Source organism: Providencia rustigianii DSM 4541 (genome assembly GCF_000156395.1).
GTDB lineage: Bacteria > Pseudomonadota > Gammaproteobacteria > Enterobacterales > Enterobacteriaceae > Providencia > Providencia rustigianii.
Genome location: NZ_GG703817.1, coordinates 881,620 through 939,290 on the forward strand (window position 1 = coordinate 881,620; position 57,671 = coordinate 939,290).

The 57,671-nt window shown below is 39.9% G+C and carries 49 protein-coding genes and 4 tRNA genes (2 of these 53 only partly in view); 28 read left to right on the top strand and 25 right to left on the bottom strand.

Translation table 11 applies throughout. The features are described from left to right. On the top strand, positions 1 to 159 hold the 3' portion of the coding sequence (gene cycA / locus PROVRUST_RS04330; protein WP_006813493.1) for a D-serine/D-alanine/glycine transporter. 1,242 nt of this gene lie to the left of the window's left edge; 159 of the gene's 1,401 nt are visible here — the last part of the coding sequence; its start codon lies off the left edge, out of view; the stop codon is at positions 157 to 159. An 87-nt stretch (positions 160 to 246) separates the two neighbouring features. Here the strand turns inward: cycA and putP are convergent, their stop codons facing one another. Further along, positions 247 to 1,731, bottom strand: coding sequence for a sodium/proline symporter PutP (gene putP, locus PROVRUST_RS04335; RefSeq protein WP_006813494.1), 1,485 nt, complete (start codon positions 1,729 to 1,731; stop codon positions 247 to 249). A 493-nt stretch (positions 1,732 to 2,224) separates the two neighbouring features. Between putP and putA the strand changes: the two genes are divergently transcribed. Next, entirely contained in the window at positions 2,225 to 6,208 is a 3,984-nt protein-coding gene (gene putA / locus PROVRUST_RS04340; RefSeq protein ID WP_039854267.1) for a trifunctional transcriptional regulator/proline dehydrogenase/L-glutamate gamma-semialdehyde dehydrogenase, read from the top strand. 356 nt (positions 6,209 to 6,564) lie between these two features. On the opposite strand, the gene fliZ is transcribed toward putA, so the two are convergent. Beyond that, positions 6,565 to 7,077, bottom strand: a complete 513-nt coding sequence (gene fliZ, locus PROVRUST_RS04345) for a flagella biosynthesis regulatory protein FliZ (RefSeq protein WP_006813497.1) — start codon at positions 7,075 to 7,077, stop codon at positions 6,565 to 6,567. A 1,022-nt stretch (positions 7,078 to 8,099) separates the two neighbouring features. Here fliZ and PROVRUST_RS04350 point away from each other — a divergent pair. Both PROVRUST_RS04350 and PROVRUST_RS04355 read left to right on the top strand, forming a co-directional pair. Further along, on the top strand, positions 8,100 to 8,411 hold the full coding sequence (locus PROVRUST_RS04350) for a DUF5339 domain-containing protein (protein ID WP_006813498.1): 312 nt from the start codon (positions 8,100 to 8,102) through the stop codon (positions 8,409 to 8,411). Between the two features lie 158 nt (positions 8,412 to 8,569). Continuing rightward, positions 8,570 to 9,295 carry a type III secrection system effector, WxxxE family gene (locus tag PROVRUST_RS04355; RefSeq protein WP_006813499.1) on the top strand — a complete coding sequence of 242 codons (726 nt, stop codon included), beginning with the start codon at positions 8,570 to 8,572 and terminating at the stop codon, positions 9,293 to 9,295. Between the two features lie 47 nt (positions 9,296 to 9,342). Here PROVRUST_RS04355 and mgtA read toward each other — a convergent pair whose 3' ends face one another. The 3 genes from mgtA to cspE form a co-directional block, all read right to left on the bottom strand. Next, positions 9,343 to 12,045 carry a magnesium-translocating P-type ATPase gene (mgtA, locus tag PROVRUST_RS04360; RefSeq protein ID WP_006813500.1) on the bottom strand — a complete coding sequence of 901 codons (2,703 nt, stop codon included), beginning with the start codon at positions 12,043 to 12,045 and terminating at the stop codon, positions 9,343 to 9,345. Between the two features lie 147 nt (positions 12,046 to 12,192). Beyond that, positions 12,193 to 12,891, bottom strand: a complete 699-nt coding sequence (locus PROVRUST_RS04365) for an MgtC family protein (protein ID WP_006813501.1) — start codon at positions 12,889 to 12,891, stop codon at positions 12,193 to 12,195. Between the two features lie 480 nt (positions 12,892 to 13,371). After that, positions 13,372 to 13,584, bottom strand: coding sequence for a transcription antiterminator/RNA stability regulator CspE (gene cspE, locus PROVRUST_RS04370; RefSeq protein WP_004909801.1), 213 nt, complete (start codon positions 13,582 to 13,584; stop codon positions 13,372 to 13,374). A 480-nt stretch (positions 13,585 to 14,064) separates the two neighbouring features. Between cspE and PROVRUST_RS04375 the strand changes: the two genes are divergently transcribed. The 8 genes from PROVRUST_RS04375 to PROVRUST_RS20125 all read left to right on the top strand — a co-directional run bounded on the left by PROVRUST_RS04375 (position 14,065) and on the right by PROVRUST_RS20125 (position 18,053). Then, complete coding sequence (locus PROVRUST_RS04375) at positions 14,065 to 14,568, top strand: YlaC family protein (RefSeq protein ID WP_006813502.1); 504 nt, start codon at positions 14,065 to 14,067, stop codon at positions 14,566 to 14,568. Positions 14,569 to 14,704: 136 nt separating this feature from the next. Then, positions 14,705 to 14,780 (top strand) — tRNA-Asn (locus tag PROVRUST_RS04380). A gap of 298 nt (positions 14,781 to 15,078) precedes the next feature. Further along, positions 15,079 to 15,154 (top strand) — tRNA-Asn (locus PROVRUST_RS04385). 281 nt (positions 15,155 to 15,435) lie between these two features. Next, positions 15,436 to 15,511, top strand: a tRNA-Asn gene (locus PROVRUST_RS04390). 192 nt (positions 15,512 to 15,703) lie between these two features. Beyond that, positions 15,704 to 16,753 (top strand): dihydroorotase, encoded by a 1,050-nt coding sequence (pyrC, locus tag PROVRUST_RS04395; protein WP_006813503.1) that lies wholly within the window; start codon positions 15,704 to 15,706, stop codon positions 16,751 to 16,753. Between the two features lie 227 nt (positions 16,754 to 16,980). Further along, a complete protein-coding gene (gene bssS, locus PROVRUST_RS04400) occupies positions 16,981 to 17,235 on the top strand; it encodes a biofilm formation regulator BssS (protein ID WP_006813504.1) in 255 nt (84 codons plus the stop codon). Between the two features lie 223 nt (positions 17,236 to 17,458). Next, positions 17,459 to 17,794 carry a hypothetical protein gene (locus PROVRUST_RS19845; protein ID WP_006813505.1) on the top strand — a complete coding sequence of 112 codons (336 nt, stop codon included), beginning with the start codon at positions 17,459 to 17,461 and terminating at the stop codon, positions 17,792 to 17,794. A 106-nt stretch (positions 17,795 to 17,900) separates the two neighbouring features. Then, positions 17,901 to 18,053, top strand: coding sequence for a LuxR C-terminal-related transcriptional regulator (locus tag PROVRUST_RS20125; RefSeq protein WP_230083759.1), 153 nt, complete (start codon positions 17,901 to 17,903; stop codon positions 18,051 to 18,053). A gap of 38 nt (positions 18,054 to 18,091) precedes the next feature. Here the strand turns inward: PROVRUST_RS20125 and trhO are convergent, their stop codons facing one another. The 4 genes from trhO to ttrB form a co-directional block, all read right to left on the bottom strand. Beyond that, complete coding sequence (gene trhO / locus PROVRUST_RS04415) at positions 18,092 to 19,138, bottom strand: oxygen-dependent tRNA uridine(34) hydroxylase TrhO (RefSeq protein WP_039854447.1); 1,047 nt, start codon at positions 19,136 to 19,138, stop codon at positions 18,092 to 18,094. Positions 19,139 to 19,523: 385 nt separating this feature from the next. Further along, positions 19,524 to 22,607, bottom strand: coding sequence for a tetrathionate reductase subunit TtrA (gene ttrA, locus PROVRUST_RS04420; RefSeq protein ID WP_006813508.1), 3,084 nt, complete (start codon positions 22,605 to 22,607; stop codon positions 19,524 to 19,526). Further along, positions 22,600 to 23,646 (bottom strand): tetrathionate reductase subunit TtrC, encoded by a 1,047-nt coding sequence (gene ttrC / locus PROVRUST_RS04425; protein ID WP_006813509.1) that lies wholly within the window; start codon positions 23,644 to 23,646, stop codon positions 22,600 to 22,602. Before ttrC ends, ttrA begins: the two co-directional genes overlap by 8 nt. Next, positions 23,628 to 24,365: a tetrathionate reductase subunit TtrB gene (gene ttrB / locus PROVRUST_RS04430; protein WP_039854287.1), complete on the bottom strand. Its 738-nt coding sequence runs from the start codon at positions 24,363 to 24,365 to the stop codon at positions 23,628 to 23,630. Before ttrB ends, ttrC begins: the two co-directional genes overlap by 19 nt. Before the next feature lie 252 nt (positions 24,366 to 24,617). Between ttrB and ttrS the strand changes: the two genes are divergently transcribed. The 7 genes from ttrS to PROVRUST_RS04465 all read left to right on the top strand — a co-directional run bounded on the left by ttrS (position 24,618) and on the right by PROVRUST_RS04465 (position 33,471). Continuing rightward, the gene (gene ttrS / locus PROVRUST_RS04435; protein WP_039854289.1) at positions 24,618 to 26,360 is read left to right on the top strand and encodes a tetrathionate respiration histidine kinase TtrS; all 1,743 of its coding nucleotides are present in this window, start codon (positions 24,618 to 24,620) and stop codon (positions 26,358 to 26,360) included. 115 nt (positions 26,361 to 26,475) lie between these two features. Further along, positions 26,476 to 27,072 carry a tetrathionate respiration response regulator TtrR gene (gene ttrR, locus PROVRUST_RS04440; protein ID WP_006813513.1) on the top strand — a complete coding sequence of 199 codons (597 nt, stop codon included), beginning with the start codon at positions 26,476 to 26,478 and terminating at the stop codon, positions 27,070 to 27,072. 68 nt (positions 27,073 to 27,140) lie between these two features. Beyond that, a complete protein-coding gene (locus PROVRUST_RS04445) occupies positions 27,141 to 28,088 on the top strand; it encodes a Kdo(2)-lipid IV(A) acyltransferase (RefSeq protein ID WP_006813514.1) in 948 nt (315 codons plus the stop codon). 774 nt (positions 28,089 to 28,862) lie between these two features. Next, the gene (gene mdtG, locus PROVRUST_RS04450; RefSeq protein WP_006813515.1) at positions 28,863 to 30,086 is read left to right on the top strand and encodes a multidrug efflux MFS transporter MdtG; all 1,224 of its coding nucleotides are present in this window, start codon (positions 28,863 to 28,865) and stop codon (positions 30,084 to 30,086) included. Between the two features lie 378 nt (positions 30,087 to 30,464). Beyond that, entirely contained in the window at positions 30,465 to 31,997 is a 1,533-nt protein-coding gene (locus tag PROVRUST_RS04455; protein WP_006813516.1) for a peptide MFS transporter, read from the top strand. Between the two features lie 134 nt (positions 31,998 to 32,131). Continuing rightward, positions 32,132 to 32,923, top strand: coding sequence for a PhzF family phenazine biosynthesis protein (locus tag PROVRUST_RS04460; RefSeq protein ID WP_006813517.1), 792 nt, complete (start codon positions 32,132 to 32,134; stop codon positions 32,921 to 32,923). 140 nt (positions 32,924 to 33,063) lie between these two features. After that, positions 33,064 to 33,471: an acyl-CoA thioesterase gene (locus tag PROVRUST_RS04465; RefSeq protein ID WP_006813518.1), complete on the top strand. Its 408-nt coding sequence runs from the start codon at positions 33,064 to 33,066 to the stop codon at positions 33,469 to 33,471. A gap of 104 nt (positions 33,472 to 33,575) precedes the next feature. Here PROVRUST_RS04465 and PROVRUST_RS04470 read toward each other — a convergent pair whose 3' ends face one another. Then, a complete protein-coding gene (locus PROVRUST_RS04470; protein ID WP_006813519.1) occupies positions 33,576 to 34,904 on the bottom strand; it encodes an SLC5/6 family protein in 1,329 nt (442 codons plus the stop codon). A gap of 745 nt (positions 34,905 to 35,649) precedes the next feature. Between PROVRUST_RS04470 and PROVRUST_RS04475 the strand changes: the two genes are divergently transcribed. Then, a complete protein-coding gene (locus tag PROVRUST_RS04475; RefSeq protein WP_223844781.1) occupies positions 35,650 to 36,246 on the top strand; it encodes a tetratricopeptide repeat protein in 597 nt (198 codons plus the stop codon). A 206-nt stretch (positions 36,247 to 36,452) separates the two neighbouring features. Continuing rightward, entirely contained in the window at positions 36,453 to 36,890 is a 438-nt protein-coding gene (locus tag PROVRUST_RS04480; RefSeq protein ID WP_006813521.1) for a universal stress protein, read from the top strand. Positions 36,891 to 37,157: 267 nt separating this feature from the next. Here the strand turns inward: PROVRUST_RS04480 and agp are convergent, their stop codons facing one another. After that, positions 37,158 to 38,411, bottom strand: a complete 1,254-nt coding sequence (gene agp, locus PROVRUST_RS04485) for a bifunctional glucose-1-phosphatase/inositol phosphatase (RefSeq protein WP_006813522.1) — start codon at positions 38,409 to 38,411, stop codon at positions 37,158 to 37,160. Positions 38,412 to 38,663: 252 nt separating this feature from the next. On the opposite strand from agp, the gene PROVRUST_RS04490 reads away from it, so the two are divergent. Beyond that, positions 38,664 to 39,104, top strand: coding sequence for an acetyltransferase (locus PROVRUST_RS04490; RefSeq protein ID WP_006813523.1), 441 nt, complete (start codon positions 38,664 to 38,666; stop codon positions 39,102 to 39,104). Then, positions 39,101 to 39,646, top strand: a complete 546-nt coding sequence (locus tag PROVRUST_RS04495) for a GNAT family N-acetyltransferase (RefSeq protein WP_006813524.1) — start codon at positions 39,101 to 39,103, stop codon at positions 39,644 to 39,646. Before PROVRUST_RS04490 ends, PROVRUST_RS04495 begins: the two co-directional genes overlap by 4 nt. Positions 39,647 to 39,691: 45 nt before the next feature. Here the strand turns inward: PROVRUST_RS04495 and fdnI are convergent, their stop codons facing one another. The 9 genes from fdnI to PROVRUST_RS04540 form a co-directional block, all read right to left on the bottom strand. Further along, positions 39,692 to 40,351, bottom strand: a complete 660-nt coding sequence (gene fdnI / locus PROVRUST_RS04500; protein ID WP_006813525.1) for a formate dehydrogenase-N subunit gamma — start codon at positions 40,349 to 40,351, stop codon at positions 39,692 to 39,694. Next, entirely contained in the window at positions 40,344 to 41,231 is an 888-nt protein-coding gene (fdxH, locus tag PROVRUST_RS04505) for a formate dehydrogenase subunit beta (protein WP_164717570.1), read from the bottom strand. The genes fdnI and fdxH overlap by 8 nt, the downstream gene beginning before the upstream one ends. 11 nt (positions 41,232 to 41,242) lie before the next feature. Beyond that, positions 41,243 to 44,290 carry a formate dehydrogenase-N subunit alpha gene (fdnG, locus tag PROVRUST_RS04510; protein WP_146751280.1) on the bottom strand — a complete coding sequence of 1,016 codons (3,048 nt, stop codon included), beginning with the start codon at positions 44,288 to 44,290 and terminating at the stop codon, positions 41,243 to 41,245. Positions 44,291 to 44,655: 365 nt separating this feature from the next. Then, positions 44,656 to 44,979, bottom strand: a complete 324-nt coding sequence (locus PROVRUST_RS04520; RefSeq protein ID WP_006813529.1) for a YnfA family protein — start codon at positions 44,977 to 44,979, stop codon at positions 44,656 to 44,658. 62 nt (positions 44,980 to 45,041) lie between these two features. Further along, the gene (locus PROVRUST_RS19145) at positions 45,042 to 45,308 is read right to left on the bottom strand and encodes a DUF2798 domain-containing protein (RefSeq protein WP_071599531.1); all 267 of its coding nucleotides are present in this window, start codon (positions 45,306 to 45,308) and stop codon (positions 45,042 to 45,044) included. A 317-nt stretch (positions 45,309 to 45,625) separates the two neighbouring features. Next, complete coding sequence (locus PROVRUST_RS04525) at positions 45,626 to 46,054, bottom strand: TOBE domain-containing protein (protein ID WP_006813531.1); 429 nt, start codon at positions 46,052 to 46,054, stop codon at positions 45,626 to 45,628. A 305-nt stretch (positions 46,055 to 46,359) separates the two neighbouring features. Continuing rightward, a complete protein-coding gene (locus tag PROVRUST_RS04530; protein WP_006813532.1) occupies positions 46,360 to 46,737 on the bottom strand; it encodes a hypothetical protein in 378 nt (125 codons plus the stop codon). A 22-nt stretch (positions 46,738 to 46,759) separates the two neighbouring features. Beyond that, positions 46,760 to 47,089 (bottom strand): hypothetical protein, encoded by a 330-nt coding sequence (locus PROVRUST_RS04535; protein WP_006813533.1) that lies wholly within the window; start codon positions 47,087 to 47,089, stop codon positions 46,760 to 46,762. Positions 47,090 to 47,351: 262 nt separating this feature from the next. Beyond that, complete coding sequence (locus tag PROVRUST_RS04540; protein WP_006813534.1) at positions 47,352 to 48,077, bottom strand: sulfite exporter TauE/SafE family protein; 726 nt, start codon at positions 48,075 to 48,077, stop codon at positions 47,352 to 47,354. Positions 48,078 to 48,179: 102 nt separating this feature from the next. On the opposite strand from PROVRUST_RS04540, the gene PROVRUST_RS04545 reads away from it, so the two are divergent. Further along, on the top strand, positions 48,180 to 49,088 hold the full coding sequence (locus PROVRUST_RS04545; protein ID WP_006813535.1) for a LysR substrate-binding domain-containing protein: 909 nt from the start codon (positions 48,180 to 48,182) through the stop codon (positions 49,086 to 49,088). Positions 49,089 to 49,136: 48 nt separating this feature from the next. On the opposite strand, the gene PROVRUST_RS04550 is transcribed toward PROVRUST_RS04545, so the two are convergent. Next, the gene (locus PROVRUST_RS04550) at positions 49,137 to 50,552 is read right to left on the bottom strand and encodes an NAD(P)/FAD-dependent oxidoreductase (RefSeq protein ID WP_006813536.1); all 1,416 of its coding nucleotides are present in this window, start codon (positions 50,550 to 50,552) and stop codon (positions 49,137 to 49,139) included. A gap of 479 nt (positions 50,553 to 51,031) precedes the next feature. After that, positions 51,032 to 51,119 (bottom strand) — tRNA-Ser (locus PROVRUST_RS04555). A gap of 193 nt (positions 51,120 to 51,312) precedes the next feature. Between PROVRUST_RS04555 and PROVRUST_RS04560 the strand changes: the two genes are divergently transcribed. Further along, positions 51,313 to 51,642 (top strand): TusE/DsrC/DsvC family sulfur relay protein, encoded by a 330-nt coding sequence (locus PROVRUST_RS04560; RefSeq protein ID WP_039854453.1) that lies wholly within the window; start codon positions 51,313 to 51,315, stop codon positions 51,640 to 51,642. Between the two features lie 15 nt (positions 51,643 to 51,657). Here the strand turns inward: PROVRUST_RS04560 and PROVRUST_RS04565 are convergent, their stop codons facing one another. Next, a complete protein-coding gene (locus PROVRUST_RS04565) occupies positions 51,658 to 51,936 on the bottom strand; it encodes an acylphosphatase (RefSeq protein ID WP_039854293.1) in 279 nt (92 codons plus the stop codon). A 219-nt stretch (positions 51,937 to 52,155) separates the two neighbouring features. Between PROVRUST_RS04565 and hspQ the strand changes: the two genes are divergently transcribed. After that, on the top strand, positions 52,156 to 52,476 hold the full coding sequence (gene hspQ, locus PROVRUST_RS04570; protein ID WP_006813539.1) for a heat shock protein HspQ: 321 nt from the start codon (positions 52,156 to 52,158) through the stop codon (positions 52,474 to 52,476). A 63-nt stretch (positions 52,477 to 52,539) separates the two neighbouring features. Here hspQ and PROVRUST_RS04575 read toward each other — a convergent pair whose 3' ends face one another. Further along, positions 52,540 to 52,953: a CoA-binding protein gene (locus PROVRUST_RS04575; RefSeq protein ID WP_039854456.1), complete on the bottom strand. Its 414-nt coding sequence runs from the start codon at positions 52,951 to 52,953 to the stop codon at positions 52,540 to 52,542. A gap of 114 nt (positions 52,954 to 53,067) precedes the next feature. Here PROVRUST_RS04575 and PROVRUST_RS04580 point away from each other — a divergent pair, with 114 nt between their 5' ends. Then, a complete protein-coding gene (locus tag PROVRUST_RS04580; protein ID WP_006813541.1) occupies positions 53,068 to 53,526 on the top strand; it encodes a methylglyoxal synthase in 459 nt (152 codons plus the stop codon). 59 nt (positions 53,527 to 53,585) lie between these two features. Here the strand turns inward: PROVRUST_RS04580 and helD are convergent, their stop codons facing one another. Next, complete coding sequence (gene helD, locus PROVRUST_RS04585; RefSeq protein ID WP_039854295.1) at positions 53,586 to 55,640, bottom strand: DNA helicase IV; 2,055 nt, start codon at positions 55,638 to 55,640, stop codon at positions 53,586 to 53,588. A gap of 123 nt (positions 55,641 to 55,763) precedes the next feature. Here helD and yccS point away from each other — a divergent pair, with 123 nt between their 5' ends. Then, on the top strand, positions 55,764 to 57,671 hold the 5' portion of the coding sequence (yccS, locus tag PROVRUST_RS04590; protein ID WP_126436604.1) for a YccS family putative transporter. Its footprint extends 243 nt past the window's final position; the window shows 1,908 of its 2,151 coding nt (coding positions 1–1,908); it begins with the start codon at positions 55,764 to 55,766; its stop codon lies beyond the right edge, outside the window.

Sequence of the window (57,671 nt, forward strand, 5' to 3'; positions counted from 1 at the left end):
GGTATCGTGATGTCATGGGTCAGTTTAGTCTTTTTTGCGTTTATGGTGATCTTACTGGCATTCCAGCATGACACTCGACAAGCTTTAATCGCGACTCCACTGTGGTTTATTATTCTGTTTATTGGATACCAAATTGTAAAGCGTCGTAAAATTCAATAACGCATACCTTACTCACTATATAAAGAAAAAGGCTGGAGGGAATATTTCCTTCCAGCCTTCTTTATTTTAGATTGTGACTTTCGTCAATTACTTCTGTTTATACTCAGCTTCCGCTTCTTCAAAACGAGCTTGTGCGGCTGCACTCGGTGCTTTCGTTATCAAGCTTACGACCGTAATAGCAATTGTTGCAAGGATGAAGCCAGGAATAATTTCATACAAATCAAACCATTTATATTTCATCCACACTAAAACGGTTACCGCACCGACGATCATTCCGGCCAGCGCACCCCAGCGAGTCATTCGCTTCCATGTTACCGACATCAAAACAACGGGACCAAATGCGGCTCCGAATCCGGCCCACGCATTACTCACCAAACTTAATACTTTATTATTTGGATCTTGTGCAATATAGATGGCGACAGCAGCCACTAATAACACCATCCCGCGACCAACCCATACTAACTCTTTTTGGCTAGCGGACTTACGGAAGAATGGTTTATATAAGTCCTCAGTCAAAGCACTTGCACAAACTAGTAGCTGACAACTCAACGTACTCATGACGGCAGCTAAAATCGCAGAAAGTAAAATTCCAGCAATCCATGGGTTAAATAAAAGACCCGCTAATTCCATGAAAATTCGCTCGTTATTTTTCATAACAGAACCCGCGAGCTGAGGGTTATTTTCAAAATAAGCGATACCAAAAAAGCCTACTGCAATCGTTCCACATAGACACAGCGCCATCCATGTCATGCTAATACGTCTTGCTGAACGGATCGTACGGTGAGAATCAGCGGCCATAAAGCGAGCTAAAATATGTGGCTGCCCAAAATAACCTAATCCCCATCCAAGTAAAGAAAGGATGGCAACAAAATTCATCCCTTTAAACATATCGAGATATTCAGGATTTTTAGCTTTAATCACTGCAATCGAGGTATCAAGCCCCCCCATAGACAGAATCACGACAACGGGAGTTAAAATCAGAGCAAAAATCATCAATGAAGCCTGCACTGTATCTGTCCAACTGACGGCAAGAAAGCCACCGAGGAAAGTATACGCGATAGTGGCTAATGCCCCCAACCACAGTGCTTTTTCATAGCTAATGTTAAAGGTGCTTTCAAATAATAATCCGCCAGCGACCACACCTGAAGCACAATAAATGGTGAAGAAAACTAAAATAACCACCGCTGAAATAATGCGTAGAATCTTACTGTTATCTTCAAAACGGCTCGTGAAATAATCCGGTAATGTTAGCGCATTATTGTTTTTTTCTGTTTGTACCCGTAAACGACCGGCAACAATCAACCAATTAAGATATGCGCCTAAGCACAAACCAATCGCAATCCAACTTTCTGAGATCCCTAAAAGAAAAATTGCGCCCGGTAAGCCCATTAAAAGCCAACCACTCATGTCAGAAGCGCCCGCAGATAATGCGGTAACTACACTGCCTAAACTTCGCCCCCCTAAGATATAATCATCAAAGTTTTTCGTTGAACGATAGGCTAAGTAGCCAATTAATAACATGCCGGTAATGTATACGATGAACATAATGATCATCGGAGTGCTTACAGTCATCCGTCGTCTCCATAGTACGTCTTAATTTTTAGTTATCTTTATAATTTTCTCTGATAACTTTCTGGTCTTAGGTGCTGCACTTAGTTGCACAAATTCAATTAATTGTGGCGCACACCCTGTAATATTGTGATTGTTTGCGTTGCAATAACTAAATAACCTTGCCACATCATGCTAGACAGACTCAGTTAAATTTAACAAGAAATTAACTATTTTTTATTCAATAAATAGAAGCCACATCACAAATGTTAAACTTTTAAGTTAAATATTCAATTAACTGATTAACTTCCAACATATTAAAGATTAAATACATCCCAATGATATATAAAGAAATTAATATATCCCCATTCCTCTTCGCTATTAATCCATCATAAAAACAAGCGTTGTTTCACATATTTTTCACATAGCACGCCAACAATGTTGCACAAAGTTGCAACATCATCATAATGGTGTGTAACTATTGATATTTAACATCAGTGAAACGGAAGGAATTAAGATGAGTAGCACAACAACTATGGGTGTGAGACTTGATGAAGAAACTCGCGACCGCATTAAAGCAGCCGCTCAACGTCTTGATCGCACATCGCATTGGCTTATTAAACAAGCTATTTATAATTATTTAGAGCAACTCGATAACGACCAAATTATACCTGAATTATCAACAGTTTTGGATACAAAAGATAGCCAATCTGCTGATGAAATTTCGCAAAGTGAATCCAGTTTTCAGCCATTCCTTGAGTTCGCAGAGCATATTTTGCCTCAGTCAGTGAAACGCTCGGCAATTACCTCTGCCTATCGCACCCCTGAAACTCAAGCGGTACCGATGTTATTGCAACAAGCGGAATTACCGCCAGAGCAAGCAGAAGCAGCCCATAAGCTGGCTTATTCTATCGCTGAGAAATTACGCAATCAAAAAAATGGAATTGGGCGTTCTGGCTTAGTTCAAGGGTTATTACAAGAGTTCTCACTGTCATCTCAAGAAGGTGTGGCGCTGATGTGCCTCGCCGAAGCGTTATTACGTATCCCTGACAAAGCCACGCGTGATGCCTTAATTCGCGATAAAATCAGTACGGGTAACTGGCAATCCCACGTTGGTCAAAGCAGCTCTATGTTTGTGAATGCTGCAACTTGGGGGCTATTATTTACCGGTAAATTGGTTTCTACCCACAATGAAGCCAAGTTATCAACCTCGTTAAATCGCATCATTAGTAAAAGTGGTGAGCCGCTGGTGCGTAAAGGGGTTGATATGGCAATGCGCCTGATGGGCGAACAATTTGTTACGGGTGAAACCATCGCCCAAGCTCTCGCCAATGCGCGTAAATTAGAAGATAAAGGATTCCGTTATTCCTATGACATGCTCGGCGAAGCGGCCTTGACTGAAAAAGATGCCCAAGATTATATGGTGTCTTACCAGCAAGCCATCCACGCCATAGGCAAAGCTTCTAACGGCCGCGGAATTTATGAAGGCCCAGGAATTTCAATTAAATTATCGGCACTACATCCTCGTTACAGCCGAGCGCAATATTCCCGTGTGATGGATGAACTCTACCCACGCTTGCTCTCATTAGTTTTACAAGCTCACCAATATGATATTGGAATTAATATTGATGCAGAAGAAGCCGACCGTTTAGAAATCTCTTTAGATCTACTAGAAAAACTGTGTTTTGAACCTAAATTAGCAGGCTGGAACGGAATTGGCTTTGTAATTCAGGCTTACCAAAAACGCTGTCCATTTGTTATCGACTCGATTATTAACTTAGCTGAGCGTAGCCAACGCCGACTGATGATCCGTTTAGTAAAAGGCGCTTATTGGGATAGTGAGATTAAACGTGCTCAGGTTGACGGCCTTGAAGGCTACCCTGTTTATACACGCAAGGTTTATACCGACGTCTCTTACCTAGCTTGTGCTCGCAAATTACTTTCTGTCCCTAATTTAATTTACCCACAATTTGCGACCCACAATGCGCACACTCTCTCTGCGATCTACCAATTAGCAGGTAAAAACTACTATCCAGGTCAATATGAGTTCCAATGTTTACATGGAATGGGCGAACCGCTGTATGAACAAGTGGTTGGAAAAGTCGCTGATGGCAAACTCAACCGCCCTTGCCGCATTTATGCACCAGTGGGAACCCATGAAACCCTGCTAGCTTACTTAGTGCGTCGACTCTTAGAAAATGGGGCTAATACCTCTTTTGTAAACCGAATTGCGGATGCCACAATTCCTTTAGATGAATTGGTTGCCGACCCAGTCAAAGATGTCCGTGAGCTTTCAAAAGTGGAAGGACAAATTGGTTTACCACATCCCAAAATTCCATTACCACGAGATTTGTACGGTTCTCGACGCGTCAACTCCATGGGGCTTGATTTGTCCAATGAGCATCGCCTAGCCTCTTTGTCGAGTGCCCTACTTAATTCGGCAGCACAAGATAAAACAGCAGAACCGCTACTCGGCGGTAACTTCACGAGTGAGCAACCGCTTCCAGATGCAATATCTGTAATTAACCCGGCATGTTCTCGCGATATTGTAGGTAAAGTACGAGAAGCAACAGAACAAGAAGCTGAGCATGCGTTGAATATGGCAACCGATGCTGGTGCAATTTGGTTTGCTACACCGCCGTCGGAACGTGCAGCTATTTTATTACGTGCAGCTGACATCATGGAGCAACAATTACAACCTTTATTAGATGTTCTCGTCCGTGAAGCAGGTAAGACTTATGCCAATGCCATTGCCGAAGTCAGAGAGGCTGTTGATTTCTTAAATTACTACGCAACACAAGTCCGCGAAGATTTCGATAATAATACCCATCGTCCCCTTGGTCCGGTTGTATGTATTAGCCCTTGGAACTTCCCTCTGGCCATTTTCTCAGGACAGATTGCGGCTGCACTGGCGGCAGGTAATACGGTCTTAGCTAAACCCGCAGAGCAAACACCACTGATTGGTGCAATTGCTGTCGCTATCATGCACCAAGCGGGGATCCCTCGAGAAGTTTTACAGTTTTTGCCGGGCAAAGGGGAAACTATCGGAGCAAAATTAGTCGGTGATCAGCGTGTTCGTGGGGTTATGTTCACGGGGTCAACGGAAGTTGCTGGTTTACTTCAACGTAATATTGCTGGGCGCTTAGATGCCCAAGGTCGCCCTACTCCATTAATTGCAGAGACGGGTGGCTTAAACGCCATGATCGTCGATTCTTCTGCATTAACAGAACAAGTCGTTACTGATGTTGTGGCTTCTGCATTTGATAGTGCTGGACAACGTTGTTCTGCCTTACGCATTTTATGCGTCCAAGAAGATGTTGCAGAACGTACCATTCGTATGCTTAAAGGTGCGATGGAAGAGTGTCGTATGGGCAATCCAGAGCATATTTTTACGGATATTGGTCCGGTCATTGATAGTGAAGCGAAAGAAAATATCGAGCAACACATCCAACAAATGCGCAGCAAAGGCAAGATGGTATTCCAAGCGGCGTTTGATAATAGCCAAGATCAGCAAGAGCAAGCTGAAGGAACCTATGTCAAGCCAACCCTAATTGAACTCGATAATATTGGCGAGTTAAAAAAAGAAATTTTTGGTCCTGTTCTGCATGTGGTTCGCTTTAAAAGAGATGAGCTAGGGCAGCTCGTTGATCAAATCAATGAAGCGGGCTATGGATTAACATTGGGTGTACATACTCGTATTGATGAAACCATCAATAAAGTCGTCGCTAAAGCCAAAGTAGGCAACCTGTATGTTAACCGTAATATGGTGGGTGCTGTTGTTGGTGTACAACCTTTTGGTGGTGAAGGCCTTTCTGGTACGGGACCCAAAGCGGGAGGCCCTCTATATTTATACCGTTTACTGAGTGAACGTCCAGAAAATGCCATCTGCAAAACACTAGAGCAACAAGATAATCATCTACCAATGGATGCGAGTGCTCGAACTGAGTTATTAGCACCATTTGAAGCATTCTCCGAATGGGTACAAAAACAGCAAATTGGGATTGATCAAGCTATCATTGAGCAATTTGCACGTTTAACTCAAGCTGGGACATCCCGCCTGTTACCGGGACCTACGGGAGAAAGGAACACTTATACCTTACGTCCTCGAGGCACCATATTATGCCTCAGTGATAACGAGCGAGATTGTTTAATTCAGCTTGCTGCTGTTCTTGCCAGTGGGTGCCAGACTCTGTGGTCTGATAGTGAATTACACCAAAAACTATTTAAGTCGCTGCCAGAAAAGGTTCGTAAAACTATCGCTTTCACAAAAGATTGGCAAAATTATGTTGAATCCATCGAGGGCGTTATTTACCACGGTGATTGTGATCAACTTAAACACGTCTGTGAAACTATCGCTAAGCGGAAAGGACCAATTATTTCCGTACAAGGCTTCGAACGCGGTGAAACAAACTTACTGATTGAGCGTTTAGTTCATGAACGCTCGCTGAGCGTAAATACCGCTGCGGCGGGAGGTAATGCAAGCCTGATGACTATCGGATAAAATGCAAAAAAGTCTGAGCTCAAGCTACCTTTGGGCTCAGACTTTTATTACATCTTTTCATTTTATGCTGCCATATTCCTTTTATTTATCTGCTTACCACTCAATTCACTACTATTTTTATTTTTCTATTTTTTATTATCTATAAAATTAATTTACTTACTTTATTTAATACTATTTAAGTATTTTTTATTCATCTATAACAGTTGAATAAAATTAAATCTATAATTGTATAATTTATATCTAATATACTTTATTCGCTACAAAAAATAACAGGTGCCTATTTGGGCACCTATTTCATTATCATCTGATTTAAACGTGTACGTATAAATAACTACACTTAATCGTCTTAGCTATTATTAGTTACTTGCAGACTGCCAGCTTAAGTATTGTTCATACTTACGCAGTGCAATATTGTAATTGCTAAATGCAGAATCAGTCATTTTATCACTTAACTGTTCTTGTACTTTACTTGCAGTAAAACCTTTCATAGAAAAGTTAGATGAAGAGAGTAGTTCATCTAAGCGGCGCAGGCGAACAACATACTCGCGAACAGTGCTATGACTCATCTCGGTTTGCAAGAATAGATACTGTTTGAAAGACATAATGTCGAAATAATCAGTATTGCTATTACAGTAAATTTCACTACAAAAACGGCAAAGTGCCGTAAATTTACCTTGTAGTTCATTCCATGTTGACTCATCAACCAATTCCGTCATTTCAGCAATAGCTTCTTTATTCAAGATAGCATCGTTGAAAACTAAAGAGATTCGGTCCAGAGTTTTATTACAATGAGCACAATGCGTTTGGCTGTGTTTAAAATCTTTAATATAACGACTCAACGGCCGTTTCTTTACAATAGAAGCAGACATAATGGTAAAGCCCTGTGTGTAATTATAAAAATAAAAAGTAACAAGATAACTCAGGTTACATACATATCATGCCCATAGCATTATTGGTTTCTAGCTATGTTGCATATCAAGATACGAGTAATACCCATATCTCCTTTCCTTACTTTCCGTTTAGGAGGTTAATCCATCTAGGAATGTCGTGTAAGAAAATTTATTTCCCTTTGTACGAAGCATTCTAACCTGTCTAAAACACTTTGGCGAATTTCTATGAAGAGTAATTTTTAGGGTAAATTTAGCATAGCGTCAACCTGATTAACCTAATTATTGTTAACTATAAAAGCAACTTTTTGTGGTCGAAAAACTAAATATATTACCCATGAAAGACTTAGAAGCAGAGACTTTACCTGATAACCCCTCTTTCATACAAAGGAAATTTAATTTAAAAATCAATATTATATAGATAAAAAGGTTTTATTGATAAATTTGTGACATGCCTCACCTTTCAATTCTATAATCGCAGTTTAAATGTACAGCCATTAATTCTACAAATATCTGATAAGCTAGTTTTATAATTGAGGTGTAAATTATTTTTTACAATGTCCGCTATTTTTAATTATTTACGTTGTATATGAAAAAAAGTTATTAACATCATTAGAAAAGTTATAACAATCTCTATCTTTGAATCTTCCATTAAAAAATTAGTCACTTTTACCTAACATAAGTATCCATAATGGCGTACTCAGTATGTAGCATTTTATGCTGCACCCTGGTTAGATTTGTATCATTATCATTCAAAGGAATATGATTATTTACTTATTATTATTGCGATAAATATCTATTTTTATCCCCCTCATTTATTTTTTAGTATTAAATCAATTAATCTTATTCGGATTACCCATTATCTGAAGTGACATCCCCATTTAATAAGTAACCATATGAATTATTTGAATATTATACTTTTAGGATTTGTTACGTTTGATAATAAAATCTTCTCTTATATACTTAATTAGCTATATAAATAAAATATTCTATTAAGGTTAATTATGAAAAAAATAATTTTAGCTTGTGGTATGGGTCTATTGGCATTAACAATCACTGCATGTTCAGAAGAAGATAAAAAAGGTCAAGTTGCCGGTGCAACTGAAACCTGTAATGCTTACTTCGCTGAAGTTGATAGCTTAATTTCTAAAGCATCTGAAAACCCACAAGCCAAAGCGCAGTTAGATGCGATGAAAGGCCAGTTGGAAGAAGGAAAAAAACAAGTTGCAGCTTTACCTAAAGAGCAACAAGACCAAGCTTGCCAGCAAGGCATCGATGCAATGAAACAAATGAAAACAGCGATGGGCCTGCAATAATAGCCCCTTTTCTGTGATCTAAAAAGAGCCATTTATGGCTCTTTTTTTATTTCTAACGTAGTTATTTTCTTAAAATTCAATTTCCTACGTGTTTTTTGAAAGCACATTAAGTCCGTTTTTTTTATAGTCATAAAAAATACATTTAAAAAGGAAATTGAATGTTTACCTCAAGCATCAAAGCAACAAAGCCAATTCAAATAACCTCAAAAGTTGAAATAAAAAAAGAATATGGTCAACTAAGCCAAAAATTATTGAATGTTTCTAATAAATTTATTTCATTTACCGTTAATAAACAGAGTATTTCAATAAATAAAGCAATACTTATGTCTGACGTACTGAAAGCCGTACAAAAATCAAATCCTAAAGATACTCAAGCTATCGCACACTGGAAAGAGCAAGAAAGAGTCGTACAGCTATCAGCAACATTTAACCAAGCATTTGATGCCGTAATAGACGCTTTTATTAGTTCAAACCAAGATATGAAGTTTCGATTAAGTCTTCAAGAAAAAATAAATATTTTCAATGAAATCAAAGGGAATTTACAATTTGGTGAATATCAGTTTAACAAAAATGCGGCACAAAAATCACTCGAACATGTGCTACGTAATAATTCTCGAATAAAAGAAATAACCACCCTATTGATTCAACAGAACAAAATATCTGACACCAAAAGTGTCAGATATGTAACTAACTATATAATCGAAGCTATCAACAACGAGTTATGCCAAACTTTATTTCCAGAACTACCATTAAGAGAAATCAGTGTTTTGGCAACAGAATTAACATCACTGCGACTATTTGACAAATCAATGGATCAGATGAAATATGACCACTGGAAAGCACACTACAAATTGCCATCCAGTGGTAAAACAATAATGCTCTAATCTCATCTATCAATGGGGCGTTCTACATCATAACGCCCTATTTTATATTACAACCACGTACCAAAACGTTTAATGTAATATTGCTTCATTAGCTGAGCAACCACACAGTAACTCACCAGTGTTAAAACTAGCCATGGAAAATATTCAATAGGTAATGGCTGTAATCCTATCATTTCACCAAATGATGAAAATGGTATATATAAGCCTAACGCTATAATAATCCCCGTAGCCAGTAATACCGGTAATGCAGCAGTACTCTGAATAAATGGAATTTTTTGTGTCCGTAACATATGAACAACGAGTGTTTGTGATAATAGCCCTTCAACAAACCACCCCGACTGGAAGAGTGCCTCATGAGCAACGCTATTGGCTTGGAAAACATACCACATCAATGCAAACGTCGTGATGTCAAAAATAGAGGATGTTGGCCCTATCCAGATCATAAAGCGCCGAATATTTTGTGCATCCCATTTGCGCGGGCGTTTCAAAAATTCCTTATCCATTTTATCCCAAGGTAATGCTAACTGGGACATATCGTACAACAGATTTTGAACTAACAAATGGATAGCAAGCATAGGTAAAAATGGAATAAATGCGCTAGCAACTAAGACTGAAAATACATTTCCAAAATTAGAGCTTGCTGTCATATTCAAATACTTAATAATATTTCCAAAGGTTTCCCTTCCCTTAATCACTCCTTGCTCAAGTACCATTAAATCCTTTTCTAACAAAATAATATCCGCAGATTCTTTAGCAATATCAGTGCCGGTATCCACGGAAATACCCACATCAGCATCACGTAATGCTGGTGCATCATTAATGCCATCCCCTAAAAAGCCAACGGTATGTCCATTACCTTGTAATTGCTTAAGAATGCGTGATTTTTGTAACGGAGTTAACTTGCAGAATACAGAAACCTGTTCAACTTTTTGTTTCAGTTCATCATCACTCATAGCTTCAACTTCAAGCCCTGTCATGATTTCATCAACATTGAGTCCAACATCATGGCAAATTTTTTCAGTGATTACCGCATTGTCACCCGTTAACACTTTAACCGTAACGCCATTTTCTCTTAGAGCCGCAATTGCAGAAATTGCACTCTCCTTTGCGGGATCTAAAAAAGTAAGAATACCTTGTAATTCAAGTTGTTGTTCTGCTTGAGCGGATAAAGGTAAGCATGCTTCTGCCTGATTTAAATATCGAGTCGCCAAGAGTAATACACGGAAACCTTGTTTGTTATAATCACTAACAAGTTCACTAATCTTTGCTCTAGCATGGTCATCCAACAAAATTGTTTTTCCATCTTGCTGGTAATGTTGGCACGCGGACAACATCTCCTCAGCCGCACCTTTACAAATTAATAGCGCATTACCTTCCGGGGTTTTTACTGTGACCGATAATTTTCGACGAATAAAATCAAAAGGTAGCTCATCAATTTTTTGATAGGCTTTCAATTGTTCAATTTTGTCATTACCATGCCCCCGCCGAATAATAGCTTGATCCATCATATTTTTGGCGCCACTCTGATGGAAGCTATTCAACCAAGCTAATTGGAGGATTTTACTATCTTTCAGCCCATGACTATCAAGATAGTGTTCAAGAATAATTTTATCTTGAGTCAATGTTCCTGTCTTGTCGGTACACAGCACATCCATAGCGCCAAAATTTTGGATAGCATTTAATCTTTTTACTATGACTTTATGTTTGGACATTGCTATCGCCCCTTTTGCAAGGTTCGAACTCACAATCATCGGTAACATTTCTGGCGTTAGCCCCACAGCAACCGCAAGAGAGAAAAGTGTTGCTTCAAACCAATCTCCTTTAGTAAATCCATTAATTAATAAAACAATGGGTACCATGACAACCATAAAACGGATCAGCAGCCAACTCACACTATTAACACCGCGGTCAAATGACGTTTGTGCCCGAGTTCCAACAATAGATTTAGCGAGTGATCCCAAATAGGTTTTTCCTCCGGTAGCAACGACAATTCCTCTTGCGGTTCCACTCGTCACATTGGTTCCCATTAAACAGATATTTGAGATTTCCAATAACTCATTTTCTGTTGGGGATACTGGCTCTAAACTTTTTGCGGAAATATTTGCTAATGTGTCATATTTTTCAACAGGAATGGATTCCCCCGTCAAAATAGCTTGGCTAATAAATAAGTCTCTAGATTCAACCAGTTTTAGGTCTGCAGGAACCATATCTCCAGCGGATAATAGAACAATATCTCCCGGAACTAGGCATTTGATAGGAATTTCTTTGCGTACTGAGCGTCCCGTTTTGCTATCTCTACGGAAAACGGTTGCGGTGGTTCGCACTAAAGATTTCAGTGCTTCAGCGGCTTTATTAGTTCGATATTCTTGCCAAAAACGAAGTAATCCACTTAATAAAACCATGGTGACAATAATAATGACACCCGTTAAGTCCGTTTCCTCTCCTTGTCGTTCAGGTATCAAATAGTCAGTGAAAAAACTGACGATGGCTAATATGATGAGCACGAAAATAAAGGGATTTTTGAACGAGGCTACTAACTGTTTCCATGCAGGAGGTGCCTTTTCATGGGCAACTTCATTCTCCCCCTCATATACTAAACGATCCAATGCTTCACTTTCGGATAAACCTAATAGATTAGTTTGGTATTCGTTTAAAACCTGTTCGATATTTTTATTGGCTTGTTCACCAACAATGAATTTTTGACGCGCGGAAGTTTTTACGCTTTTGCGCTGTTGCCTTATTTCAGTCATAACGTTATCTCTAATTCAGCATTAAAGTGCTTTATTAACGCTATCTGACTGAAAAATAATTATTTTAGCCAGATAGCTCTCGTTTATATCTCCATGACGGAGGGTGGTCGTCCATTTTGGCTCCTCTGATTAATTAATTTTCGGCAGTTAAGCTGGTAGCTCTGATGCCACTTTCCAATTGATGGCACTGACGCTTTGCTCAAGGCTAATGCGGCAAACCAATGCTTCGATTTCTTTTTGTTCGGCGGGTGTCGCCAAAAACTCTGCACACACTTCAAGCTGTTCTGTCTTCAGGGTATCTGCACTACTGAGTGATTGAAGGCGAATATGTAACCCATTAATGGCTTGTAAAATAAGGGTTCTTACCAGAATTTCATCCCCTTGATGGCACATAACTCGAATTTTATAGCGTTGTTCAACATCCAGAGCTTGTTGCTGGGGCTGACGATTAATTTTGGAAGCCGCTTCTCTTAGCAAAATATTGGCGCATAAGATCAATAATGTCGCGATTGTCGCTAGTTCATATTGCCCTAAGCCACATAACACACCGATTCCTGCAGAACACCACAATGTTGCTGCGGTATTTAATCCACGGATATTCATGCCTTCCCGCATGATAACTCCAGCACCTAAAAATCCAATTCCCGATACCACTTGCGCTGCAATACGTCCAGGGCTATCCGGGGATGTTGTCACCGAACTTAAAATAAAGACTGCCGCCCCTGTTGCCACAAGTGCATTTGTACGTAAGCCAGCCATTCTTTGGCGCCATTGACGTTCGGCACCAATTAGTGCCCCTAAGCACATTGCTGCAACTAAATTTAAAATTTCAGGAATAAAAAGCATAATGATCCCTCCAAAAGATTTGGATAAAGGTAAATTTGCGCTAAAAAAACACAACTAAAAATTGAATATAAAAATATTCAGGTGTTATTAACGATTACCTGGAGGGAATAGAGAGTAAATATAAACCAACATGATACACACTCACCGCAACAGCGAAATATTCATACAAAGATGAAATATGACTTTATCTAAAACTAAGGAGTATGTGTGATGAGATATCAGACACCGCCCGCCATGGTGGCAAGCAGTTAATGGAATAGACGATTAATTACTTGCCAATTAAATTAAGTTTTTAGTACAACTCTGGCTTTCCAAGTAATTATCTCCAAAATAAATGTGGCTTGAGTATAGGTGTGGCGAATTGTTAAGTAAAGCTCAAAATGTTAATTATTTATCTCTATTTTTCTGCTTTAGCTTCTCATACGAAAAAGCCCGTCATTAAATAATGACGGGCTTTAGAAAATCAGTTAAGCAATTAGCTTAGATTGCAGTTACGTTTGCAGCTGCTGGGCCTTTTGCACCGTTTTCAATGGTGAATTCAACTTGCTGGCCTTCTGCCAGAGTTTTGAAACCATTGCCCTGAATGGCAGAGAAGTGGACGAAAACGTCTTTGCTACCATCAGCTGGAGTAATGAAACCGAAGCCTTTAGACTCGTTGAACCACTTAACTTGACCTTTCATTTTGTCGGACATTTGACTTTTTCCTATATAACATCAAAAAACTTGCCTTTTGGCATATATGGGCCAGAGTCAGCTATTTAATCAGGGAAACACCAAGATGAAGCGTTAAGGTCAAAGGCTATCTAAGATAACTTTCTTCTTTAGAACACACTAACTTAGTAATCATACATCAAATAGGACTGCTAAACAGGCCGACTGTCATTAACTCATGACTTTGAGATAATAGCAACTATTTTATACGTCCAATATGTAAAATTTTGTCGTTTTTTAGACTAGGTCACTTTTGATGAATATAAGCCTAACAAATGAGCTGCACTTTATTGATAGTGTAAAGGTTTCTTTGTTGAAACGTGATTGTTTACTCATCAATATTTAGCAAACAAACTCGAAACAATGACAATCCAGTTAAATATTTTTTTTAACTGATATATAACAATTCATTCGCCGCGTGATACCCTCCTAGTATAGATATCTGACAGAGAGTCACTTACCATGGATATTATCAAAAAAATACTTATCGACGATTTAGATGCTATTAATCTACGCGAAGCTAGAGATGGAAAACCTCACTTTAATAGTCAATTTTTAGCTAATCACCCATATCTCTGTATAGGCATGATTGCCGCTTACTTACCACTGGCTATTATTCTTTGGTATGCCCCCTATTTTGGACCTTATTGGACGGCAGGGATCACTATCCTATTTATCGTGCTAGCCAGTGTTCTATTATTCGATGTTAAACCCGTTTATCATTTTGATGATATTGGTGTTCTCGACTTGCGGGTCTGTTATAACGGCGAATGGTTTGTCACAGAGCCTGTATCTGAAACTGCACTGAATCAGATCCTTGAATCAAAAGAAGTTCCAGCATCAATTAAGCAAGAAATCTCTCGTTTATTAGCATTAAAAGGAATGCTCTCTTTTTATGATATTTATCATATTGCATATCCAGAGATCCCAGCGCTAACAAGAACTGCTTTAGCTACTCAAAATTAATGCAATATCAAATATATAGCATAAATTCCAGTCAGAATGAGCAGTGAATGAGCAGTTGGTTTTTTTTTGTATTTTTATCGTTGACAGTTCGAGGTGATGTCGTTAATATTCGCCTCGTTCTCAGGAACGAGTCAATTCCTCCATAGTTCAGTCGGTAGAACGGCGGACTGTTAATCCGTATGTCGCTGGTTCGAGTCCAGCTGGAGGAGCCAAATTTAAGAAGCCCGCTTCAGGTAAAACCTAAGCGGGCTTTTTGTTTTTTAATATTATATCCTTGCTAATTCGCTCTTCTAGCTAACGCCCACTAAATCTCTTACCCATTATTGCTATCATTTTTTAAGTTGCTACCCTCTTAGTAACACCATAAAAATCCGACAGCTACTGGATTCAGGCATAAATAAACAGCAATTTGTTTAATTAACAACCTGTCGAGCATTTTTTTTCAATTTTATGCTTTACAAGTGAATACTGGCTGGGTAATATGCGCCTCGTTCTCAGGAACAAGTCAATTCCTCCATAGTTCAGTCGGTAGAACGGCGGACTGTTAATCCGTATGTCGCTGGTTCGAGTCCAGCTGGAGGAGCCAAATTTAAGAAGCCCGCTTCAGGTAAAACCTAAGCGGGCTTTTTGTTTTCTGTCTTCCCAGGCTTCTCAGCTTAACCATCTTTATTTTCCTAAAGATTTCAACCCTCGATTAAATTCTATTAAATATTTTTCCAATTACCGTTATTTTTTCTTTCAAACATAGGTAGTTAGAGCAAAATTTTTTCAATTCGCACAGATAACAGGCAAACGAACTCATTTTGCTATTTTCCCCTTTGACATTACTGATGGGGAAAGCTAATATCCTCTGCGTGTTAGGGGAGTTCCTCCATAGTTCAGTCGGTAGAACGGCGGACTGTTAATCCGTATGTCGCTGGTTCGAGTCCAGCTGGAGGAGCCAACTTAATACTACTTTTCCGTTTTTCTCTGTATTATTCCCCCCTTATTTTTCCCTATTGTTTTTTTAAAACCCCTAGATTTATTGTGTCAATATTTGCTATTTATCATAGCTATTTTATTTTTTTCGATTTATCATTCTATCCCGGCTTGAGCACTTGCTCATCTCTCATCCCCCCTTTATGGAGCCGGTTTAATGACAACAGTAACAACTCTAACGATCCGCCGCCCTGATGATTGGCATGTTCATTTTCGCGATGATGAAATGTTAAAAACAGTCGTACCGTTTACTAGTCAGTTTTTTGGTCGCGCCATTGTCATGCCAAACCTTGTCCCACCGATTACTACCGTAGAAGCCGCGAAAGCATATCGTGAACGAATCAAAAAAGCCGTTCCCAATGGACATCAATTTACCCCATTAATGACCTGTTATTTAACAGACACCACTGATGCTCAAGAGTTAATCCGTGGCTTTAATGAAGGCGTATTTACAGCTTGTAAATTATATCCTGCAAATGCGACCACTAACTCTAGCCATGGCGTTTCTGATATTAAGAAAATTTATCCCGTTCTTGCTGCAATGGAACAAGCTGGGATGCCATTACTGATTCACGGAGAAGTTACTGCCAGTCATATTGATATATTTGACCGTGAAGCTTTATTTATAGAACAAGTCATGTTGCCGCTGAGAGCACAGTTTCCACAATTAAAAGTAGTCTTTGAGCACATTACAACGAAGGAAGCTGCGCAATATGTACTGGATGCCAATGAATTCACCGCAGCCACATTAACGCCTCAGCATTTGATGTTTAATCGTAACCATATGTTAGTCGGTGGTGTTCGTCCGCACTTATATTGCTTACCTATATTAAAACGCAATGTACACCAAGATGCTTTACGTGCAGCTGTCGCTTCTGGTTGTGATCGCTTCTTCTTAGGAACTGATACAGCACCACATATTCAATCTCGTAAAGAGACTTCATGTGGATGTGCGGGAGTCTTTAATGCACCAACGGCATTAGCCGCCTATGCGACTGTTTTTGAAGAACTCGGAGCCCTAAAACACTTTGAGGCATTCTGCTCCCTGAATGGACCCAAGTTTTATGGACTGCCCGTAAATGAAGGTCATATCACGCTAACTAAAGCACAAAATATCATCTGCGATTCTATCGAATGCGCTAATGATAAGCTTGTTCCATTCTTAGCTGGCGAAGATTCAGGCTGGACTATTGCCGTAAGCCAATAAACTATATATGGGAAGGTACTCGCCTTCCCATAACTCTTTTTTAGTAGAAATCACTTACATATTTTTATAACAATCATAAAATTATGTAAAAAAATGCTGCAACCACTACCATATTTTCAAAATATTCATATACTACATATAGCTCGTCCTGAGTTACCTGCTCTTAGTCATTGATACGCTATTATCACCATGTTTGATTTATCACCATGTTTGATTAGGAGGTCTAAATGAATAGAAAAAATGATGTCATCCAAACCCACCCTGTTGTTGGTTGGGATATCAGCACTGTTGACGCTTATGACGCAATGATGCTTCGTTTACATTACCTCCCAGAGCAAAATAAGAGTTTAGACAGTGCCGTCGTGGATAAAACCATGTGGTTAACAACTGATGTTGCTAGGCAGCTGATTGATATTCTTCAGGCTGGAATTGATAAAATTGAGTCTGGCGAATATGTAGAAGCTAACTTCAAGACTCATTAGCAAGTAACAGATAAAGGATGGATATTTGTACTGTTGCAAATATCCATTACCAATCTATTTATTATCCAAACCAACCCCTCCATTGAATAGTAATAAATAAAATTATAAATTTATTTATTAATTGCAAATACAACGGTTAATTTATTGTTTTTATTATTACTTGATTGACTTTCATATCAATTCCAATTTATTGTAATGCTCTTTTCGGACAAGGATGTTCCCTATGAGAATATTAGTCATTGATGAGTGTTATTATACCCGCCTTGGTATTACTGAATATTTATCTTCTAATAAAAAATTAGAATTCATTAGTACAGGGTGCATTAAAGATGGTATTGAATTTGTAAAAAATAATTCACCCAGTATTGTTCTGGTTAATTTAACCTATTACTGTCACTACTCTAGCTATTGCCCATTACTTAAAGCACTATTAAATGCATCGAGTAGTATTAGATTTTATATTTATATTAATGCCACTTATCCATTAACAGATAACCCTCTGTTACTTAAGGATAATTTTTTTTATAATGTCAAAGAAGATAATAGCCAAAACACTTGATAAAGTTATTAATGATTCAGAACAAATAGAAAAAATTACTAAGCTCGCTAATAATAATGATTCATCTATTTTTACTATAAAAGAACAGAATATAATTAACAACTGGATGAATGAAACACCAAATCATATTATATCCAGGAAACTCGGGATAAGTAATAGCACCGTATACTCACAAAAACGGCATATTACGTCTAAAGTTTTTGTTAAGAACAGAATTGAGTTATTTTTTATTTATAATGTTTTTAAATATCTTTATTAAAAAAAGCCCTTTTGAGGGCTTTTTTATTAATCAAAAAATTACTTATGGCTATTTAATAATCCATCTGATAAGCGGTGACGCGACTTATTAAATATTTTATTACTGACTTCACGTCCAGCACGACGAGAGCGTTGTTCATCTTCAGGGAGTTTCATTTCTTCCGTACATTCAACGCTACAGCACCCTTCATATTTTTCAGCACAACTTGGGCACTGGATAAATAGCAGATGGCAACCATCATTTTTGCAATTCGTATGTGTGTCGCAAAGCTCACCACATTGATGGCAGTGCGCGAGTGTATCATCAGTAATGCGCTCTCCCATCCGATTATCAAAAACAAAGTTTTTACCTTTAAAGCGCAGCGGTAATCCCTGTTCTTTTGCTTTACGGGCGTATTCGATAACGCCACCTTCAACATGATAAACATTCTGGAAACCATTATGCAGCATGTAAGCGCTCGCTTTTTCACAACGAATACCGCCCGTGCAATACATCACCACGTTTTTATCTTTTTGATCCTGTAGCATTTCAACAGCCATTGGCAATTGCTCTCTAAAAGTATCTGACGGCACTTCTAGCGCATTCTCAAAATGCCCTACTTCATACTCATAGTGATTACGCATATCAACGAAAATCGTATTTGGATCGTCGATCATCTCATTCACTTCGTGCGCTTTCAGGTATTGCCCTGTATTCTCAGGATTAAATGTTTCATCCTCAATCCCATCAGCAACAACGCGATCGCGCACTTTCATCCGTAAAACCCAAAACGATTTACCGTCATCATCAATAGCAATATTTAAGCGTAAATTATCTAATCGTGGGTCTGTACTGTAGATCAATTCGCGCAAGGCATCCACATTAGAGGCAGGAACACTAATTTGAGCATTAATGCCCTCTTTCGCAATATATACGCGACCAAAAACATTCAATGCTTGGAACTGTTGATACCATTGATGACGAAAAGCAACAGGGTCTTGAATATTAAAATACTTATAAAAAGATATTGTCGTGCGCGGCTCTGTTTCTGCCAACATACGTTCTTTCAGAACTTTGTTTGAGACTTGGTTATGTAACACTGGCATGGTGTTCGTTTTCCCTTTGTAACGCATTGATATTAAATTTGAGTTTTCATTCATCGCGTGTTGGCGAGTAAATTGTGATTATTATCACCTTTATTATGTTAATAAAAAACCTTTTATTTGGAGGGGTATTGTTTAGAGAACGTATCGAAATGATAATTTGATGTGATTAAAATATGAGAAATATAAAAAAGGGAGGGCTCCCCCTCCCAGGCACTTGCCGAAGTTACGATGGTTAGCTACATCGTATATGCGCAATGTCAACTGCTTACAACAGAGAAAGCGTTCCCTATCCCGCTATGCAGAACGGGATAGGTTTGCAATCTCTTTACTGCACTTACTACTTTTATTGCATACCAACTTACTACTTCACTAAATAAAACTTGGATTAGCTAATTCGCTCAATGCGTGCGGGTAAACCTTGTCTCACCGATGCACCTGATACCCAGTCAAGCCATGTATTGGCAACTTCACGAGTTGGGTCAGCAAAACCTAAATCGTTTAAGTTAATCCCTGAACCATTTGCCGCATTCATTGGCATAGGTTCGCCATTCAAATAATGTTGTTTGGCGCCCATTTCGGTATGGCCATAACCATGCTCAACAGCCAGAACCCCTGGCATTACACCATCAAGTACACTAACTTGAGCTTCACCATGACCACCTGGCGTAGTTATCTTGATCCAATCTCCGTGCTTAACCCCCATTTTCGCCGCATCATCTGGGTGGATAGCGACTAAATTTGTTGGTTTTACATGACGTAAACGCTCAATCATCGTGGTCGAACTACTCATGACATGGGATTTAAACGACATCATTTTCAATGGCCATTCTTTCACTGGGAAGACCACATTCACATCTTCTCCATTTGCCATACGTGGTGGATAGTAGGTTGGACATCCACTATAACGCTCCCCTGTAATGGCATGACGGTTAATTGCAACCGTTGGATTCCAGATTTGTAATCCTTTTTTCCATTGTGGGCCCGTTGCATCCCCATCCCATGATTTCTCATACGGCGCAAAACGGCCACCACGCGTAAAGATATAAGCGACTCGGCGTACTTCTTCCGGTTTCAGGACTCGAGTAATTTCAGGCATGATTCGAGCTACACCGCTAATTTGAATATCTTCTGTCGCAGCTTCAGGAACTGGCTTTTCACCTAGCCATGCCATGTTTGCCGCTACGCGTAGATAATAATCTTCTGCGGTATTTAATGGATACATGTTGCCATCCATATCGGCAATCACATTATCACCAAAGCCCGGTAGATTAAGCTGCTTAGCAACCGCGATACAAAATGCTTCCATTGAAATCGGCTGCCCATCTGCTGTTTTCGCCGTACGTGAACTCACAATCGGCCAACGAGCCGTACTGGCTTTCACCTGCACACCAGACCATGGTGCGCTAAATCCCCAACTTTCAAAGTTATGGGTATCTGGCACGATATAATCCGCCAATGCGGTGGTTTCATTCATAAAGGCATCGATACCAATAATCAGTGGCAGATGTTTTGGATCTTTCAGTTTCTCTTCCATGACCTGACGAATACCCGCAATACCATAGACAGGGTTGGTCATGTTAGTGATCCAAGCTTTCAATGGATACGGATATCCCAGTAAAGCTGAGGCTAACTGCTCAGTTAATTGGCCTTTAGCAAACGGATACCAAGGGGCTTTGGCTGGATACGGTTTTTCACCTGCAGCAATTCTAGCTTTAAATTCATCTGATTTTTCATAGACTTCATTACTGCGAGATAACACAACACCTTTAGGTTTTACCTTCCCTTTGTAGCCAGAAATATTGTAACGAGGACCATCATTTTCCCCATTAAATTTACCACCACCAACGGAAACGCCCCCTTTCAGGTTCAGGTTACCAATTAATGCATTCAACATAATGACGGACCAAGCGGTATAAAAGCCGTTACCACTCATCATGCCGCCATGAGAAATAACCGCCGCTTTTCTATCATAAGACGTTAATGCCTTACCCAGTGATTGAATCGTTTTAACGGGTACTTGGCAACGCTGGCTATACTCTTCGAGAGTCATGCGGTCAGCAGCTTCTTTCAAGCATTGGAAGCTGGATTTTACCGTCACTTCACTGCCATCATGTAAAGTCACTTGGCGTGTGACAAATAACTCAGCGTTTGTCACCTCATCCGCCAGCTTCAGCTCACCAGAAGTATCTTGCACCAGATAAAATTTCTTCTCTTCATCTTCACTTGGAACACCCGTGAGATGAGTCTGTTGCAATAAATTTCCTGCTAATGGCTGTTCATCATCCGTAATCACTAAATGGGTCGCATTCGTCCAGCTTTTCTCGCCAGCGGCTTCCATGGACTTTTCACTAGGAACACTGAGATAAGCTGCGTTATAGCGCTTATTTTCAATAATCCAGCGGATCATTCCCATCACTAATGCCGCATCCGTTCCCGGTTGCACAGGCACCCAGTGACCGTGGTCATTCGCCAATGTCGTTGTTAACGGCAGAGCAGGTGATACCACCACGTAGTTAAAAGAGTCACGTAACCGCGCACTCGCTAACTGACGACCTTGACGTTTGAATGGATTGCCTGACTGAGCTGGCGATGTGCCTAAAAACAGTGCAAAACGGGTATTATCCCAATCGGGTTTGACGTGGGCATTCTTGTCCAAGTCATCCATCAATGCTCCAGAACCCGCTCGGTATGCAAGACCGCAGTAAGAACCGTGAGCCCCAAAGTTTTTACTACCAAACGCATTTTGAGCGAAACGACGGATAAAGCCGTCACGCCCGTCATCACCCGCATTAGTCACTAATAATTGGTTTGCTTTTGGGCCTAATTTAGGTTGAGAAGGATCTAACGGTGTTTCGAGGTCACGAATCGCTCTTAAGCCATCAACATGCCCTTCACCAAATAAATCCCCCCCCTCAGTAACTTCTTTAATGAGCTGTTCGAAGCTTATACGTTCCCATTTACCTTCCCCACGCTTACCAACACGCTTCATTGGCTCAAGAATACGTAATGGGCTGGTTAAGCCTTCCATTAGCGTTGCACCTCGAGCACAGGCTGTTGAGCGATTCTCTAATCCACTTTCACCACTCATTTTTTCAAACGCGGTGGTTAGTGGCATACCATATGGGAAATGCTTTTCTTGGGATAACGGATGATACGGGTTGCCTGCAATTCGTAAGACTTCATTTTTTGCCGTATCGACACGAGCACGGATACCACACTGAGTCCAACAACCAAAACATTGAGTCATCGCCACAACTTGGTCAGGATTTTCTTTCCAGCCACCAATCGCATTTCCTTCAGGAATGAGCGAGTTACCGTTAATTGGGCTAAGTGTCACTTTACCGGAGGTGCCATCCACTAAACCATCGACCGCACGTTTAGCCACTTCACGATAGCTTGCACCGAACAGAGCCAGACCACCGACAACTAAACCACCTTTAAGCCATTGACGTCTTGAGAATTTAGCCATGTTGCACTCTCCCCGCAAACCAGCGAACACCTTCGCGAATAATAATTGTTAAAGCAATCCACAATCCAAATGTACCGATTATCGCCAGTAACCCATCATCGCCTAATGGGAAATGGTATGGATTAGTGATGATGTTATATTTTGGCACCGCTTGAACTTCCATCAGGAAAATCCAACGTAGCGTCCACGCTAATGCCATAGAAACCACGGCTAAAATAGTAATGTAAGCCACTGAACGTCTGATTTTTAAGTTACTCGCAGCCATCACAAACGTGATAACCCATAGCGCACAAACGCCCATCAACATCCACCAGCCTGGGCTAGCAACATCAAGCTGCTGACGAACCGCAATCCCTGACGTGGTATCACCGGATAACCACAGTGCAAAACAAACCGCAAATAGCAACAATGTGATCGCTTGGAAACGAGCTAATCGATTTTGATACTGAGGTTCGCGACGTGCCCCCAGAGCAACTAATGCTGGCAATACTTGCATCGCACTCAAGAACATTAATACCGGGATCCACCAGCTAAACCAAATTGGACGAGCAATAAGAACAGATGCCTCACGACCGGTATACAGCAATAATCCCAGTGCTGATAATGCACTTAAGAGTGCAACCCAACGTGTCGCTTTATACTCTTTTTTCCAAATCAGCTTGACTAGCAACGCTACAAAATAGAGCCCCACAAATGCGGTAAATAATGGCAATAATACCGATCCCCACCACATCCAAGACCAGACGGTTGGATGTGCATAGAAATGCCAAACACGTGCGGTTTGGTGCAAATCAGCGGTTAACGCTAGCGGCGCAGTGATCCCCATCGTGATAGCAATAAACACCGAGATCATTTCTAAACGTCCGTTTTCGCTTTTGTTCTGCCAATGCAAATAACAAGCGTAGAGCACAGCGCAAGCCGCAATACCAATAAAGAAGAAATACTGTACCGCCCAAGGAAGCCAGAAAAATTCTTGCGGTTGAGCCATAATTTCTGAAATATAAGTCACTTGCTCGCTCATCAGAATACCTCCTGCCATAACGCCGGTTGCCCTTTACCTTGTAAAGGTTCCACAAACGCATCATCTAGACCGAGATAAAACACCTGTGGTAACGTGCCGCTTTCTGGTTTTAAGACTTTAATTTGTGCTTCATGCTCGCTGAGCATCTTGCGAATAGTGCTATTCGGATCTTTTAAATCACCGATAATACGTGCCCCACCGACACAAGATTCAACGCAAGCCGGTAATAATCCAACTTCTAAGCGGTGAGCGCAGAAAGTACATTTATCCGCAGTTTGTGTGGAATGGTTAATAAAGCGCGCATCGTATGGGCAAGCTTGTACACAATAGGCACAACCTACGCAGCGTTCATTATCCACAACGACAATGCCATCTTCACGTTGATAGGTCGCTTGAACTGGACAGACAGGCACACAAGGTGGGTTATCACAATGGTTACATAACCGCGGGAGCAGAACGTTGGTATAGCCCTCATTCCCTTTTAATGAAACCTGATATTGGCTAACAGTAGTCCTAAATTCACCCTGCGGAGTTTGGTTCTCAACGGAACAACTAACTGTACAGGATTGGCAACCTACGCAACGGCGCAGATCAATCAGCATTCCGTAGCGTTTCTCTGGGTTACCTTCTCGGCGAGTTGGGGAGAAGCTTAGACCCGCTTCGGCGATCGGGATCAAGGATGCGCCGGCAGTCACTGCCCCTATTTGTTGTAGGAATTTTCGTTTACTCAGATCCATAATTGGCTCCAGCATTGACATTGCTTATGCGAAAATAAAAGTTAATAATCAATATGTTATTGGTTTTTCAGACTTTATTGGCAACTTACTGCTGCCTATATTTGGTCACTGCAAAATTCTTATTTCTCTTTAAAATCGCTGTGTTATCTTGTACTTCACTGAAGCCAGTGTAAGAAGAAAACCGCTGCGCCCCTATTGTGGTTTACCACATACCCGAGGCGATATTGATCTAACGCAACGAATAAACCCTATATGTTAAAAAAATCGTCTATGCCGTTGTATCACATACTTTTAATGACACTGCTGATATGGTGTATACCAGCGAGTGCCGCACAATGGACAATCGGCGTACTTGCTCTTCGTGGCCCCAGTTTTACGCAATTACACTGGCAACCCTTAATTGATACGTTAAACGAATCCATCCCCGGTGAAAGCTTCACTCTCCAGCCGCTAAACCTTGAAGAGATGAAAGACGCTATCTTCAATCGCAAAATCGATTTTCTTCTGACTAATCCTGCACAATTTATTCAGTTAGATAACCGCTACCACTTACGTTGGTTGCTCTCATTACGTTCAGATGTTGAACCCAACAGTACAACTCGCAATGTCATTGGCAGCCTGATATTGGTACGCAAAGACAGCGATATTCATACGGCGGATCAACTCATAGGTAAAAAGGTGGGCGCTATTTCACCCGATGCGTTTGGTGGGTATTTGTTGGGTTATAAAGTTCTGCGCGATATGGGATATGACACTGAAAAAGATTTTCGGATGCAATTTTTAGGCTTCCCTGCTGACGCCTTGTTGTATGCCCTGCGGGATAATTCACTCTCTGCGACCATTGTGCCTGTTTGCTTATTGGAAAATATGGACAGCGAAGGGCTGATTGATAAAAATCAGTTTCGTCCATTACTGCAAAAAGAGAGCTCCCTGCCATGTTTGACAAGTACCGAGCTATATCCCAATTGGTCATTTGCTGCATTAAGTGAAGTGCCTGATAATTTAGTGGATAAAGTCACGAAGACCTTACTTTCCGACGATAATTCGAATATGCGTTGGGGGGCTCCAGCCTCGATGACTCAAGTCGAAAATTTATTACGGGACGTCAATCAGCATCCCCAGCAACGGGAAATTTGGCAAGATGTGGTGAGCTGGGTTATCCAACACCAAATCACCATTGGCATTATTGCATTGGTCTTTTTATTGCTTGGTATTAATCACGTTTGGATTGCCTTTCTGGTTCGGCGTCGTAGTCGGCAGCTCGAAGTGGCTCATAACCGATTACGCCAACAAGAAGCGAATCTACAAAAAGCCCAGCGACTGAATATATTAGGTGAAATGGCCTCTGGATTTGCTCATGAGCTTAACCAACCTTTGTCGGCCATTCGCAACTATGCTCAAGGCTCCATTTTACGATTGAAAAAAGAATCCGAAACGCATCCACTCATTGGGGCTATTGGTAAAATTGACGAACAAGCTCAACGTGGTGCCGATATCATTCGTAATCTACGTTTATGGGCTGGAAAGCCGGGACAAGAATCCACACTCAACTTTCGTCAACAATCTGTTAAACAAACTATTAATCATATATGGCAATTGTTGCAGGTCGAACAACATTATCCACAGGCTCAGTTATCCCTCCCCGAAACACCGGATGTTCAACTTAATCTTCCTGAAACCTTACTCGACCAACTGCTATCAAATTTGATCAGTAATAGTCTGCAAGCGGGAGCTCATCATTTACGCTTTAATTTTCACTTTGCAGAAAACCGTTTTTTATTAGTTTTACACGATGATGCTGGTGGGATGCCAATTGAGCAACTCAATCAAGGGATCACACCGTTTGCTACCACAAAGCAGGGGGGATTGGGGTTAGGATTAGTGATTTGCCAACGGTTAATTCAAAGCCAAGGTGGTGATATTCGTATTGAAAATCAGCTTAATGAAGATGGCGTCAATGGTTTGTACGTGACGTTAATTTTTAAATATCCGTAATAAGCGGAAATAGCGCATGTTTTGCCACACAAATGATAACATTCCCAATAACTATATGTGACAATGCTATGCGAACAATTAATATGTATATTAAACAAGCCTCGAGGTATGGTTGATGCCCGTTATTCACCTTGTCGATGATGACACTGATGTCACTGATTCCTGTCAATTTTTACTCGAAACATTAGGCTATACTGTCACGGTATGGAATGACAGCGAACAATTCATCCACCATGCCCCTCTCCATGAGGAAGGCGTTGTATTGCTAGATATGCGGATGCCGAAATTAGATGGTCGTCAAGTCCATCAATATCTCAAGGAACAACAAAGTACACTCTCTGTTATTTTTCTTTCTGGTCATGGAGATATTCCAATGGCCGTGGAGCAAGTCAAATTTGGTGCTATTGATTTCTTACAGAAACCCATTGATAGCCAACAACTTGCCCAAACCCTTGAACAAGCGCGTATACGCACCATTAAAGCCACTGAAGATTATTTAGTGAAACAGCGATATAACACACTGACGCCTAAAGAAAGAGATGTTTGTCGCTACGTGCTTCAGGGATTGATCAACCGGGAAATTGCAGATGTTGCGTGTGTGTCTGTACGCACTGTAGAAGTTCATCGTTCCCGCGTGATGGAAAAAATGGCGGTCAGAAATCTTGCTGAATTGATGAGCACTTTGCAATCAGCTCAGTTATTCAATGAATAATTTGGTATAATTACCCTCAATAAGAGTTTATTTTCCTATTGAATACAACTAGGTAGAAATATAAAACAATGATACAAGCACCAAAATTTAACAAAAGCTTATTGCACCCTCGTTACTGGCTAATTTGGCTAGGCATTGGCATTTTATATGTTCTTGTTCTGCTGCCTTATCCCGTTATTTATTGGATCGGTATTCGTTTAGGGCGTTTCTCTAAACGATTCTTAAAAGAACGCGTACAAATTGCGGATCGTAATCTGCAATTATGCTTTCCGGATATGAGCTTGCAACAGCGCCAAGAATACATCGATAAGAACTTTGAATCTGTGGGTATGGGCGTTTTTGAAACAGCAATGGCCTGGTTCTGGCCTGATTGGCGTATCCGCCGTTGGTTCAAAATCATCGGATTAGAAAATATGCGTGCCGCTCAAGCTACAGGTCGTGGGGTCATTGTACTTGGCGTACATTTTTTGACCTTGGAGATTGCAGGACGTGCCTTTGGTATGCATAACCCAGGAATTGGTGTTTACCGTCCAAATGACAATAAGTTGATGGATTGGCTGCAAACCCGCGGGCGTTTGAAATCCAATAAATATATGATTGGTCGCCGCGATGTCAAAAGCATGATTAGGGTACTGACTGAAGGCGAAGTCCTCTGGTACGCCCCTGATCATGATTATGGCCCACGAAATAGTTCATTTGTCCCCTTGTTTGCCGTAAAACACGCTGCAACCACCAATGGTTCTGCCATGTTAATTAAACACGGAAATGCTTTAGTCGTTCCATTTGCAGCCCATCGCTTACCTGATGGAAAAGGTTATGAATTACATATTCAACCCGCAATCGATGATTTCCCTGTTGATGATAATGTTGCAACCTCAGCAATGATGAACAAGGTCATTGAGCAAGAGATTTTACGTGCTCCTGAACAATATATGTGGCTCCACCGCCGGTTTAAAACTCGCCCTAAAGGGGAACCCTCTTTATATGGCGATTTAGATAAAATTCATCACCGTTAGGCTGTTACACGAAAACAAAGTAAAAATTTCCCCAAAATAATTCGTGTTGCAGCTAGGCGGCTAGCAAGATAAGACCTAGGAGCATACAAAAGTATGTGGCTAGGATTAGATTGTGCAGCTAACAACACTGCAGCGCGAAGTCTCTACGGGTACTCCCAAAATAATTCGTGTTGCAGCTAGGCGGCCAGCAAGATAAGACCTAGGAGCATACAAAAGTATGTGACTAGGATTAGATTGTGCAGCCAACAACGCTGCAGCGCGAAGTCTCTACGGGTACTCCCAAAATAATTCGTGTTGCAGCTAGGCGGCTAGCAAGATAAGACCTAGGAGCATACAAAAGTATGTGACTAGGATTAGATTGTGCAGCCAACAACGCTGCAGCGCGAAGTCTCTACGGGTACTCCCAAAATAATTCGTGTTGCAGCTAGGCGGCTAGCAAGATAAGACCTAGGAGCATACAAAAGTATGTGACTAGGATTAGATTGTGCAGCCAACAACGCTGCAGCGCGAAGTCTCTACGGGTACTCCCAAAATAATTCGTGTTGCAGCTAGGCGGCTAGCAAGATAAGACCTAGGAGCATACAAAAGTATGTGACTAGGATTAGATTGTGCAGCCAACAACGCTGCAGCGCGAAGTCTCTACGGGTACTCCCAAAATAATTCGTGTTGCAGCTAGGCGGCTAGCAAGATAAGACCTAGGAGCATACAAAAGTATGTGACTAGGATTAGATTGTGCAGCCAACAACGCTGCAGCGCGAAGTATGAAGGGAGAGCATGAAAAAAAACACATATTGGATACGCAACCTATATGTCGTCTGGTTCGGCTGCTTTTTAACGGGTGCAGCCTTTAGCCTCATCATGCCGTTCCTTCCCCTTTATATCGAAGAGCTGGGCATTACTGACCACGCATCTCTTAGCCTGTGGACAGGTGCTGTTTTTAGTATCACTTTTTTATTCTCTGCCATTGCGGCGCCATTCTGGGGGCGTTTATCTGACCGTAAAGGTCGTAAGCTCATGCTATTACGCTCTGCACTCGGTATGGCGATTGTGATGGTTTTGATTGGTTTTGCCCAGAATATTTGGCAACTCCTAGCATTGCGCGCTTTGCTAGGTTTATTAGGCGGATTTGTCCCTAATGCCAATGCATTAATCGCCACCCAAGTTCCTGTCAATAAAAGTGGTTGGGCAATGGGGATATTGGCAACAGGTGCGGTAAGTGGTGCTCTTATCGGCCCTTTAATTGGTGGATTACTCGCTGACCAATATGGCTTGCGCCCTGTGTTTTTTATCACCGCCAGCGTATTGTTTATCTGCTTTTTCGTTACCCTATTCTATGTTCGCGAACGCTTTACCCCAGTATCTCGTAAAGATGCATTAACGGGAAAACAAGTATTTGCTTCATTACGTAATAAAAATCTCGTGATCAGCCTCTTTTTTACCACCATGATTATTCAGGCGTCGATTGGTTCAATCAATCCAGTACTCACTCTATACGTTAGAGAGCTTGCCGAATCCCATGATAACCTTGCGCTTATTAGTGGGATCATTGCCTCAGTTCCTGGTGTCGCCGCATTAATTAGCGCGCCATTATTAGGGAAGTTAAGTGACCGAATAGGTCCAGACCGAGTATTACTCGCGGTACTGGCCGCCTCCATTTTTGTCCTATTTCCTATGGGATTGGTCAGTAACTACTGGGAATTAGGGGCATTACGTTTTGTACTCGGCGCTCTTAATGCGGCACTCTTGCCCGCAGTACAAATCTTAATTATTTATAATATATCCCACCAAGTCACTGGGCGGATATTCAGTTATAACCAAGCTCTACGGGATGTAGGAAATGTAACCGGACCATTAATGGGATCATTTGTTGCTGCAACCTATGGATTTAGAGCCGTATTTTTCTTTACGGCAGCCTTAGTTCTTTTCAATTTTATTTACTCTTGGATAGTCATAAAAAGGCAGTCGGATGGGCTTAGAGCAACCCCATCTGAAGAGTAGCGATTAAGTATGATCCCCATGCATAAACATAACTTTTTATTATCTTTTAAACGAAAAGTTTATAACCCACAAAAGACCTTTATAACTCCATGTTTTTAATTAACTTAATCGATTCAGAAAACATTCTTTTAATGTCAATCAAAATCCGTTATTCTTCCCAACCTTATAGTAAGAAATGAGAGTTACATCGAATATTCATCTTAAAAGTAACTTTTTTACAATAAATTCATTCTGCTTATAAGCCATTTTATAATAATGTATGCCGAAAATATGTTTGCAACACTGCATTAACATATCAAAACAATAGTACTTGAGCTTTCTACTCGATGTACACAATCAGGCACAACCTCACAAGACAACATGTATTGGAGTTTACACATGAGTCATTCTGCGACTAAAACTAAAACCTTTTTCGGGCATCCTTACCCGCTAAGTTCGCTTTTCCTCACAGAAATGTGGGAACGTTTTTCTTTCTATGGCGTTCGTCCCCTTCTGATCCTGTTTATGAGCGCAGCCTTATTACAAGGTGGTATGGGGCTTCCGATTGATCAAGCCTCCGCTATTGTCGGTATCTTTGCTGGTGGTGTTTATATCACTTCATTACCGGGTGGCTGGTTAGCCGATAACTGGCTAGGCCAACGCCGCGCAGTTTGGTATGGCTCACTGATCATTGCATTCGGTCATTTATCCATCGCTTTATCTGCCGTATTTACCAATACCTTCTTCTTCGTTGGTTTATTACTGATTGTATTAGGTACAGGTCTGTTTAAAACCTGTATCACCGTGATGGTAGGAACTCTATATAAGAAAGAAGATACTCGTCGTGATGGCGGTTTCTCGCTGTTCTACATGGGTATCAATATGGGCTCATTTATTGCCCCATTAATTATTGGTCCACTCCATGAAAAATACGGCTGGCACTTAGGTTTCGGTTTAGGTGGCCTAGGTATGGTTATCGCCCTACTAATTTTCCGTTTCTATGCCATTCCACAAATGCGTCGTTATGATAAAGAAGTGGGTTTAGACTCCACATGGAATCACCCTACTGTACAGCGTAAAAATGTGGGTAAATGGGTAACACTTGCGTTGGCTGCACTGGCGGTTCTTGTCACGTTAATCACTAACGGAACCATCCCGTTCAACCCAACCGTCATCGCCAAAAGCTCGGCATACATCATTTCAACATGTGTGGGTATCTACTTTATCTTTATGTTCTTCTGCGCAGGTTTAAACAGTAGTGAGCGCTCCCGCTTACTGGCTTGTTTAATTCTGTTAGTAGCAGCTGCTTTCTTCTGGTCCGCATTTGAGCAAAAACCAACCTCATTCAATATCTTTGCCCGTGATTATACTGATCGTCAATGGGGTGATTTTGAAATCCCTACGATTTGGTTCCAGTCAATAAACGCCTTGTTTATCATTCTATTAGCACCAATCTTTAGCTGGTTCTGGCCTTCATTAGCCAAGCGCAATATGAATCCAAGCAGCATGACCAAATTCGTTATTGGTATTCTGTTCGCCGCGGGTGGTTTCGCTATTATGATGGTTGCTGCAAACCAAGTACTGGCAACTCAATCTGGTGTTTCTCCATTCTGGTTAGTGGGCAGTATCTTATTACTGACGTTAGGTGAGCTCTGCTTAAGCCCTATCGGATTGGCAACCATGACTTTACTCGCACCACAGAAAATGCGCGGTCAGGTTATGGGATTATGGTTCTGTGCAAGCGCACTTGGTAACTTAGCCGCGGGGATCATGGGCGGAAATATCCGTAAAGACCAATTAGATTCAATGCCTGATTTATTCTCTCACGTCTCTATTGCTCTTGTTATCTGTGCTATTGTGCTAGCCGCTCTGATTATCCCTGTCAGAAAAATGCTACAGAATGCAGATAAAAACGACGCTAAAGCGAAGTAATTAACGCAAAATTGCTCGGCTCAATAAGTGATTAAAAATTATTGAGCCGACACTCCTCTTGGTTTAAATTCCCGCTATACTCATCCTCAATTTTTATCAAACCTCACTCAAAGACCTAACAAGGATTTCTCGCCATGAAAACGCTTTCTATTCCGATTTATTATGTCGATGCATTTACTGATAGGCTATTTCACGGTAATCCTGCTGCGGTGGTTTTATTGGATGAATGGCTTCCTGATGAAAGGTTAATTGCAATTGCTGCAGAAATTAACTTGCCAGAAACGGCTTTTTTGGTGGATGAGCATATTCGTTGGTTTACACCGGTTGTTGAAGTTAAGTTATGTGGACATGCGACCTTAGCCGCAGCATTTATTTTAAATAAATTCAAAGGGCACCCAACTAACCCCATCATATTTCAATCCCTATCCGGTGAGCTCACTGTTCATAAACATCAAGATAGTTTTACACTCGACTTCCCCATTTTAGAAAGCCAACGTGTTGATTTGGTAGATTATCCACAATTATCGACAATCCTGAATACACCTATTTCTGAATTGTGGATAGCCAAAGATCGCTATCTCTGCTTTGTCGACTCACCCGAACAAGTTCAAGATTGCCAACCTAATATGGCTCAACTTGCACAGCTTCCATTACCCGGCCTGACGATCACTGCCAAAAATCATGATGACCAAGCTGACTTTGTTTCTCGTTATTTTGCCCCCGCAAAAGGGGTGAATGAGGATCCGGTGACAGGGACATCCCACTGTGCTATCGCACCAATTTGGGCTAAACGATTACAAAAAAATGCATTAATTGGTCACCAAATTTCTGCACGAGGTGGAAAAATAGACTGTCTGGTTGACCAAAGTCGCGTCAAATTGACGGGAAAAGCAACACTCTTTTTAGCCGGAACGATTCACGTTTGATTAATTACTGTATTTATTTGTGATCAAGATTACACTTATTCGCAACATTAATAATATGTGCATTAATGTTCCGGTAAGTAATTATTTTTACTGATTCAAGTTTTTAAATAGTGATAATTCAAAGAAAGTAAGGTTTAAATATGAGTTCTGACGTTGATGATGTCATCAAGCAAAAAATTGAACAATCTGTAACCCACGTATCTAAAGTTGTATTTCCAACCACCACAAACCACCACAGCACTTTATTTGGTGGGACTGCATTAGCATGGATGGATGAAGTTTCCTTTATTACTGCGACACGTTTTTGTCGTAAAAGACTCGTGACGGTTTCTACAGAAAAAATCAATTTTACGCATCCGATTCCATCAGGCACCATTGTTGAATTAGTGGGTGAAGTTATTCGAGTAGGCAGAACTAGCCTTACTGTTAATGTTTCTATCTTTTTAGAAGATATGTATGCCGAAGGGCGTGAAGAAGTGATTCACGGACAATTCAATTTTGTCGCTATCGATGATAATGGTAAGCCAACCCCGTTATTTGAGCAGTAAAATTTTTCCCTCCATTTGCCTATAAACTATCTAGTTAGGTAAAATAAAAATATGCGCCCAATTATCCAACATTGAGCGCATATTATCGTTTTATTTCTCACAAATTAGGCAAACGCTAAGAATGGCGAGATGCACAATAAAATTCCAGTGAAAATAATCAAATATAAAGAGATGCCTTTATATTTGTGTAACATTGGCACTTTATACACCAAGTAAGCGGGAATTAAACAACCAACCATACCAAAAATTGGGCTACAAATTGATGTAAAACTGAGAACGGGTGCGTTAAGAATAATCGCCCCCCAAGCCAGTAGCACGGCAAATACCATGATACCGTTTTTTACCCATGTCTCATTAATACGCTCAACTGGCATCATGCGCTGAAGAATGTTCATCACAATCCCTTGAGTAGCTTCACGGAAGCCTAAGTAAACCCCAAAGAATGCCGTCATGACTGCAAAAATATTCAGCATTACGCTAACAACCGTAACCCATCCACCAGGGAAGAATTTTGCAGCGATAGCCAAAGCTGAAATATTCTGCTCATAAGCTTTCACTGCCTCTTCATGCCCCATTGCTAGCGTGAAGGAAACTGCATAGAAAAATACCGTGCAAAATAGAATAACAAACGCAATATTCATTGCTCGCAACGCTTTATAACGCGCAACTTCACGATTCACATTTTGGCTACGAAATGAAATAACCATTGGACTCAAGGTTTGAATAAACAAAATTGAGGTTAATGTAAAAGGCAGTGTAATAATTGCTTCCTTGAACAAACGTCCAACTGGCGGTAACGACCCCGCATTATAAAGATGCCACATTCCGACCATGGAAATCCCCAGAGCCGCGACGACAAATAATTTGGTTAGAACCATAAAACTGGATAGTTTAAATAGTAACTTTTCCCCACGAGAAGAAATGGCAACCAAAATGCAAATTAAAACTAATCCATACCAAGGGCTATCCGATAATAATCCCTCAGTGACACCGAAAGTTTGAAAATAAGAGGCACTATCATTGGTAATTGCAGTGGAATAAACAAACATCCAAATCACTAGCATGACAAAATAAAGAGCCCCTAAAAGCATTCCCCAGTTTTTACCTAAATACCCACTGATCACACTAGGGTAGTCTTTACATTCTGGAGACTCAGCCAACGTATTAATAAATAGTCGCTGAAATAAATACATTGCAGGATAACCGACAACAGAAGAGAGCAAGAAAACCCACAGTCCCATTAGCCCAACCTGTACAGGAAGAAATACAATACCAGCACCAATAGCCATACCGATACTCATGATCACCCAACCTACATCCGTACCATCAAACTTCGTTGCCACACGCCATTGTTCGTCAGTCATTCCTGCTCGTGATGCTGCGGTAGAGCCTTTTTTGTCGTTAAGATTATCTATCGTAGGAATCGTTGCCATAATTACTCACTTAATATTGTTGAACGCCTTAATGATAAAATTTATTGTTTTAGATGCGATTTAAGTGGTTATTTATTTCAATAACCTTAGTTATTTGCAGGCTATTATCATGAAGTCATCATAGAGGAAATACAGGAGAAAGATTATCTCTTTATTAGCCTATAAAACCCCACATTTAGAGAAAGTTTTTCTATTAAAAGAGCATTAAGATGGAAATATCTCTATCCAACGACATAAATAACGCCCAAGAAGAGTTTATCTTAAAAATTAGCGCAACCATTTGATTTATAATATATAAATAATTTAAATCCCTAAAAATCCTTATTAACAATTCCAACAATTGATTATTTATTTCGTGCTAAACATCACAAGAAAGCATAATTTCAAGCACAGTCATTACTAATAATTCTGTATTTTGTTCTAAATTTGTGAATTTTTGAAATTATTCACTACCTGTATTTTATATATAATATTTAATTCCCACGTTTTCATCTCAAGGCAAGTCGAAATCTATCCGATTAATCTAATTTATTAAAATTAAATTTGTTGTTATGTTATGTCGACAAGATTAGTGGTTTTTATAACATCCATAAAATGTGTAACTCACTCAAATGATTTGTATTTTTGGCAAGAGATTGATATTTGCTCGATATGACAGTAGAGTATCTTTATTCTTTAAGGGTTATAAAAAGTCATTACTTTTTCAATAATGCTATTTCTAGCTTATCTTGAAATAGGGATATTCATGGCCAACTTAAGACGAAAAAAAACCATGTTGCGGATAATCACATTTATATTTCTCTTTTTTTTCTCCATTAATTTAACTCTTGCTGCTGTACCACCAGAAACGATTAAACTTGTGGAGCAACAAGCTCAAAAAGGTGATTTAAAAGCTCAAGTCATGTTGGGAATTGGCTATTATTTAGGAAATGAAATTAAGCAAGATTATCCTAAAGCAAAAAAATGGCTAACCATGGCAGCAAACAAAGGTAATGCAGATGCCCAACTATTTTTGGGAGATATGTACCTTAATGGTAACGGGGTTGAAGCCAATTTTGAAACTGCCTATGGATGGATTGAAAAGTCTGCCAGCAAAGGTAATGTTGAAGCCATGAATTATATGGGACAATTCTACTACCAAGGTGTTGGTGTTAAGCAAAACTATATTGTCGCCTTTGAATGGTTCCAAAAAGCCGCTGAAAAAAAATTCCCTCCCGCTCAATATCAAGTTGGGAAAATGCTCCAAAATGGGGAAGGAACAGACTTTAATGAAAAGCTAGGTACTGAGTATATAGAAAAGGCCTGCAAGGGTGGACTAAAAGACGTTTGTTCGAAAAAATAATCCCTTTATTTTATTCTGATAAACGATAACTTCTGAGTATAAAGTTATCGTTTATACTTCACATATTCCCTTTTGAAATCATCAATAGCGTATTCTCGCTCACATTATTTGGCTCAAAAATTCTCTACTATTAATTTATTAACAATCAATTTAAAAACTGATTGAAATGAACTAAACTTATAATATAAAAGAAAAAAGGAGAAATTATGTACAATACAATTTTAGTTCCTATTGATGTTACCGAAGACGCGCTCACTCAAATGTTAGTTCCTCATGTTAACGCGATGCAAAAAATGAATAATGCCACAGTGCATTTTCTTGCCGTTACAGCCCCTATTTCAAATTATCTACGCTATGGCGGCACCATTTTGCCAAGTGATTTTCCGGATGATCAAAAACAGATTGAAATTATCCTTAATGAATTAAACGAGAAAATTAAGTTATTTTCTGTTCCTGCGGATAAAGTGCAAGCAACGGCAACTATCGGCTCCGTTAAAGATGAAATTTTAGCCATGGCAGAAGACATTAAAGCAGATGTGATTCTTCTTGGCTCTCGTCGACCAAGTATGTCGACTTATTTACTTGGATCGAACGCAGCCTCTGTAGTTCGCTATGCTAAAACCAGTGTTTTTGTAGTGCGTTAATTTGTTTTTTAAGTTTTTTACAAAACAAAAACCCTATTTAACATCTACAATGTTTACCTTAAATTTTTGTTACATTAAAAGGTAAAACCATACAATTTATAACCCCTAATCACCAATTTTTAAGGTAAATTAGAGGCTCATAAACATTTTCGTGAATTTTCACACCCTGCTCTTCTGGGCAGGGTTTTTTACCCCTACTCAAACATAAAATAGCCCACATACAGTGAGCTATCTACTTTGAAGTTAAATTTTCAGCCTAAATAACGATTACTGACTCAGTGCTGATTTCATGACTTTTTCAAAATCTTCCCATGCACAATAACCATTTTTATCAATTGGGCAATTTTTCAGCTCGAGTGTGACATGCTTCGGCGGTGTTTCGAGTGATAAATAAGCCGTATCCCTCAACTGGTTTGAAGATTGATAAACATATTCAATTTTCACATAGTCTTTGGCGTCTTGTTTATCCGTCCAGCGTTGGAATACTAACTTTCCGCCAATCGGTGTGTGTTCGTACTGCTCTGGTAACTGATAAGGTTTAAAATCCATCGCTGAAAGTACAGAGGCAATATTAGAATCATGTCCGACTAACAGAATGAATTTAGCCGTCTCACCTTTATTGACTGAAACAAAGCCTTTATTCATATAATTTAATAGAGGATGGGCCACATTTTTAGCAATAATTTTTGGTGAAAATAACGTTTCTTGGTAACCATTTTTCAGGGTATTCAGCTTTTTCCATTTATCATCAGTATTCACTAAGCCCCAAGCAACATCTTGGCTTGGAAAACCTTCATAATATTGTAAGTCAATCGCATCAACCGCTGAATTCGCCATCTTCAATGGACCGCTCACTCCTGGCTCTTTATCTTCTTCAATAATAAAACTATTTTTAGGCGTCGCTAGATTACACAGTTTCTCAGTAGTGCATTTTTTGGAATCTTTAATATTCAGCACGCTATCCAGTTCTTCATAGCCTGATTTTAAATTCAAACCTTTTAAATGTGCTTCCATCGCAGCAATCGCTTGCTTTTTAAATTCTGGAGAACTATTTGTCACAATCGGATTAAATACTGGATCCATCTTTCCAATTTCGGGTTTGTGGTGAATATTTACCTTACAACCTGGAAATGCGCCGACGCTAAAAAATTGTGCCGTTGCAATAGTCCGTTGCAGACTATTTGAATAAACATAAATATCATCACTACTGGTAGGGCAAAGTTCATCTGCAAACAATTTTTTACTGTCCAACCACTCCCTAAAATAGTGGCCCATATAAACTTCTAACGCACCACCCTTGGTTGTTAAATAGCCACTTTGAGCATCCCATCCCGGCCACTTTTTATTCGTTATCTCACTCAAGATCCCCGTATTCACGATAGGAGTACGTAAATTATGGCGACTCAATACTAAAACTTGGTTTAACTCCATATTTTTAGCATCGTCGGTATTCGCCAATGCAGGGGCCATCGGTGTTAATAATGCCGCCGATAAACAAACTGTTAGCATTTTAAATTTCATCAACCTACTCCTACCATTATTTATAGAGATATCGAATTTATAGAAATATTGAAAGAGTTATGAATAAGCTTCAATGTCCAACAAAGTATAGTGCTTATAAAAAATTCAGAAACATATCTTCTAATAATGAAGAAGTTATCTTTTTTTTCTGAGAGTAATATCCCAAAATTCCGCTAAAGCTAAATAGCTATCAAATATTGACATTATTCACTCATAAATTAAGATATTTCCTTCAAACAAGGATAGAATGTCATGATTATACAACCCGCCAGTGCATCACATTACGATGAAATTATTCACGTGTGGGAAGCCTCCGTTAGAGCTACTCATCATTTTTTACCCGAAGAAAATATAAAAGCGCTGAAAAAACCTATTAGAGAACAATATCTACCTCACCTTTCTATTTTTATCGCTTTAGATAATCAGCAAAAAATAATGGGCTTTTTAGGGACTGGGGAAAACCGCCTTGAAATGCTATTTATTGATCCTCATTACCAAGGGATAGGTATAGGTAAAAAACTTTTGCAATATGCAATTACTCAGCTTGGCATTAATGAACTCGATGTCAATGAACAGAATCCTCAAGCTGTTGGCTTCTATCAACATATGGGGTTTGTTCAATATGCTCGCTCAGAGATTGATGGGGAAGGAAATCCTTTTCCTCTATTACATATGAGACTCAGAAAATCATGAAAATATATAAGCTAGAAACTTCTCGTCTACGACTAAGTGGCTGGGAACAAAATGATATAAATTCGCTATATGAGCTCAATAGCTCTGCCGATGTTATGCGATATTTTCCTTCTATTCTCAATAAAGAACAAAATGCGCAATTCTTAACGACAGTGATGGATAAATTTGCCGAGCAAGGTGGTTGGGGCCTCTGGAAAATTGAATTAAAGGAATCAGGGGAATTTATTGGGTTTGTTGGTTTAAATATTCCAACAGCACAATTGCCTTTTTCACCTTGTGTAGAGCTAGGATGGCGCTTACTTCCTAAATTTTGGCGCTATGGCTATACCACTGAAGCCGCTAGGGAAGTGATTAAATTTGCATTTGAGCAATTACATCTTGATGAATTAGTGGCTTTTACAACAGTAACCAATACCCCATCAGAAGGTGTGATGAAAAAGCTAGGTATGACGAAAGATACCTCAAACTTTATGCATCCCTTATTACCTCATGACCATCCTCTTGCCGAACACGTACTTTATCGATTAAAAAAGCCACTGTAGGTTCGCCACAGTGGCTTTATCAGCTAATTATCCCGTAGGAAGCTATTAACTTTTTTCTACTTCAGCCTTTGCTTCAGCTTCTTCTGCTTCAACTTCACGATACCAGCGTGGGTGGTGCTTTTTAGCCCAACGACGGCTGACTTTACCTTCAATCATTCCATCAATAGAACCTTTCACCCAAAATGCCATATACATATGAATAAGAATGGCGTGGATCAGAATGATGGCGGCTAATGCATGGACGAGAATACTCCAGCGCACCATCCACATTGGGAATAAATGCGCAAAATAAGGACGCCACATGATGATGCCGGTAATCAAGAGTACAAAAATCATACTCATGATACTCCAGAACATCATTTTTTGACCTGCATTGTACTTACCAACATCAGCGACGTTATGTTCGTTACCTTTGAGAACTTCAACAATATTCAAGATCCATGGAACATCTTTTCTGTCGGGAATATTGTGTTTCACAAAACGGACAAACATAAACATCAGCACCACGAAAATCAGTACACCAAAAAATGGATGCAGAATTCGCCCCATTTGCGGGGTACCAAATGTTTCGGTTAGCCACTTTAAAGTTGGGAAAAACAGTGCGATACCAGACAAAGCAACCAAGAAAAAGCTGATGACAACAGTCCAGTGGCACGCTCGGTCAACAAATTTAGTCCGAACGATCATTTTGCTCTTTTTACTCATGGTCATCTTTCTCCTCTTCATCATCCACTTCTTTGTTCGGCCCGACTCCCACATAATGGAAAATGAGACCGGCAAATGTGGCTATAAAGCCCACAACTGACAGTGGTTTCAACACGCTCTGCCACAAATTAATTGGGGTATCAATTTGAGGGTCTTTTGGCAGTCCATGATAAAGTTGAGGTTTATCAGCATGATGAAGTACATATACCACATGCGTTCCGCCAACACCTTCAGGATCATAAATTCCGGCTTGGGCATAACCACGTTTTTGCAGTTTTCCAACTCGCTCAGCACCGTACTCCAACATCTCTTTTTTGGTACCAAAACGAATTGCACCTGTTGGACAAGTCTTCACACAGGCAGGCTCTTGCCCTACCGCAACGCGGTCAACACACAAAGTACATTTGTACACACGATTATCTTTTGGATTTAATCGAGGAACGTTAAATGGGCATCCCGCAATACAGTAACCACAGCCAATACAGTGTTCAGATTGGAAATCCACGATACCGTTGGCATATTGAATTATCGCGCCCGCAGATGGGCACGATTTCAAACAACCAGGATCAGCACAGTGCATACAGCCATCTTTACGGATTAACCATTCCAGCTTGCCTTGTTCACTCACTTCGCTGAAACGCATCACCGTCCAAGATTTCGCACTTAAATCTGTCGGGTTATCGTAAACACCAACACAGTGCCCTACTTCATCACGAATGTCGTTCCATTCGGAACATGCTACCTGACAAGCTTTACAACCAATACAGGATGACACATCAATGAGCTTACAGACTTCAAATTTATCGTCACGCGCCTGTGGTGGAGGCGTAATGCTGTTGGTCGCGGAACGTTTAATAATGTCTTGAGATTGCATGGACATAGTTCCCTCCCTTACGCCTTCTCAATGTTAACTAAAAACGCTTTATACTCAGGAGTCTGAGAGTTAGCGTCGCCCACGGATGGCGTTAACGTGTTTGTAATGAAGCCTTTTTGAGTGACACCTTCAAAGCCCCAGTGAATAGGTAACCCTACCGTTTCAATAGGTTTACCATCAACCATCAGAGTTTGCAGACGAGGAGTCACCACGGCTACCGCTTTAATGAAACCTCGCTTGCTGCTCACTTTCACTTTGTCACCCAGTGCAATTCCTTTCGCTTTCGCTAAAGTTTCACTGATTTCCACAAACTGTTCTGGCTGAGCAATCGCATTTAAAAGTGCATGTTTAGTCCAAGTATGAAAATGCTCCGTTAAGCGATAAGTTGTTCCCACATAAGGGAACTCTTTATGGTCTCCAAGACGCTGCTTGTCTTCCTCAAATATTCTCGCCGCCGGGTTAGAAACCACATTTGGATGTAATGGGTTAGTTCCTAATGGTGTTTCAAATGGCTCATAATGTTCAGGGAATGGACCTTCAGCCATTTTATCAATAGCAAATAGACGACCTAAGCCCTCTGGCTGCATGATAAAAGGACTAGTACCCACTTCTGGCGCAGATGCGTTGAAGTCAGGTACATCATTTCCAACCCATTTTTTACCGTTCCACTCAATCAAGACCAAATCTTTATTCCACGGCTTACCTTTGGTATCGCAAGAAGCGCGGTTATAGATCACCCGACGGTTTAATGGCCATGCCCACGCCCAGCCTAATGTATTACCAATCCCCGATGGGTCGCTGTTATCGCGATTTGCCATCTGGTTGCCTTTCTCTGTCCAGCTACCGGTATAGATCCAGCAAGACGATGCGGTTGAACCATCTGCACGCAAGAGAGCAAATGAGTTCAGCAATTCACCTTTCTTCGCTTGTAAGTTGCCATCTGCATCATACAAGTCGACCAGAGCAATCCCGTTATTTTCTTTCGCGACTTCTTCCGATTCCGGATGGAATTGGCGCTTATAATTCCAACGCATTTGCATCAGTGGTTCACTACCTTTACCACCTTCTTGCTCATACATTTCGCGGATTTTATGTAGGATCCCCGTCAGAATTTGTCCATCGTTACGGGCTTCGCCTGGCGCATCTGCCGCTTTCCAGTGCCATTGTAACCAGCGTCCAGAGTTGGCAATTGACCCGTCTTCCTCAGCGAAGCAAGTTGAAGGTAAACGGAAAACTTCGGTTTGAATGGATGCAGGATCCACATCATTCATTTCACCGTGGTTTTGCCAGAAACTCGCTGTTTCGGTGGTCAATGGATCGATGGTGATTAAGTATTTGAGTTTACTTAAGCAGCTAACAACCTTATTTTTGTCTGGGAATGATGCCACTGGGTTAAAGCCTTGGCAGATATAACCGTTGACTTTATTTTTGCTCATCATGTCAAAATACTTCATGACATCATAAGCTTGATCCCATTTCGGTAACCAATCATATCCCCATTGGTTTTCAGCTTGCGCCGCATCCCCATAGAAAGATTTCATCAGACTGACGAAGAATTTCGGGTAATTGCTCCAGTAGTTCACCTGATTGGGTAACGTGGCTTTCGGTGTATTCGCGGCCAAATAGCTCTCGATATCCAACTGTTTTTCAGATGGTAGAGTCAAGTATCCCGGCAAGCTAGTTGATAGCAAACCTAAGTCGGTTAAGCCTTGAATATTTGAGTGTCCACGTAAGGCATTCACCCCACCGCCGCAGATACCCATATTCCCCAACAACAATTGGATCATTGCCATGGTACGAATATTTTGAGCACCAACTGTATGTTGAGTCCAACCTAACGCGTATAGGAAAGTTCCTGCCTTATCTGCTGCGCTGGTGGTCGCAAGAATTTCACACACTTTAAGAAAGTCTGCTTTTGGCGTACCACAAATATTCTCAACAACATCAGGTGTATAACGAGAAACGTGTTTTCTTAAGAGGTTCCAAACACAGCGTGGGTTTTGCAGCGTGTCATCTCTAAGTGCATAACCATTCTCATCAAATTGATAGTTCCACGTAGTTTTGTCATAACGACGTTTTTCAGGGTCATAGCCACTAAATAAGCCATCATTAAATTCAAAATCATCCCTGACAATTAATGCCGCGTTGGTATAATTATAAACGTATTCAGCATTTATTTTATTGTTTTCAATAAGATAAAGTAGAACGCCAGATAAGAATGTTATATCTGTTCCTGAGCGAATAGGAACATAGTGGTCAGCAACTGATGCGGTACGCGTAAAACGCGGGTCAACCACAATCAACGTTGCATCATTATTGTTTTTCGCTTCAATAGCCCAACGGAATCCGACAGGGTGAGCTTCAGCAGCATTACCCCCCATCACCATAATCACATTGGCATTTTTAATATCAACCCAGTGGTTGGTCATCGCACCGCGACCAAATGTTGGAGCAAGACTTGCTACCGTTGGTCCGTGTCAGACACGCGCTTGGTTATCGACCGCTAACATACCGAGCGATCGAGCGAATTTTTGAGTTAACATTCCCGTTTCGTTACTCGCAGCAGATGCACAGAGCATCCCTGTCGACAACCAACGGTTTACCGTCGTGCCTTGCTCATTTTTTTCAATAAAGTTGGCATCACGGTCATCTTTCATGAGTCGAGCAATGCGGGTAAAGGCATCATCCCAACTGATTCGTTCCCATTTATTCGAGCCGGGGGCACGATACTCAGGATAACGCAAGCGACTCTCACTGCGAATATAGTCGAGTAATCCAGCACCTTTAGGGCATAAAGCACCTCGGTTCACTGGATGATCTGCATCTCCCTCTACATGGAATATTGCAGATCTGGCGTTCATTGCGCCGTCACCCATACTATAAATTAATAATCCACAACCAACAGAACAGTAGGTACAAGTATTACGGGTCTCTTTAGACCGAAGTAATTTATTTTCACGTACATTAGCCATTGCCATTCCTGGCATAAAACCTAACGCAGCTACAGTTGTACCTGCCATCCCGCCGGCGCAGATTTTAAAAAACTTTCTGCGACTGACGTTCATTATTAGCCTCTTTTTATTGTTTGTATAATCGCGGAAAGAATATCAGTCAGTTGTAATCAGATATTGCCTAAAATCAATGAAAGTGAAGATAAAGGTTAATTAATATTAACTGAGTAGTTAAACATCAATTAAAATTACCACTTTATGGGTAATTATTGTTAAATTGATTCAGATCAAATGAAGGGATATTTAGATTAAGAAAGATAATATTGGATTAATAATCAATATAGGTACACTTTAACAAATTTAAATTAATAAAAATAATATTGTTATATTGTGGTATATACCTATTTCACCATAACAAATAATATAATTTATGTTTTACAGTAGATTTTTAATAGGCTCTTATTGAATAACTATTTATATTATTTCCAGCCACTAATAATAATACCGGCGCCCAGTAAGACAACCAGTGCACCAATCCAATCTGTAGTCGCTAACGTGACACCATCGACGAATCGCAACCAAATTAACGCGGTCACAATATAAATACCACCATAGGTAGCATATACTCGTCCGCTGGCCTCAGGATGTAGCGTCAATAGCCACACAAACAGCATTAAGCTCAGAATAGCCGGTAATAATAACCATGGGCTACCCTGCTTTTTCATCCATAAATAAGGAAAGTAGCAGCCAGCAATTTCAGCAATGGCCGTGATAATAAATAATCCAATAATCTTTATAGGCATAATTTTTATTTTTTAATAGGTCATCATTATATTCGCCACCCTAATTTGGGTGGCATATTCAGTTAGGCTGACTTCACAAGTAACAATGAAATTCGCCGTGCAATAGGTAAAACGAATAAGACTGTTGGAAAAGCAATGAACCACGAAATTCCCCAGGAACTGATCCACGGCGAAAATATCTCAGAAGTAAAACCGAGCGCCCGGATTGTACTGATTAATGAAACAATACCGCTCATTACCAGAGATAAAAAGAAGGGAACAAGAAAAAACATTGCTCTGACAGGAAGTTTAGGAATACCTAAAACATAATTACGATCTTGATACGACATAAAGACTCCATAGATAAACGCATACACAACAGCATATAACTGTTGATGTAACAAAGTTATATGCGTTGATTAACGTAAACGCTTACGAGTCTTTAAGACTAATGAGAATCATTCTAATCTTTATGTTATTTTTGTCAATAGCGATTTAACATTAGTTCCATTTTTTGCATTTTATCTCGGCATCTTATTTTAAAAAATGATTTCTCGTTAAGATGCACGACATAATAAACATAAATAAGACAATGTTCTTTAAACTCACATTAGTATGCGAGAAAAAGAAAGGTCACATAGAACCTTTCTTACCAAACAATAATAATTTATTTCTTGGTTGCTAAAATCACACTAGATGCTTTCACAATGGCAGTAACTTTACTTCCTGCTGATAATTTCATTTCATCCACACTGTTGTTAGTGACAACAGCAGATAACTGAGTGCCCGCATTAGTTTTAATATGAACAACCGCATTGACACTACCTGTTTCGATAGACTCTACTCGCCCATTAAATTGGTTACGCGCAGAAAACAGATATTCATTTTCATCCGAAACTAAAACTACCCATGGTGCTTTAATAATAGCGACTGCGCGTTTGCCTTTTTCTAATCCAAGTAATTGAGTACTATTTTTAGTAATCACCGCTGAAATGGTTTCCCCATTCCCTAGATTTAAAACAACCTCATCATTTACTGCGCCAGCTACTACGGATTCCACAATACCGGCAAGCTGATTACGAGCTGAAATTGACATACGAAACCTCATGTTATGGGAAATTACAATAAGTGATGATAGTAATTCAGATGATGTGATTCAATTGACTGGATCATATTATCGGAATAAATCCGATAATTAATTTTAACAAGGTCCCGTCATACAACCTATCATCATAAAGGGAATTATAATTGGCAATATTAGCCCCACACCAATGCCCTGAAAATCATTATGTTCCTCCCCTTTTTTTACTTGTTTAATTCTAATTTCTATAGGATTTGGCAGTCGATATTGCTCAGGCAAGGTATTTGGTTGTGTTATAAAATGTCCATCCGCATTGAACCCTACTGTTGTAATACCTTCAGATGTATGACTTCGGTCATGATATTTGCTAAACAACTGTTTCTTAGCTTTAATTTTTTCTTCTGGAATATAATTAACATATGTGCATATACGGTATCATCTATGCTTGATTGAAGAAAAGTAATGCTAACCCCACTAATATCATCCTGAAATTCTGCCAAAAATTCGGCATAAATTTTAAATTGTTTTTTAGCCTTTTCATCTATGAATAAATACGTAGTATCTTGAGATTCTGCAATGATGCCTAACTGACCATCTGACTTTATCTTTATGACCATTTCCTTTTCAGGTAATATTCTTGAAGGCTCAGAGGTACATCCTGAAATAAACGCAATAAGAATGAAAATAAAAAATTTCATAGCTACCAATACCTTATAATAATTAGTATTTAATTAAAGTATCTTCACTCAACTTCATTTTTAACCAAAATTTTTGCTGGCATAGGCTAAAAAATTCTTTTCGTACTGGCAAGATTGGCTCCCCATTTGTTTTAATCACCTCCCATATAATCCAATGTTCTGGGCATTGACTATCACATTCAGCAATATTTAATTCAGTTTCTTCTAGGCATTGTAAAATGACGCCATTTTGAAATTGCCATTTACGAATCCTTTGATTAACTTCAGAAAGTGCATCTTTATTATTTTCATCTAAAATCAGGTGACAAATTTTACTATGGCTGATGGCCTGTAAGATGTATTTTGCTAGCATTTTTGAAACTGCCTACTGAAGCTAAAAATGTTCTCAATGGTAATATTATTGAATGACTCTTACAAATCAGTATTACTCTTAATATGATTAACACCCCAAAATTTAGGTGATTTTTTCATTTTAAAAATTGCAATTAATTTATTTACACAAATGAAATAAGATTCACTTTCTTACAGACTGTTATATTTTTATTCGGTATGATTAACCTGAATAACATATTATGTAGTTTAAGCCCATCGAACGGTGGGCTATTTTTTTATCATTATATCGACTTACTAATAAAAAAACTGCCAGATATAAATAAGATAATGTCAATCAATAATGTAGAGACTTTTTCCGATAACCTGAAGACTAAATGTTTACTCATCACAGTACCAACTGAAATACCTAGCCCTAACAAAACTCCTTTTATCACAATTGTCATTGGTAATGCCCCCTGTGCTGCAAATGTGGTTATCTTACTGGAGTAAAGCAGTAACGCACTCGCCGCTTCAGAACCTAAAAATGCGCCCTTTCTCAGTCCATAAGAAACAAAAACAGGCACACTTAATGGCCCCGTAGACATCACAATCCCAGTCAAAATACCGATAATCCCCCCACAAAACCCAACTTGAGGCAGCGAAATTCTATACTCAAAATGATCCATTAATCGCTTCAATGGGACAACACATAAAAAAAATACCCCCAATAGCAGGTCAATAAGCGTAGACTGGAATATAAGCAATAAATATGCTCCAATCGCCGCACACGGTACGCCCGTCACTGAATAAACAAGCGTGACTTTCCAATCCACTTGTCGCCACCAAACAAAAAATCGCGAAAGATTACCAATAACTGCGGCAAGTGCCATAACCTGTATTGCTGGTTTGGGCCCATAAGCTTGAACTAATAAAGGCAATAACAACAATGATGAGCCTGTCCCAGTCACCCCACTAATCACCCCAGCCACCACCGCGGTTATAATGATAATAATTTCACCTGTTAGCATGCTATATCAACTCTGTTTATTTATGTTTAGAGTGATTTTATTTAGCTAGAAAAAATCATACAATCGATTAAAAATCACGATATATGATAGAAAAACTCACAAATGAAACGAAATAATATTCCACCACTAAATGCCTTGCGTATATTTGATATTGCTGCAAAATCCCACAGCCTTTCAGAAGCAGCTCATGAGCTGGGATTAACCCATGGTGCAGTGAGTCGTCAAATCAAGCTGTTAGAGGATTGGTTGGGGCAAAGTTTATTTATTCGTGATGGGCAACGATTAGTCGCAACAGAGTATGCTAAATATTATGCAGCTGAAATTAGTTCGGCTTTTGATCTTATTGGAGATGCAACAATACGCTTTGGTAAATCTCCCACAGCGAAAGTTATCCGTATCAATGCTCAAACAACGCTTGCCAGCCGATGGTTAATTCCTTTGTTACCTAAATTCTATGAACAATATCCTAAAATTGAAATCGCAATTGAAACCTCAGATACTGATACTCAGCTAACTCAATTTGGTTTTGACATCTTAATTCGGCGAGATTCCATGAATAAGCTTCCATGGGCACATTTCAGAAAAATTAGCTTATTCCAAGAAAAATTGACACTGATTGCCTCTCCTGAATTATTAAAATCAACCCCGCTAATCTCATTAAATGACTTAGAGAAACACATTATTATCAGTTCTAAAACGCGTAATGGTGAATGGGAAAATTGGTTAGAAAAGGCAGGCGTTAAGGAATTGACGCCTTTGCATTATCAGCGATTTGATCATTTCCATATTTGTTTACAGGCTGTTATTGATGGATTGGGTGTTTGTATCGGTGGAATGCCAACACTTACCAATGCACTAAACAAGGGATTAATTGATATACCACTGCCCATCAATATCCCCGGCAGTCATTACTCTATGTGGATACCACCAAATGCTGAAAGACCGATAGAACTCGAAATTGTCCTTGATTGGTTACAAGCTGAGGCTCAATCATCAAACCATCTAAAATAAAAAACCCTCCGTGAAGAGGGTTCTATTTCAATTTATTCAGTCAAAAAATTAAAATCTGTACAAACTAAATGGTTTAGCATCGATAACAGGCGCTTTGCCAAGTAACAGATCCGCAGTAATTTCTGCCGATACTGGGCTTTCGGTCATACCCCAACCTGTCGCGGTATTGATAACTAAGCCCGGATATTCTTTCACTTCAGAAATGATAGGGTTTTCATCCGGCGCAATCGCCATTGCACCACTCCACTGATCAATTAACTGAGAATCCTTAAATGCTGGGAATTCAGTTTTTAATTTTTCCAGAGAAGCATTTAACTCTGGAAGATCAGGCAGTGCTGTCATATCACGATTTTTCTCGAATGGTGAAACCTCATCCAGTTTCCAGCTTGTTGGCTGCATGAATGAATCGATCAATTGTTCGTTCAATGAAATATGTACAGGGAAATCAGGCATACCTAACAGTGGCAGATATTTATAACCATAGGTAAAGGATTCTTTCACGACTGGAGCGACAATCACGCGTGGAGAAGTGGCATAGGTTCCATCGGCTTGTTCACGGAAGTAAATATTTCCCGGTAAAGCAACGTTTCCACCCGGTGCATTAGGCGCCGCACCAATTAATTGTTGAGATTGATAAGCGGGTAATGTTGGAACATCCACGCCAAGATTCTGCATAAACAGACGAGACCAAACACCACCAGCAACGACCACTTGAGATGTTTTGATCGCACCTTTTTCTGTTACAACGTCAGAGATGACACCAGCCTGAGTTTCTAGGCCTCTTGCTGCGCAATTAGTATAAATTTTAACGCCAATTTTCTTCGCGTAATCAGCCATAATGAAAGTGGTGATTTCGGCATCTAAGCTACCAGAGTCTTCTTCAAATCCTGCAATTTTCCACTCTGATTTAGCACCGCGTAAGCGCTGATCCAGCTCATTTCCTTCAATGATACGGGTTTTGAATGGAATATCTGAACCAACGTTTTTACTTCTTTCGTCAATCCATTTTCTTGCGTTAACCAAATCTTCTTCATTTTGGGGAACTTCAACGCGACCTTGGGTACGGTAGCTAGTATCAGCGCCAACTTTTGCATTCATTTCACGCCAGCGGTGTTTTCCTAAATGATGCAGCAAGAATGTTTCATCAGGCATTTTATAGGTGATCGCCTGACCATAGAAACGGGAAGACTGTTCACCTGCAATATTGCCTTTTTCAACAATAACAACCGACAATCCTCTTTCAACAAGATTAATGGCCGTCATAATGCCTAAAATACCCGCGCCAATAACCACAACATCTGCTTGCTGTGGTAATAATCCAGCGGTTCCTTCAACAAACCCGACTCTTGGCTTGCCCGGAACAAATCGTCCTTCACGCGTTAACATTGGCGTTAAAATTCCAGCACCAGCCGCTACTGCGACCACAGAGCCACCAATAATAAATTTTCTTCTACTTATTGCCATTTTGAAACCACCCTAATTTACACAAAAAATAATTACATTTTAAATAATCAACTTATTTTATAATGATATGTTAATTATTAGTAAACTATTAGTAAAGTTATTTAATTATATTAGAATGGAATTTAAGACTGAGAAATTCATAGATATAGGATCTATATCTATTTATGGCTTTTTATTGAATAGTTATTCAGTTGATAAGGTTGTTTGACAAAAAACCAATCAATAGCGAAGAGTTTTAAGATAGTGATAGCTTCAGATAGATAAGCAATATCTGATAGGAAATTTGTTATTTATAACAGTGATTTGATATCGGATTTGAATAATTAAGAATGGTAACTATCAAGTTAGTGGAATTGATTATATTAAAGACAGGTCTGTTGAGCAGATGACTATTAAAGCTTCGTGAGATTTAGATTTTGTTAGAATGCTTGATTTACTTAGAATTGGAATACTTGGGAAGATGTTACTAGAAGTGAAGATGGCGGAGGAGGAGAGATTCGAACTCTCGGATGGTTTCCCATCGGCGGTTTTCAAGACCGCTGCCTTCAGCCGCTCGGCCACCCCTCCGCAATGACGTGCACTATAATCATCTGAGCTTTCAATGTAAACCCCTAATTCGGTCGTTCGCTTTAAAAATATACTCAGACGTGTTTAATGGGCGAAATTATCAACATCTATGACTGTTTTCATGCGCGATACTTGGGTTATTGCTCATTTTTTGCTAAATTTACTGCCTACTTTTGTTTGGATTGAAATAAGCATGTTGGTTTTTAATAATCAAGAAATTGAGACAGACCCTCAAGGCTACCTACTTGATAGCCAACAGTGGAGTGAAGCGTTGATTCCTTTACTTGCTGAACAGGAAGAGATCGAAATTACAGATGAGCATTTAGAAATTATTCGCTTTGTTCGGGCATTTTATTTGGAATTTAATACTTCCCCTGCCATCAGAATGTTAGTCAAGGCGGTATCCCAACAGTTTGGGGAAGAAAAAGGGAACAGCCGTTATTTATATCGACTATTCCCTAAAGGACCGGCAAAGCAAGCGACAAAGCTTGCGGGTCTCCCTAAGCCCGTAAAATGCATTTAATTCTTCAATAATCAGCTAATAGCGGACAGAAAAGTCCGCTATTGGTTCTGTTTGCCAAGTTTCTGCAAAATAGTGATCGATTTTTGCCCTCGGAGGTCCACCAGCCTTCAGCCAATCATCTACAAAATCAATATCCTGCTCCGACCCATAAATGGCTAATTGCACACTGCCATCATCACGATTACAAACAAAACCTTTGATGCCGTTTTGATTCGCCCAATGAAAGGTTTGGTAACGGAAGCCAACCCCTTGAACTCGCCCATAAATATAGAAAGAACGACCTGATGCTGCCATGTTAGCCTCCGATGTCATCACTTAATCTATTAAAATCTCTGGTAATAAGTTGTTTTTTCTTCATTCAGCAGATAATCTGATAATTGAGGCACTGCTTTTCGTTATTACCTAAAGACAGTGTATTGCGTTATTGGTAATTGTCCATACATTGGCTTGAAAACGCACAGCACTGCCCATATGTAGTTTACAGTACAAGCAAGGCTTTTTAAGGAGGTCGCTATGATGATCACCAGTAAATATGGAATCGGGCAACAAGTCAGACATAAACTTCTCGGCTACCTAGGGGTAGTTGTTGATGTTGACCCTGAGTACTCCCTCGACCAACCACATGATGATGATATTGCATCTAATAGTACATTACGCGATCTGCCTTGGTATCACGTTGTCATGGAAGATGATAATGGGGAAGCTGTTCATACTTACTTAGCTGAAGCACAAATTACTTATGAGATGACCGATGATCATCCGGAGCAACCCTCCATGGATGAACTGGCTGAATCCATAAGGTCCCAGTTACAAGCTCCGCGTCTACGCAATTAATCATGAACGCAACCAGTAAAGCAGCAAATAAGCTGCTTTATTTTTATAAGCGTGAAAACTCAATTACTTTTCAAGACCTAAAGCAGGGATTTCTTGCTTTGGACACTTGTCCATTACACATTTAAGCCCTGCATCAAGTGCAATCCTCTGAGCTTCTTCACTAATGACGCCTTTTTGTAACCACAAAACTTTCGCTTTAATTGCAGCAGCCTCTTGAGCTACGCCAACTGCGGCTTCAGCATTACGAAAGACATCGACCATATCAATAGGATAAGGAATATCGCTAAGCTGCCCGTAGACTAACTGCCCAAATAATTGCTGTCCGGCTAATTTAGGGCTAACAGGAATAACTTGATAACCTTGATGAATTAAATATTCCATGACTTCATAACTTGGTCGGTCTTTACGGTCACTCGCGCCAACTAATGCAATGGTCTTTATACTCGTTAGTATTTCAGCAATTTCTTGATCTCTCATCAAAATATCTCCCAAAACCTGTAAACTATTCATATGCATTATGATATATGTTGTATATCAATACTCACTCAATTTTTGCAGATACGTGACACCAATCTTGTTTAAGGGAACACCATGGAATCTACAACTCGTCAAATCGCGGCGTCAAAAAATATTGCCTTAGTGGCTCATGACCATTGCAAATCATCACTCTTGGACTGGGTTCAAAAAAATAAAAACCGGTTGGAATCTCACGAGTTATTTGCAACTGGTACGACAGGCACATTAATTAATAAAAATACTGGGCTCCCTGTCACAGGCATGCTTAGTGGTCCAATGGGGGGCGACCAACAAATTGGTTCTATGATTGCCGAGAAAAAAATTGATTTATTAATTTTCTTTTGGGATCCATTAAATGCTGTTCCACACGATCCTGATGTCAAAGCACTTTTACGCTTAGCTACCGTCTGGAATATTCCTGTGGCAACCAACCCAGCAACCGCTGACTTTCTAATTACGTCACCTTATTTTGATAGTGAAATTGACATTGTCATTCCTGACTATCAACGTTATTTAGACAATCGTACTCGTTAATTTGCAATTCAATATCATGTGCCAAATAAACACCAAATGGCACATGATAATTTCAACCACTATGGTTTCTTCTGTTTTGGTACACCCATTTGCAGAAGTTCATCAACAAATTCGGATGGATTCTCTGGATTATATAATAGCCATGCCTGCTGTTTGGCTCGCGTTAGTGCAACATATAACAGTCGCCGTTCTTCAGCGTGGGCAAAATTTTCGGGTTTCGGCAGTAAAGCCTCTTCGATGATTGACTCCCTTGCTGGGGCTGGAAATCCGTCCTTCCCACTATTTAGTCCACAAATAATGACATAATCCGCTTGTTGCCCTTTGGATGCATGCATAGTCATAAACTGGATATTAAGTTTTGGCCAACGAGTAGCTGCTTTATTAAGGACTTCTGGTTTTAAGTAATGATAGCGCGCCAAAATTAAAATATTTTCATCTTCAAGCACATAGCCACTCATTTTATCCAGCAAACGCTCCAATGCCTCTTCATACAGCAAAACAACCGATTTTTTATTTCCTTTTGTTAAGCTATTTAACGGTTTATCTAACTGGCTTGGGTTTTGCAACACAAAATGATTGGCAATATCTCCAATACGTTCATTGAAGCGGTATGTTGTATCTAATGCACATATCTCTCCCTCACCAAAATTATTCTGGAATGAGGTCGTTAGATTAAGTTCAGCGCCACTAAATCGATAAATAGCCTGCCAATCATCCCCCACCGCAAATAGTGCAGTTCGTTTATTTTGTTGACGCAATGCTTGTAATAGCTTGGCTCTTAATGGAGAAATATCTTGAAATTCATCGACTAAAATATGCTTCCATGGACTAATAAATCGCCCTTTTTCAATGAGATTGACAGCCTGATGAATTAAACCTGAAAAATCAATCGCACCTTCATCTTTTAATGCACTTTTCCATGCTTTTAATAGAGGCGCCATCAGCCGAATTCGTTTTTGGAATAATTCACGAATGTCTTCAGCCGTATTCTCAATCATCTCTTTTTGGCTTCCACCGTGCATCCGCATTAAACTTAACCAACGCTCTATACGTGGTAATACCTTACGGCTAATTTTTTCATCGTGCCAAAATTCACCATCAGGAATAGTCCATTGCAGTTCATCCGATAGCCATTCACGCCAACCTTTCGCCTGTGCTTTTTTGCTTGAACATTGCTCTCGCCATTCCGTTAATAATAAAGATTGGCGTTTTGAAGAGTCCGTTTCCAACTCACTGATCACTGGCGATTTATTGCTCCCTTCGCGAATGATGTGTAATGCTAAAGCATGAAAAGTTTTTGCTTCAATCTCCACTTGCTGTAAACGAGACTGAATTCGCTCATTCATCTCTTCAGCTGCTTTACGCCCAAAAGCTAACAATAATATCTGCTCAGGTTTTGCCAAGCCTCGTAATAAAAGCCAGCCTGCTCTTGCCACTAATACCGAGGTTTTTCCACTTCCCGCTCCAGCTAATACCAAAACGTTATCTTCACCATTAATGACTGATAGCGACTGAGAATTATTAAGCGGAGACGATTCTATATGTTGAAAGAAATCAGAGTAATGAGTTAAAACCGATTCGCACCATTGTTGATTATTTTGGTGGCGACATTGCTCGCTATTATTTAACCATTGGCGACAGAATTGATAATGTTCAGCACAATTGTCAAATTGTGGAATTCGAGCCAAAGGTAGAGGAAGAGATGCAAATTGTTGCGTAATTTTTTCTTTGATTATGTTGAGATCATGCAGACTTAACCATGAATCTTGCTGTGTTTGTTGTAAAATTGATTGCGCTAATGGGGTCAATACTTGCGCACTCACCTCGCTCATTTCGGCACTCCACTGCTGCCATTTTTCATTCAAAAAACGGTAAAAGTGTTGAGTTTGCTTCCATTCAGTGCCATGTAAGCGCACAACTTGTTCATTGATAATCTCAAATTCCAACTCCCCCCAAACGATCCCTCGCTTACAACGAATATCAATTAATTCATTGAATGGGATGAGATATTTGTGGTTATCACCACTAACTTCGATGCCTGCATTCAGTAAGCGAACCCGATTATAGGGATGCTGAGCCAGGCGCTGTCCAATCTGTGTCGATTTCAGTTCCATACGTTCTGCACCTGAGTAAATCATTTGTGAAAATAATTAAAGCATAATTGCTAATAGTTTTTTATTCTACGTAAACACGTTATTCTATGTAGTTAGGGATTTGTTTCACCATTGAGGTATTTTGTGCTAACGCTGCTGACGAGTTATCGCCGTGTGCTATATAACAGCCATATTCTATATTATATCCGAATACTAATAGCTCTGACAGGCACCACCTTGGTTCCATGGCTATTAGGGCTAGAGCCAAAAGTGACCATCCCTTTAACGTTAGGGGTCGTTGCTGCTGCACTCACAGATCTAGATGATAGACTAACAGGTAGAATAAAGAATTTAATTATCACGCTATTTTGTTTTTTTATCGCCTCAGTTTCTATTGAACTGCTCTTTCCTTATCCTCTGTTTTTCTTTTTGGGATTAGCAGTTTCCACCTGTGGATTTATTCTGCTCGGAGCTCTTGGCCAACGATATGCAACTATCGCGTTTGGTGCATTGCTGATCGCTATCTACACCATGTTGGGCGTCCCCATATTTGAGACTTGGTATCAACAGCCTATCTTATTGCTGACAGGCGCAATTTGGTTCAACATTTTAACGCTCATTGGTCATATCCTATTTCCAGTTCGTCCACTGCAGGATGCGATAGCACAATGTTACCAACAGTTATCCGCTTATCTTGATGCAAAAGCTAACTTATTTGACCCTGATCTAGAAGATGACTACCAGCAATCTATCTATGATTTAGCGCTCGTGAATAGCACCCTTATCAGCACAATGAATCAAGCTAAAATATCACTATTAAGTCGTTTGAAAGGTGACAGAGGGCAAAAAGGCACCCGTACTACATTACAATATTATTTTGTTGCCCAAGATATTCATGAACGAGCTAGCTCATCCCATATACAGTATCAACAATTAAGTCGCCGCTTACGTCACTGCGATATTCTATTTCGATTTCAACGCTTAATGACGATGCAAGCTAGAGCATGCCAGCAAATCGCACAGTCCGTTTTATGGCGCAAACAGTATCAACACAATCCACGTTTTGAACGCACTTTTGCTTATATTGAAAATTCATTACAACTATTACAAAAGCAATCACCTGAATTACATGAAATTAAGGCTCTGCGGAATCTACTCAATAATTTGAAAGGAATTGACGTCCAGCTAAAAGGACTGAGTTTAGGGCAAATTGAATGGCAGCAAAACAGTAAGCAAATTGAGCAACTTTCAGATGAGTCCCTGTCTGGTTTTAGGGATATAGTCACACGGATTAAACATCACCTGACACCAAAATCATCACTATTTCGCCATGCGGTCAGGATGTCAGTATTGCTATGCACAGGCTACGCCATCATTCAGTTATTTAATATTGAAAAAGGATATTGGATATTACTGACTAGCCTGTTTGTTTGTCAGCCAAACTATAGTGCGACTAAACGGCGACTTGCTATGCGGATTGTTGGTACCCTATTAGGTATTCTAATTGGATTACCACTTCTGAATATTGTTCCTTCCATCGAAGGTCAGTTAGCCTTAATCGTGGTCAGCGGTTTGTTATTTTTTATGTTTCGTAGCAGCCAATATGCACAAGCAACCCTATTCATTACCTTGCTGGTTTTATTTTGCTTCAATTTGCTGGGTGAAGGATTTGACGTCGCTCTTCCAAGAGTCATTGATACTCTTATTGGCTGTTTTATTGCATTACTTGCCGTGAGCTTTATCTGGCCCGATTGGAAATTTCGCCAATTACCCCAAGTTGTACAAAAAACCATGGACAGTAACTGCCGCTATCTAGATGCCATTTTACAACAATATTACCAAGGAAAAGACAATAGCTTGGAATACCGTGTTGCCAGACGTGATGCTCATAATAACGATGCTGAATTTGCGTCTATTGTGTCTAATATGGCTTCAGATCCTAAGTCATACCAAATCACACAAGAACAAGCATTCCGTTTATTATGCTTAAACCATACCCTATTGAGCTATATCTCTGCACTCGGCGCCCATCGGGAAAAAATGCACAATGAA

What these genes read in the sequence shown, in the direction of transcription:
- PROVRUST_RS20125 (WP_230083759.1), top strand. Translation starts at nt 17,901, where the DNA reads ATGAATGAAACACCAAATCATATTATATCCAGGAAACTCGGGATAAGT.
- fliZ (WP_006813497.1), bottom strand. Translation starts at nt 7,077, where the DNA reads ATGTCTGCTTCTATTGTAAAGAAACGGCCGTTGAGTCGTTATATTAAA.
- PROVRUST_RS04575 (WP_039854456.1), bottom strand. Translation starts at nt 52,953, where the DNA reads ATGAGAGATCAAGAAATTGCTGAAATACTAACGAGTATAAAGACCATT.
- PROVRUST_RS04560 (WP_039854453.1), top strand. Translation starts at nt 51,313, where the DNA reads ATGTTGGTTTTTAATAATCAAGAAATTGAGACAGACCCTCAAGGCTAC.
- fdnI (WP_006813525.1), bottom strand. Translation starts at nt 40,351, where the DNA reads ATGAGTAAAAAGAGCAAAATGATCGTTCGGACTAAATTTGTTGACCGA.
- mdtG (WP_006813515.1), top strand. Translation starts at nt 28,863, where the DNA reads ATGAAAAAAAACACATATTGGATACGCAACCTATATGTCGTCTGGTTC.
- PROVRUST_RS04445 (WP_006813514.1), top strand. Translation starts at nt 27,141, where the DNA reads ATGATACAAGCACCAAAATTTAACAAAAGCTTATTGCACCCTCGTTAC.
- PROVRUST_RS19845 (WP_006813505.1), top strand. Translation starts at nt 17,459, where the DNA reads ATGAGAATATTAGTCATTGATGAGTGTTATTATACCCGCCTTGGTATT.
- putP (WP_006813494.1), bottom strand. Translation starts at nt 1,731, where the DNA reads ATGACTGTAAGCACTCCGATGATCATTATGTTCATCGTATACATTACC.
- pyrC (WP_006813503.1), top strand. Translation starts at nt 15,704, where the DNA reads ATGACAACAGTAACAACTCTAACGATCCGCCGCCCTGATGATTGGCAT.
- PROVRUST_RS04535 (WP_006813533.1), bottom strand. Translation starts at nt 47,089, where the DNA reads ATGCTAGCAAAATACATCTTACAGGCCATCAGCCATAGTAAAATTTGT.
- PROVRUST_RS04580 (WP_006813541.1), top strand. Translation starts at nt 53,068, where the DNA reads ATGGAATCTACAACTCGTCAAATCGCGGCGTCAAAAAATATTGCCTTA.
- PROVRUST_RS04480 (WP_006813521.1), top strand. Translation starts at nt 36,453, where the DNA reads ATGTACAATACAATTTTAGTTCCTATTGATGTTACCGAAGACGCGCTC.
- PROVRUST_RS04540 (WP_006813534.1), bottom strand. Translation starts at nt 48,077, where the DNA reads ATGCTAACAGGTGAAATTATTATCATTATAACCGCGGTGGTGGCTGGG.
- ttrB (WP_039854287.1), bottom strand. Translation starts at nt 24,365, where the DNA reads ATGGATCTGAGTAAACGAAAATTCCTACAACAAATAGGGGCAGTGACT.
- ttrC (WP_006813509.1), bottom strand. Translation starts at nt 23,646, where the DNA reads ATGGCAGGAGGTATTCTGATGAGCGAGCAAGTGACTTATATTTCAGAA.
- PROVRUST_RS04350 (WP_006813498.1), top strand. Translation starts at nt 8,100, where the DNA reads ATGAAAAAAATAATTTTAGCTTGTGGTATGGGTCTATTGGCATTAACA.
- agp (WP_006813522.1), bottom strand. Translation starts at nt 38,411, where the DNA reads ATGAAATTTAAAATGCTAACAGTTTGTTTATCGGCGGCATTATTAACA.
- ttrA (WP_006813508.1), bottom strand. Translation starts at nt 22,607, where the DNA reads ATGGCTAAATTCTCAAGACGTCAATGGCTTAAAGGTGGTTTAGTTGTC.
- PROVRUST_RS04460 (WP_006813517.1), top strand. Translation starts at nt 32,132, where the DNA reads ATGAAAACGCTTTCTATTCCGATTTATTATGTCGATGCATTTACTGAT.
- PROVRUST_RS04565 (WP_039854293.1), bottom strand. Translation starts at nt 51,936, where the DNA reads ATGGCAGCATCAGGTCGTTCTTTCTATATTTATGGGCGAGTTCAAGGG.
- PROVRUST_RS04545 (WP_006813535.1), top strand. Translation starts at nt 48,180, where the DNA reads ATGAAACGAAATAATATTCCACCACTAAATGCCTTGCGTATATTTGAT.
- PROVRUST_RS04455 (WP_006813516.1), top strand. Translation starts at nt 30,465, where the DNA reads ATGAGTCATTCTGCGACTAAAACTAAAACCTTTTTCGGGCATCCTTAC.
- PROVRUST_RS04365 (WP_006813501.1), bottom strand. Translation starts at nt 12,891, where the DNA reads ATGCTTTTTATTCCTGAAATTTTAAATTTAGTTGCAGCAATGTGCTTA.
- cspE (WP_004909801.1), bottom strand. Translation starts at nt 13,584, where the DNA reads ATGTCCGACAAAATGAAAGGTCAAGTTAAGTGGTTCAACGAGTCTAAA.
- PROVRUST_RS04530 (WP_006813532.1), bottom strand. Translation starts at nt 46,737, where the DNA reads ATGAAATTTTTTATTTTCATTCTTATTGCGTTTATTTCAGGATGTACC.
- ttrR (WP_006813513.1), top strand. Translation starts at nt 26,476, where the DNA reads ATGCCCGTTATTCACCTTGTCGATGATGACACTGATGTCACTGATTCC.
- PROVRUST_RS04375 (WP_006813502.1), top strand. Translation starts at nt 14,065, where the DNA reads ATGGATATTATCAAAAAAATACTTATCGACGATTTAGATGCTATTAAT.
- PROVRUST_RS04550 (WP_006813536.1), bottom strand. Translation starts at nt 50,552, where the DNA reads ATGGCAATAAGTAGAAGAAAATTTATTATTGGTGGCTCTGTGGTCGCA.
- trhO (WP_039854447.1), bottom strand. Translation starts at nt 19,138, where the DNA reads ATGCCAGTGTTACATAACCAAGTCTCAAACAAAGTTCTGAAAGAACGT.
- ttrS (WP_039854289.1), top strand. Translation starts at nt 24,618, where the DNA reads ATGTTAAAAAAATCGTCTATGCCGTTGTATCACATACTTTTAATGACA.
- putA (WP_039854267.1), top strand. Translation starts at nt 2,225, where the DNA reads ATGAGTAGCACAACAACTATGGGTGTGAGACTTGATGAAGAAACTCGC.
- helD (WP_039854295.1), bottom strand. Translation starts at nt 55,640, where the DNA reads ATGGAACTGAAATCGACACAGATTGGACAGCGCCTGGCTCAGCATCCC.
- PROVRUST_RS04525 (WP_006813531.1), bottom strand. Translation starts at nt 46,054, where the DNA reads ATGTCAATTTCAGCTCGTAATCAGCTTGCCGGTATTGTGGAATCCGTA.
- PROVRUST_RS04355 (WP_006813499.1), top strand. Translation starts at nt 8,570, where the DNA reads ATGTTTACCTCAAGCATCAAAGCAACAAAGCCAATTCAAATAACCTCA.
- PROVRUST_RS04475 (WP_223844781.1), top strand. Translation starts at nt 35,650, where the DNA reads ATGGCCAACTTAAGACGAAAAAAAACCATGTTGCGGATAATCACATTT.
- mgtA (WP_006813500.1), bottom strand. Translation starts at nt 12,045, where the DNA reads ATGACTGAAATAAGGCAACAGCGCAAAAGCGTAAAAACTTCCGCGCGT.
- hspQ (WP_006813539.1), top strand. Translation starts at nt 52,156, where the DNA reads ATGATGATCACCAGTAAATATGGAATCGGGCAACAAGTCAGACATAAA.
- PROVRUST_RS04520 (WP_006813529.1), bottom strand. Translation starts at nt 44,979, where the DNA reads ATGCCTATAAAGATTATTGGATTATTTATTATCACGGCCATTGCTGAA.
- PROVRUST_RS04465 (WP_006813518.1), top strand. Translation starts at nt 33,064, where the DNA reads ATGAGTTCTGACGTTGATGATGTCATCAAGCAAAAAATTGAACAATCT.
- bssS (WP_006813504.1), top strand. Translation starts at nt 16,981, where the DNA reads ATGAATAGAAAAAATGATGTCATCCAAACCCACCCTGTTGTTGGTTGG.
- PROVRUST_RS19145 (WP_071599531.1), bottom strand. Translation starts at nt 45,308, where the DNA reads ATGTCGTATCAAGATCGTAATTATGTTTTAGGTATTCCTAAACTTCCT.
- fdxH (WP_164717570.1), bottom strand. Translation starts at nt 41,231, where the DNA reads ATGTCCATGCAATCTCAAGACATTATTAAACGTTCCGCGACCAACAGC.
- PROVRUST_RS04490 (WP_006813523.1), top strand. Translation starts at nt 38,664, where the DNA reads ATGATTATACAACCCGCCAGTGCATCACATTACGATGAAATTATTCAC.
- PROVRUST_RS04495 (WP_006813524.1), top strand. Translation starts at nt 39,101, where the DNA reads ATGAAAATATATAAGCTAGAAACTTCTCGTCTACGACTAAGTGGCTGG.
- PROVRUST_RS04470 (WP_006813519.1), bottom strand. Translation starts at nt 34,904, where the DNA reads ATGGCAACGATTCCTACGATAGATAATCTTAACGACAAAAAAGGCTCT.